The organism is Pseudomonas sp. TUM22785 (assembly GCF_028198105.1).
Taxonomy (GTDB): Bacteria; Pseudomonadota; Gammaproteobacteria; order Pseudomonadales; family Pseudomonadaceae; genus Metapseudomonas; species Metapseudomonas solani.
Window position 1 is genome coordinate 57,672 of sequence record NZ_CP116239.1, and the last position, 55,671, is coordinate 113,342.

Here is a 55,671-nt window from a genome sequence, read left to right on the forward strand (position 1 = left end):
GGCCAGCGGGCAGCTGCAGTTGCTGCACGTCCGGGAGCCGGTGGCGCGGGTGCTCGCCGACCCCAGCCGCGACGCCACCTTGCGCCAGCGCCTGGCGCTCTCGCAGCGGGCGCGGGTTTTCGCCAGCGCCGAACTGGCCCTGCCGGACAACGGCAGCTACCGCGTCTATGCAGATATCCACAGGCCCTTCGTGGTGTGGAATGTGTTCGCCACACCGGAGCTGTCCCTGGCGCCCGTCACCCATTGCTTCCCCATCGCCGGCTGCGTCGCCTATCGCGGCTATTACCAGCCGGGCCGCGCCCGTGGTGCTGCGGCGCTGATGCGCGAGGAGGGGCTGGATACCTGGATCGGCGGCGTCGAGGCCTATTCCACCCTGGGCTGGTTCGACGACCCCATCCTCAGCAGCATGGTGCGCTGGGACGAGGACCGGCTGGCGGCGGTGATCTTCCATGAGCTGGCACACCAGAAGCTGTACGTCGCCGACGACAGCGCCTTCAACGAATCCTTCGCCAGCTTCGTCGAGCGCGAGGGCTTGCGCCAGTGGCGTGCCAGCCAGGGCCTGTCGGCGGGTGGCGAGGAGGGCGTGCGCCAGCGCGAGCAGTTCACTGCTCTGGTGCTGGCCAGCCGCGAGCGCCTGGAGAGGCTCTACGCCAGCGACCGCCCGGATGCCGAGAAGCGCGCGGCCAAGCAGGCTGAGTTCGAGCGCCTGCGCCGTGATTACCGCCAGCTGCGCGACAGCCAGTGGCAGGGTGTCGGCCGCTACGACGGCTGGATCGAAAGCCCGCTGAACAACGCCAAGCTGCTGCCCTTCGGCCTCTACGACCGCTGGGTGCCGGCCTTCGCCGAGCTGTACCGGCGCAGTGCCGGCTGGACCGATTTCTACGAGCGGGTGGCGGCGCTGGCCGCGCTCGAGCCCACGCAACGCCAGGCGGCTGTGGCCGCGTTGATGCCGGAGAACTCGCCGGTGGCCGCATCGGTCGAATGAGCGTGGATTCGCCTGACAGAGGAGGTGTGCGATGAACAGATGGGGATTGGCCGTGCTGCTCGGCCTGCTGGGCAGCGCCGCCGTGGCGGCACCCAAGCCTTGCGAGGAACTCAAGCAGGAGATCGAGGTGAAGATCCAGGCCGCCGGGGTGACCGCCTACACGCTGGAGATCGTGCCGGCCGCCGAGGTGGAAGACCCGAACATGGTGGTCGGCACCTGCGAGAACGGCACGAAGAAGATCGTCTACCAGCGTAACGGGACCTGAGCCCTGCGTTGAATCCCCCGGGCTGAAGCCCGGGCTACCTGCCGAGAGCCCGAGTGCTAGCGCGCGAAGGCCTGGTGCATCTCCGCCAGGGTGGCGAAGTACCAGGCCGGGGCTTCCGCCATCAATTCCTCATGGCTGCCGAAACCGTAGCCGACGCCAATGGCCTGCAGGCCATTCTCCCGGGCGCCGATCAGGTCGTGCTTGCGGTCGCCGATCATCAGTGTCTCGGCCGGGTCCAGCCCTTCCTCGTCCAGCAGGTGGCGGATCAGCTCCACCTTGTTGGTGCGGGTGCCGTCCAGCTCGCTGCCGTAGATCACCTTGAAGTGCCTGGCGAAATCGAAGTGCCGGGCGATCTCGCGGGCGAACACCGCCGGCTTGCTGGTGGCGATGTACAGGGTGCGGCCCTGCTCGCCGAGCATCCTCAGCAGTTCGGCGACGCCGTCGAACACGCGGTTCTCGTAGAGGCCGGTGACCTGGAAGCGGTCGCGGTAGTGGTTCACCGCCTCCCAGGCACGGGGCTCGTCGAAGGCGTAGGTCTGCATGAAGCACTGCAGCAGCGGCGGGCCGATGAAGTGCTCCAGGCGCGCCAGGTCCGGCTCGTGGATGTCCAGCTTGCCCAGGGCGTACTGGATCGAACGGGTGATGCCCTCGCGCGGGTCGGTGAGGGTGCCATCGAGGTCGAAGAGGATGTTCTGCTGGTGCATGGCTTTAGGCGGGCTGGGCTCGGGGGTTGGCAGGATAGCGGGGTTGGCCGGCCGTGCCGAGCATCCGCTGGGCATGGTCGGCCGGCGGCGTCACTGGCCGTATCCCTCGGCGATATGCAGGTCCTTCAGCTTCACGTAGTTGGCGGCGCTGTAAGTGAAGAAGGCCTTTTCCTTGTCGCTCAGCGGGCGAGCCTGTTTCACCGGGCTGCCGACATAGAGGTAGCCGCTTTCCAGGCGCTTGCCCGGTGGTACCAGGCTGCCGGCGCCGATCACCACGTCGTCTTCCACCACGACGCCGTCCATGACGATGCTGCCCATGCCCACCAGGATGCGGTTGCCCAGGGTGCAGCCGTGCAGGGTGACCTTGTGTCCTATGGTCACATCGTCGCCGATGAGCAGGGGAAAGCCGTCCGGGTTGAAGGGACCGGCGTGGGTGATATGCAGGACACTGCCGTCCTGCACGCTGGTACGTGCCCCGATGCGGATACGGTGCATGTCGCCGCGAATCAGGGTGAAGGGCCAGACGGAGCTGTCATCGCCCAGTTCGACATCGCCGATGACCACGGCGGACCGGTCGACGAAAACCCGCTCGGCCAGCTGTGGAGCGGTGCCCCGGTAGGTTCTTATCGCGCTCATAGAAAGTCCTGTGGCTGCGTTGTGCGCCGATTGTAATTAAGATGAACGCCATCGACCCGGGTTAAACCTCGTGGCGCGTCGGTTGTCCCACTCATCAGGTGCACCCGGCGTAGGACCGTCAAAAATCTGGCAATGTGGCTGGCCGTCTCTGGAAAAGGAGAGAGTCCATGACTACCTTGCGTTTCAGATCCTCTGCGAACAGAACCAAAGCCGCAGCGGCCACGGTAACCCGTGAATCCCTCGAATCCCAGGTCGCCGCCTATCTGCGGCGTGGGGGGCAGATCCAGAAGATCGCCCGGGGGGTGAGCGGGATGCCATTGAACGGTTCCTGGCACTTGTCCAGGCGCAGGAAATGATTCAGGAGGGGGCCTTGTGCCCCCTCTCTCTTTCCCGGTATCTACGCTCCATCAACCTTTCCAGACGCAACAGGTGAATGCCGTGAGCTCCAGCAATCCCCTTCTTCAGGACTTCGACCTGCCGCCCTACTCCGCCATCCGCCCGGAGCATGTAGAGCCCGCCATCGACACCATCCTCGCTGACAGCCGTGCCGCCATCGATGCGCTGCTCGCCCGCCAGGAGGGCACGCCGACCTGGCAAGGCCTGGTGCTGGCGCTGGACGAACTGGGCGAACGCCTGGGCCGCGCCTGGAGCCCCGTGAGCCACCTCAACGCCGTGTGCAACAGCGCCGAGCTGCGCAGCGCCTATGAGGCCTGCCTGCCCAAGCTGTCCGAATACTGGACCGAGCTGGGCCAGAACCGCGAACTGTTCCAGGCCTACGAGGCCCTGGCCAGCAGCCCCGAGGCCGCCGGCTTCGACGTGGCGCAGAAGACCATCCTCGAACACGCCCTGCGCGACTTCCGCCTGTCCGGCATCGACCTGCCGAGCGACAAGCAGCAGCGCTATGGCGAAATCCAGATGAAGCTCTCCGAGCTCACCAGCCGCTTCTCCAACCAGCTGCTGGACGCCACCCAGGCCTGGACCAAACAGGTCAGCGACGAAGCCGCACTGGATGGCCTCACCGAATCCGCCCGCGCCCAGATGAAGCAGGCGGCCCAGGCCAAGGGCCTGGACGGCTGGCTGATCAGCCTGGAGTTCCCCAGCTATTACGCGGTGATGACCTACGCCAACGACCGCGCCCTGCGCGAAGAGGTCTACACCGCCTACTGCACCCGCGCCTCCGACCAGGGCCCGAATGCCGGTCAGAACGACAACGGCCCGGTGATGGAGCAGATCCTCGACCTGCGCCAGGAGCTGGCCGCCCTGCTCGGCTTCGGCAGCTACGCCGAACTGAGCCTGGCCACCAAGATGGCCGAGACCAGCGACCAGGTGCTGAGCTTCCTCCGCGACCTGGCCGTGCGCAGCAAACCCTTCGCCAAGCAGGACCTCGACGAGCTGCGCGCCTTCGCCGCCGAACAGGGCCTGGACGATCTGCAGAGCTGGGACACCGGCTACTACGCCGAGAAGCTGCGCGAGCAGCGCTACAGCATTTCCCAGGAAATCCTCCGCGCCTACTTCCCCATCGACAAGGTGCTCACCGGCCTCTTCGCCATTGTGCAGAAGCTCTACGGCATCGAGATCCGCGAACTGTCGGGCTTCGACACCTGGCACCCGGACGTGCGCCTGTTCGAGATCAGCGAGAACGGCCAGCACGTCGGCCGCTTCTTCTTCGACCTCTACGCTCGTGCCAACAAGCGTGGCGGCGCCTGGATGGATGGCGCCCGCGACAAGCGCCGCACGTCCGCCGGCACGCTGGTCAGCCCGGTGGCCAACCTGGTATGCAACTTCACCCCGGCCGTGGGCGACAAGCCCGCGCTGCTGACCCACGATGAAGTCACCACCCTGTTCCACGAATTCGGCCACGGCCTGCACCACCTGCTGACCCGCGTCGAGCACGCCGGTGCCTCCGGCATCAACGGCGTGGCCTGGGACGCGGTCGAGCTGCCCAGCCAGTTCATGGAGAACTGGTGCTGGGAGCCGGAAGGCCTGGCCCTGATCTCCGGCCACTACCAGAGTGGCGAGGCCTTGCCCCAGGACCTGCTGGACAAGATGCTCGCCGCGAAGAACTTCCAGTCCGGCCTGATGATGGTGCGCCAGCTGGAGTTCTCCCTGTTCGACTTCGAGCTGCACGCCACCCACGGCGATGGCCGCAGCGTGCTGGAGGTGCTCGAAGGCATCCGCGCCGAGGTCTCGGTGATGCGCCCGCCGGCCTTCAACCGCTTCGCCAACAGCTTCGCGCACATCTTCGCCGGCGGTTACGCGGCTGGTTACTACAGCTACAAGTGGGCCGAAGTGCTCTCCGCCGATGCCTTCTCCAAGTTCGAGGAAGAGGGCGTGTTCAACGCCGACACCGGCCGCGCCTTCCGCGAGGCCATCCTCGCCCGTGGCGGCTCCCAGGAGCCCATGGTGCTGTTCGTCGACTTCCGCGGCCGCGAGCCCTCCATCGACGCCCTGCTGCGCCACCTCGGCCTGTCCGCGGAGGCCGCATGAGCGAAGGTCCCGTGAACGTCACCAAGAAACGCTTCATCGCCGGCGCCGTGTGCCCGGCGTGCAGCGAGCAGGACCGCATCCAGATGTGGGACGAGGACGGCGTGCCGCACCGCCAGTGCGTAGCCTGCGGCTATGCCGACACCCTCAACGCCCAGGGCCAATCGGTGCCCAAGGAGCTGGGAACGCGGGTCAACAAGGCTGTGCCCAAGCCGGCCGACCCCAAGGTCCAGGGCGTGCAGTTCTTCCCCAATCCCAAGCTGAAGAAACCCAGCGAGTGAATTGAAGGCCAGGGAGGGCCGATGATCCGTCTGATGCTCTGTGGCCTGCTGGTATTGGCCAGCGGCCTTGTCGTCGCCAGCGAAATCACCCGCGAGCCTGCGGCACTGCCCGCGCGTTATGGCGCCGCGCTGCCTCACAGCGCGGCCGACCTGCAGGCCTGGGACCAAGACACTCGCCGTTTCCCACCCGTCGCCCATGCCCTGGACCAGATCGCCGATGGCAGCGAGCCCTGGTTACAGCGCTGGCGTTCGGCAATGGCCCAGGTCCGCCCGACGGAGGCCGTCGCGGTCGAGCGCCTGTGGCAATCGCACTTGCAGTTCAGCGAGCTGTCACCGGCGTTCTGCACCTTCGCCCGGCACAGCCTGCAAGGGCCGGACGACCTGATCCGCCGCATCGTCTCCGTACCTTTCGCGAAGGGCTGCGCCCAGGCATCGGACCGTCCCTTGCTGTTGCGCCCGGATACGCCGGCCCGCGCGGTGCTGGCGTTCTACGCCGGGCAGGAAGCGCCCGTGCCCGCTTTCGAGCCGCGCCTGGAGCAGGCCGTCACCGCGATGATCCCGAGCGCTGAAGCCTATGAGCTGCGCGCCGCAGCCTTCACCCTCGTGCACCTGAAACAGGCCGAGGCCAACCGTGCGTTGTTGCGCATCCATGGGCGGATCACCGACCAGGACAAGGCCGACCAGGTCGCACTGGCTTTCCTACGGAGCGACGACCCTCAGGGACGCGCACTGGCGCAGGCGGCCTGCCAGCGTCGCCTGCGCGATCCGATGTGCAGCCCCTCGCCGCACTACGGGGCAGAGGCTCAGGGCGAGGACGAGCCGCACGTCGACAGGGCTCTTGTCGCGCGTCGCATCGCCGAGCTGGCTACCCTCGGCTTCAGCCGGGTGCAGGCGCTCAAGGTGGATGAGCAGGCCAGTGCCGACCCGGAGTTCCTGCTGAGTGCCGCCGACTACCTGTACGGCTTCGACACCGAGACCGGGATGTTCCCCAACCAGCACGATTCGCTGTTGCGGCGCCTGGCGCGCCTGGCCGGGTCGACGCTGCAGGATGTGGTGTTCGAGGAGCGCTACCCGGCGGACGACCAGGGCCCCTACCGGCTGAGTGCCTATGCCGATGGCTCGGTCTATCGCCTGGAAGCGCAGAACTACGGCGACTGGTACGACGTCCAGGCCGTGCTGCAACTGCTGCAGCGAGTCGCCGATGACCGCCGGCTGGACGTGGCATTTGTGCCGCTGGCCAGTGGCGACCAGATGTCGCTGGTGCTGGCCGGCCCCAATGCTGCGGTGAGCGCGGCATTCGAGCGCGGCCTGTTGCAGCGGGCTGAACCGGAGCAGGCGATGGAAAGCGGCAAGGCATTCGAGGCGGAAGTCATCCAGGGGCTGCAGCGCCAGCAGCCTTGAGCGTGGCGCTTATGACAGTGTTAGATTCCGACACCCAGGGTGGATCTTCCCCTGCGTGTACAAGGGTTCAGAGAGGGCGTCATGTGGCACCTGGTATGCGGTGACAACGCGGTCGAAGGCGTCGCCTTCGTGCTTGGCGAGGAGGTGGCGCGGCAGTTCCTGCGGGTGCTGCGCGATGACCTCGCCGTCGGCCCGCTGAGCGGCATCGAACAGCCGCCCTGTACCCGCCGTGCCGCCTTCTGGCGCGCGGTATGGCCGGTTGCGGTGCAGCCGGTGCCGGACTTCGAAAGTGGCCTGGGCGAAGACGCCCAATGGCTCGCCGGCCTGGCCGGGCAGAGTCATGCGGTCACCGTCTGGCATGGCGACAGCGCCTCCGAGCAACTGCTGCTGGCCCGCATCGCGGCGGCCCTGGAGCACAGCGAGCTGCCCCTCTGGGAAGTGCCCTGCGGCAGCGGCGACAGCCGCGCGGTGGCCATGCGGGCGCCGGCCGAACTCGCCGAGCTGTACCTGCCGAAGCTGGTGGGGCCGGAGCGCCGCCAGCAACTGGCCAACCAGTGGCGTGGCGTACTGGCCGAGGGCGCGGGCATCCGCCGCTGGCGCGAGGGGGCCTTCCAGGGTGAAGACTTCAGCTTTATCGATGCCGACCTGCTGGAGCGCTGCACCCCTGAATGGCGCCCGCTGGGCCGGGTGATGGCCGATGTCATGGGCCATTGCGACGGCTTCTTCGCCACCGACTTCTTCCTCTTCTGGCGCGCTCGGGAACTGGCCGTCCAGGGCCGGGTCCAGATCGAGGGCGAACCCGGTGCCAATGGCTACGGCGGCCTGCAGGTGCGCCTGCCCGGTTGATTCCGGGCTGCACTCATTCCTTCGAGCCGGAGGCTTCATGCACGGACCCGACCCCCGCAACCCGCATCCCATGGCGGGCTTCCCCCAGGTCTGCTTCATCCGCAACACGGTGAACAACCCGCAGATCGAGATCGGCGAATACACCTATTACGACGACCCGGACGACTCGGAGAACTTCGAGCGCAACGTGCTCTATCTCTTCCCCTTCATCGGCGATCGCCTGGTGATCGGGCGCTTCTGCGCCATCGCGCGCGGGGTGAAGTTCATCATGAACGGCGCCAACCACAAGCTCTCCGGCTTCTCCACCTACCCCTTCCAGATCTTCGGCGGTGGCTGGGAGCGGCACATGCCGGAGCTGTCCGAGTTTCCCAACAAGGGCGACACCCTGATCGGCAACGACGTGTGGATCGGCTACGAGGCGCTGATCATGCCCGGGGTGAAGATCGGTGATGGCGCCATCATTTCCTCGCGCTCGGTGGTGACCCGCGACGTGGCGCCCTACAGCATCGTCGGCGGCAACCCGGCCGAACCGCTGAAGCGGCGCTTCCCCGATGAAGTGGTGGAACGCCTGCTCGCCCTGGCCTGGTGGGACTGGCCGGTGGAGAAGATCAGCCGGCACATGGCGGCGATCATGGCCGCCGATCTCGACGCCCTGGAGCGCTGCGCCCGGGAAGGCTGAGGCGAACTGCGTCACTTCCGCCGAGCGGGCACCTTGCCCCGGCGCGGGGCCGGGAGTAGTTTTCCCTGCTGTGCCCCGCTGCACAGGGAGCCGTCGCAGAGGGCGGCAATACAGCAAGGAGACCCCAGGTGCCCACCTTTACCCGCAACAAACTCCCGGTCGTCGGCAGCCTCGAACTGGTGGTCGGCAACGTGCTCAAGCTGAAGCTCAACGGCCTGGGGCCGGGCAAGAAGCACTACCGCATCAAGAGCGCCAACACCTGCCTGGAAGTGAAGCAGGACGCCAACGACCGCCAGAGCGAGCAGAGCATCACCATCAAGGCCCTGCGCGCCTGCCAGTCGGTGCGCGTCGAAGCCTTTTCCGCCGTCGATGACCTGCCCTCGGGCATCCACGTGGTCATCACCGTGCTGGAAGCGCTGACGCTGCCCGATGGCAAGACCGACGAAGGCTGCCTCGCGCGCCTGTTGCTGGCCGAGTCGGTGGTGCCGAAGAACGCGGGAGGCCTGGAGGAGGCGCTGTTCTCCATGCAGCTGATGCGCCAGGTGATCGAGAACCGCATGGCGTTCTCCGAACCGAAGCACTTCGGCAAGCCCGCCAACAAGACCATGACCGGCTTCATCACCGCCCGTGACCCGCTGCAGTTCGAGGGGTTCGGCAACTATCCGGCCATCGGCGCCAAGGAAGGCAAGATCGACAGCTACCTGCGGTTGGCCAACGATGGCAGCGACCTGCGTTTCTCCTTCGTCCGCCAGCATGTGCAGAACGCGCTGGACGTGGCGGCGGGCAAGAGCGTCGCCAAGCCCTACAAGCCGCCGGTCTATGGCTGGATGACCGAAGGCAGCGACCCGGGCGGCTACTTCATCAAGGCGGTGGACAAGGGTGGCCAGACCTTCTTCAGCCTCACCCAGGCCTTTATCGACAACCCCAACAACCCGGGTAAACCGAAGAAATGAACAGCTCACGCCTGGCCGGACTCTTCTCCGGCGCCCTGCTTTTCGTCACCCTCGGTGCCTGCGCGGCCGAGTCCTTCGGCCCGTCGATCTACACCGGCCAGGTGGCGCGTTTCGACATCGCCGAGGACAAGGCCTTCGCCGACCCCGAGCAGGACATGCGCTACCTGCTGGTGCAGGCCAAGCGCAACGACAGCGCCAACCACTTCTGCGTGGTCGGCTACCAGTGGCCGGATGGCAAGCGCAAGGCGGCGGTGCACTGGCAGGAAGGCCAGCGCATCGTCCTGTGGACCGGCAAATCCGGCGTGAGCGATGAATTCAAGTACGCCGACTCCATGGCCATGGCCAACAGCGTGGACCTGAAGGACGGCCTGGTGGACACCGACGAGCAGCGCTTCGGCAGCAGCTTCCTGCAACTGCGCTCCTCGGCCGAAGGCACCCTCGCCGACTGCAAGGCCCACGGCCACCAATACCTGATCGAGCCCTTTACCCCGCCGAGCGAGTCCGACGAGGACGAGTAGGGCTTTCCGACGAAAACCGGCTGGCGTAGGACGCTGTAAGAATACACTGTTCATGCATACAGTATTTTCCGGAGCGCCTCGCCATGTCCGTCACCCTCCCGCCCCGTGGCCGGGGAACCGGCAGCAACCCGTTCAACCGTTTCGCCCCGACTCTCTCGGTGGCCGAGGACGACGGCTGGTACCAGGAGGTGCCGCCGACCCGCGCCACCGAAGTGCGCATCGAGACGGCCAAGAGCATCATCGCCCGCAACCAGTCGCCCGACCTGCCCTTCGACCGCTCGATAAACCCCTATCGCGGCTGTGAACACGGCTGCATCTACTGCTATGCGCGGCCCAGCCACGCCTATTGGGACATGTCCCCGGGCATCGATTTCGAAACCCGGCTGATCGCCAAGACCAACGCCGCCGCCCTGCTGGAGCAACAGCTGAGCAAGCCCGGCTACCAGTGCGCGCCCATCGCCCTGGGCGCCAACACCGACCCCTACCAGCCCATCGAGCGCGAGCATCGCCTGACCCGGCAGATACTCGAAGTGCTGCTGCGCTATCGCCACCCGCTGACCATCGTCACCAAGGGCTCGCTGGTGCTGCGCGACCTCGACCTGCTGAGCCAACTGGCCGAGCAGCGCCTGGTCAAGGTGATGATCAGCCTCACCACCCTCGACGACGAACTCAAGCGCGTGCTCGAGCCCCGCGCCGCCGCGCCATCCGCGCGCCTGCGGGCGATCCGCGTGCTGCGTGAAAACCGTATTCCGGTGGGGGTGCTCTGCTCGCCGATGATCCCGATGATCAACGACAGCGAGCTGGAAAGCCTGCTGGAGGCCGCCCGCGACGCCGGTGCGCGCAGCGCCTCCTACATGCTGGTGCGCCTGCCCCGGGAGGTGGCGCCGCTGTTCGAGGAGTGGCTGCAGGCCCACTACCCGCAACGGGCTGCCCATGTGATGAGCATCATCCGCCAGTGCCGGGGCGGCGAGGTCTACGACAGCCGCTTCGGCAAGCGCTTCAGCGGTGAAGGCGCCTTCGCCCAGCTGCTGGCCCAGCGCTTTGCCGTCGCCATGCGCCGCCTGGGCCTGGAGAAACGTGGCGATGTGGCGCTGGACTGCTCGCGCTTCTGTCCGCCTGGGGGGCAGATGGCGTTGCTGTGAGCGAAAGGATGGGCGGAAGGGCTTTTGCGGGGCCGAAGTGTGACCGGAACACGCCGAACGGTGTCCTGTAGGGGGTCGGATAAATCCGACCATATCGGTAAAGTAATCCCACTTTCCCCTACAGAGTCCCAAGGCGAACGAGGTCGGCATGAGCGACGAGCACGATACCCCGCAAACCCAGGAAAGCGCTGAAGAAGCGCTACGCAACATCGTCGAAGGTTTCCAGCGTTTCCGCGACCAGGTCTACCCGGAGCAGGAAGAACTGTTCAAGCGCCTGGCCCATGAGCAGAAACCCCGCGCCATGTTCATCACCTGCGCCGACTCGCGCATCGTCCCGGAACTGATCACCCAGAGCTCCCCCGGCGATCTGTTCGTCACCCGCAACGTCGGCAACGTGGTACCGCCCTACGGGCAGATGAACGGTGGCGTTTCCACCGCCATCGAGTTCGCCGTCATGGCCCTCGGCGTGCACCACATCATCATCTGCGGCCACTCCGACTGCGGCGCCATGAAGGCGGTGCTCAACCCCGAGCAGCTGGAGCGCATGCCCACCGTCAAGGCCTGGCTGCGCCATGCCGAAGTGGCCCGCACCGTGGTCGCCGAGAACTGCGGCTGCGCCAACCACGAAACCCTCGGTGTGCTCACCGAGGAGAACGTGGTGGCCCAGCTCGACCACCTGCGCACCCACCCCTCGGTGGCGGCGCGCCTGGCCAGCGGCCAGCTGTTCATCCATGGCTGGGTCTACGACATCGAGACCGCCGCCATCCGCGCCTACGACGCCGAGAGCGGTCGCTTCCGCACCATCGGTGATGGCCCGCTGCCGATGGCCACGCCCCGCGCCCGCTACCTGTGAGCCCCCGGCGCCCCGGCTGCGGCCGGGGCGCCGCCCGTTCCCTTCCTTCCTCTCGTGGCTGCGCTTTCGCTGCGTCGAACTTCTGCACGGTCGTCCCATCACCAGTCCGGGCTGGCAGACTGCTATCGGCCATTCGTCTGTAAGGCTCATTCCAGAGCGGTTTCTTCAGTTTGAGTTAAGTCTGCACGCCTAAGGTTTTTCTCCATCCCGACCGCCCGGTCGGGTTGCAATCTGCCATCAAGCGGCAGGTCACGAGGGCCATCGGCCCGCTCGGAACGCAAACAGGAGAAACCATGAACCAGGACATCCGCAGCATCCCGCCCGCCCCCTCCGACGACATCGACGCCCAGGCCGCCTTCGACACCCTGGTGCAGGGCTGCCGGCGCTTTCGCGAGGAGACCTTCCCCCGGCAGCGCGCCCTCTTCCAGCAGCTGGCGCTGCGCCAGTCGCCGCGGGCCATGTTCATCACCTGCGCCGACTCGCGGGTGGCCCCGGAGCTGATCACCCACAGCGCGCCGGGCGATCTCTTCGTCACCCGCAACGTCGGCAACCTGGTGCCGCCCTACGGCCAGACGAACGGTGGCGTCTCCACCGCCATCGAGTACGCGGTCATGGCCCTGGGCGTGCAGCACCTCATCGTCTGCGGCCATTCCGACTGCGGCGCCATGAAGGCGGTGCTGGCCCCTGAATCCCTGAACGGCATGCCCACCGTCAGCGCCTGGCTGCGCCACGCCGAGGTGGCTCGCAGCCTGGTGGAACGCAACTGCGATTGCGTGGGCCACGATGCCCTCGGCGTGCTCACCGAGGAGAACGTGGTGGCCCAGCTCGACCACCTGCGCACCCACCCGGCGGTGGCCGCGCGCCTGGCCGCCGGCCAGCTGTTCATCCACGGCTGGGTCTACGACATCGAGACCGCCGCCATCCGCGCCTACGACGCCGAGGCCGGCCGCTTCCGGCCGCTGGAGCAAGGCCGCGCCGCCATGGCGACACCGCGCCCGCGCTACCTGGCGTCCTGACGCCCCCTTCCCATAGCCGTGGCGGCCGAGACCGCCGCGCGTCCCCCTTTCGTGCCGCAGGAGATCGCGACATGCGCCTTGCTTCCCTTCAATCCACGCTACCCCGGGACCTGCTGGCCTCGGTGGTGGTCTTCCTCGTCGCCCTGCCACTGTGCATGGGCATCGCCATCGCCTCCGGCATGCCGCCGGCCAAGGGCCTGATCACCGGCATCGTCGGCGGCCTGGTGGTCGGCTGGCTGGCGGGCTCGCCGTTGCAGGTCAGCGGCCCGGCGGCCGGCCTCGCCGTGCTGGTCTTCGAGCTGGTGCGCGAGCACGGCATGGCCATGCTCGGGCCCATCCTGGTGCTGGCCGGGCTGTTGCAGCTGTGCGCAGGCCGCCTGCGCCTGGGCTGCTGGTTCCGGGTCACCGCGCCGGCGGTGGTCTACGGCATGCTCGCCGGCATCGGCGCGCTCATCGTGATGTCGCAGGTGCATGTGATGTTCGATGCCAGGCCCCACGCCTCGGGTCTGGAGAACCTGCTGGCGTTCCCCGAGACGCTGATCAACGCGCTCGCCCAGGTCGGCCCCGGCGGCGGTCTGGCCGCCGCGGCGCTGGGCCTGGGCACCATCGCCTGCATGTGGGGCTGGGAGCGCTGGCGCCCGCAGTCGCTGCGTTTCCTGCCCGGCGCGCTGATCGGTGTCAGCCTGGCGACCTTGGCCAGCCTGGCCCTGGCGCTCGATGTGCAACGGGTGACGGTGCCGGCCACCCTGGGCGAAGCCATCGACTGGCTGCGACCGGCCGACCTGCTCGGCCTGGCCGACCCGCAGATCCTTTTGGCGGCGCTGGTGGTGGCCTTCGTCGCCAGTGCCGAGACGCTGCTTTCCGCCGCCGCCGTAGACCGCATGCACGCTGGGCCGCGCTCCGACCTGGACCGCGAGCTGTCGGCCCAGGGCGTGGGCAACCTGCTCTGTGGCGTACTCGGCGCGTTGCCCATGACCGGGGTGATCGTGCGCAGCTCGGCCAACGTCCAGGCCGGTGCCCGCACGCGCCTGTCGGCCGTGCTGCACGGTGCCTGGCTGCTGGCTTTCGTGGCGCTGTTGCCGGCGGTGCTGCAGAGCATCCCGGTGGCCGCCCTGGCCGGCGTGCTGGTGTTCACCGGCTTCAAGCTGGTGGATGCCAAGGCCATGCGCAGCCTCTCGCGCTACGGCCGCGCACCCTTGCTGATCTATGCCGCCACGGCACTGGGCATCGTCGCCTTCGACCTGCTCAGCGGCGTGCTCATCGGCTTCGCCCTGACCCTGGCCAAGCTGGCCTGGAAGGCTTCGCGCCTGAAAGTCGCCCTGGTGCAGGGTGCCCCCGGCGAGGCCGAGCTGCGCCTGGCCGGCGCCGCTACCTTCCTGCGGGTGCCGCAGTTGGCGCGGGTGCTGGAGGGGGTGGCGCCGGGCACGCGGCTGCAGGTGCCGCTGGATAACCTCAGCTACATCGACCATGCCTGCATGGAACTGCTGGAGGATTGGGGGCGCGCCGCGCAGCGCCAGGGTGGGGCCCTGCAGATCGAGCCCCGTGCCCTGAACCGGCGCCTGGAGGGACGGCTGCTCAGCCTGCGCGGCCGCGCCGTCTGAAGATCAGCTGGCGGCGCGTTGTGCCTGGTCCAGCTGCAGTTCGACGCCGAGCTGGCGCGAGAGGCAGGGCCAGCGCTTCCACGCCGCTTCCACCTTTGGGTCGTGCAGCCTGTCGCGGTAGTGCTGCACCGAGGCGCGCTCGAACACCGCCTCGTCGAGCATGCCGTCCACTGCATGGTGCACGGCTTCGTCCAGCTGGTTGGCGAAGGGTTCGCCGATCAGCCGGTGGGCGATGAGGTTGGCCACGGTGGTGTCCAGGGGGATCAGCGGCTCGCCCAGGTGGGCGATGTAGCGGTCGTTGACTTCCTCCACCAGGCGGTGGGCGAGGTAGGCCTCGTCGAGCAGGCCGTCCAGGCCCTCGTGGCCTTCCACCATGCTCGGCGGCTGCAGGAAGAACTGCTCGGCCACCTTCAGCACCGGCTTCACCTGGGCCTCGATACCGGCTTCGCGGGCGACATTGGCGGCGGCGTCGAGCACGTCCGGCACCTGTTCGATATAAGCGCTGACGAAGCGCGCCAGCACGCCCTGGGCGTCGTTGTCGGGCAGGCGGATGGCGGGGTGGAGGCGGTCCAGCTGGGTGGAGAGGATGCGCGCCAGGTGCCCGCTCCGGGCTTCCTGTTCGTGGGCTCGCTGGATGAGTTCGCGCAGGGCGAGGGTATTCATGACTGCTCCTGGATAGGACATGGATCGAAGGGAGGGGAAGACACAACTTAGCTCGCCTCGGCGGCCAGCTAAGACCCGATTGTCATAATGCCGCAATGCTTATGCATGGTCGCGATAACGGGCACCGCGCGCTCCCGCCAACCCCGCGCCAGCCGTGGCGTTTAGGACAAGGCTTGCGGCCCTTGCGCCAATTTTCCCATCGCGTTGCCAGCTTCAAGTCGGTGTCTATACTCCGACTCGAAAGGCGATACCTGATGACACCCGACTGTGCACCACGTGCTGAAGGTCGGCCGTTAAAGTCAGCCGTATTAACGACCGCTCCCTTAGCCGCTGGCCCAGCCGGCGGGATAACAAGAACGATAAGGGGAACCCGCAATGATGCGACATCCACGAGTCTGGATGGGACTCCTGCTGTGGTCGATTTTCAGCCAGGCGCAGGCCGCCTGGACCGTCAACATGACGCCCGGTGCCACCGAGGTCAGTCGTACCGTTTTCGATCTGCACATGACCATCTTCTGGATCTGCGTCGTTATTGGCGTGATCGTGTTCGGTGCCATGTTCTGGTCGATGATCATCCACCGTCGCTCTACCGGCCAGGAGCCGGCGCATTTCCATGAGAGCACCACGGTGGAGATCCTCTGGACGGTCGTGCCCTTCGTCATCCTGGTGCTGATGGCGATACCTGCCACCAAGACCCTGATCGACATCTACGACAGTTCCGAATCCGAGCTGGATATCCAGGTCACCGGCTACCAGTGGAAGTGGAACTACAAGTACCTGGGCCAGGACGTCGAATTCTTCAGCAACCTCGCCACCCCCGCCGAGCAGATCCACAACAAGGCGGAGAAGGACGAGCACTACCTGCTGGAGGTGGACGAGCCGCTGGTGATCCCGGTGGGCACCAAGGTGCGCTTCCTGATCACCGCCGCCGACGTCATCCACTCCTGGTGGGTACCGGCGCTGGCGGTCAAGCGTGACGCCATCCCCGGCTTCGTCAACGAAGCCTGGACGCGCATCGACAAGCCCGGCATCTACCGCGGCCAGTGCGCCGAGCTGTGTGGCAAGGACCACGGCTTCATGCCCATCGTGGTCGAGGCCAAGTCCAAGGAGGACTTCGCCAAGTGGCTCGCCGGCCGCAAGGAAGAGGTGGCCAAGCTCAAGGAGCTGACCGACAAGGAGTGGACGCTCGAAGAGCTCACCGCCCGTGGCGACAAGGTCTACCACACCACCTGCGCCGCCTGTCACCAGGCCGAGGGCCAGGGCATGCCGCCCATGTTCCCGGCGCTCAAGGGCTCGAAGATCGCCACCGGGCCGAAGGAAGACCACCTCAGCATCGTCTTCCACGGCAAACCCGGCACCGCGATGGCCGCCTTCGGCAAGCAGCTGTCGGAAGTCGATATCGCCGCCGTCATCACCTACGAACGCAACGCCTGGGGCAACGCCAAGGGCGACATGGTGACGCCGAAAGAAGTGCTTGCGCTCAAGCAAGCCGAGGAGAAATGACATGAGTGCAGTGATCGACCACGATCATGCCGGGCATGATCACCACCACGGCCCGGCCAAGGGCCTGATGCGCTGGGTGCTCACCACCAACCACAAGGACATCGGCACCATGTACCTGTGGTTCGCCTTCGCCATGTTCCTCCTCGGGGGTTCCATGGCGATGGTGATCCGCGCCGAGCTGTTCCAGCCCGGGCTGCAGATCGTCGAACCGGCCTTCTTCAACCAGATGACCACCATGCACGGCCTGATCATGGTCTTTGGCGCGGTGATGCCGGCCTTCGTCGGCCTGGCCAACTGGATGATCCCGCTGATGGTCGGCGCGCCGGACATGGCCCTGCCGCGCATGAACAACTTCAGCTTCTGGCTGTTGCCGGCCGCCTTCGGTCTGCTCATCAGCACCCTGTTCACCGCTGGCGGCGGGCCCAACTTCGGCTGGACCTTCTACGCGCCGCTGTCCACCACCTACGCGCCGGAGAGCGTCACCTACTTCATCTTCGCCATCCACCTGATGGGCATCAGCTCGATCATGGGCGCGATCAACGTGATCGCCACCATCCTCAACCTGCGCGCCCCGGGCATGACCCTGATGAAAATGCCGCTGTTCGTCTGGACCTGGCTGATCACCGCCTTCCTGCTTATCGCGGTGATGCCGGTGCTGGCGGGCTGCGTGACCATGATGCTGATGGACATCCACTTCGGCACCAGCTTCTTCAGCGCGGCCGGTGGCGGCGACCCGGTGCTGTTCCAGCACGTGTTCTGGTTCTTCGGCCACCCCGAGGTGTACATCATGATCCTGCCCGCCTTCGGCGCGGTCAGCTCGATCATCCCGGCCTTCGCGCGCAAGCCGCTGTTCGGCTACACCTCGATGGTCTACGCCACGGCCTCCATCGCCTTCCTCTCCTTCATCGTCTGGGCGCACCACATGTTCGTGGTCGGCATCCCGCTGACCGGCGAGCTGTTCTTCATGTACGCCACCATGCTGATCGCCGTGCCCACCGGGGTGAAGGTGTTCAACTGGGCCAGCACCATGTGGCAGGGCTCGATGACCTTCGAGACACCGATGCTGTTCGCGGTGGCCTTCGTCATCCTCTTCACCATCGGCGGCTTCTCCGGGCTGATGCTGGCCATCGCCCCGGCGGACTTCCAGTACCACGACACCTACTTCGTGGTGGCCCACTTCCACTACGTGCTGGTGCCCGGCGCCATCTTCGGCATCTTCGCCTCGGCCTACTACTGGCTGCCGAAGTGGACCGGCCACATGTACGACGAGACCCTCGGCAAGCTACATTTCTGGATGAGCTTCATCGGCATGAACATGGCGTTCTTCCCCATGCACTTCGTGGGGCTGGCCGGCATGCCGCGACGCATTCCGGACTACAACCTGCAGTTCGCCGACTTCAACATGATCTCCTCCATCGGCGCCTTCACCTTCGGTGCCACCCAGCTGCTCTTCCTGTTCATCGTCATCAAGTGCATCCGTGGCGGCAAACCCGCACCGGCCAAGCCCTGGGACGGTGCCGAAGGGCTGGAGTGGACCGTGCCCTCGCCGGCGCCGTACCACACCTTCAGCACCCCGCCGGAGGTGAAGTGAGATGAGCGGGGAACTGAACAATCGCCGCCTGATTCCACGCCTGCTGGTGCTGGTGGTGGCGATGTTCGGCTTCGGTTTCGCCCTGGTGCCGATCTACGACGTGATGTGCGTGGCCTTCGGCATCAACGGCAAGACCAATGCCTCCGCCTACGAAGGCAGCCAGGCGCTGGACGAGCAACGCCAGGTGCGGGTGCAGTTCCTCGCCACCAACTCGGCGGACATGACCTGGGAATTCCGCTCCAAGGCGGACGACCTGGTGGTGCACCCGGGGGCCAGCAACGAGATGCTGTTCATCGCCCACAACACGACGGACAAGCCCATGACCGCCCAGGCGGTGCCGAGCATCTCGCCGTCCAAGGCCGCCGCGTACTTCCACAAGACCGAATGCTTCTGCTTCACCCAGCAGGTCCTGCAACCGGGCGAGCGCATCGAAATGCCGGTGCGCTTCATCGTCGACCGCGACCTGCCGCCCGACGTGCACCACCTGACACTCGCTTACACGCTGTTCGATATCACGGCCCGCAAGCCCCCGGTCGCCAAGACCGGCAGCTGACGCGCCGACAAGGAGAACAACAACGATGGCAAGTCACGAGCAGTATTACGTTCCCGCCCAGAGCAAATGGCCGATCATCGCCACCATCGGCATGCTCGTCACCGTCTACGGCCTGGGCACCTGGTTCAACGACCTCAAGGCCGCCCGCCCGGATTCCAACGGCCCGCTGATCTTCTTCGTCGGCGCCCTGTGCCTGGCGTACATGCTGTTCGGCTGGTTCGGCGCGGTGATCAAGGAAAGCCGCGGCGGGCTTTACAGCCCGCAGATGGACCGCTCGTTCCGCTGGGGCATGAGCTGGTTCATCTTCTCCGAGGTGATGTTCTTCGCCGCCTTCTTCGGCGCGCTGTTCTACGTGCGCACCTGGGCCGGCCCCTGGCTCGGCGGCGAGGGCGACAAGGGCGTGGCCAACATGCTCTGGCCCAACTTCCAGTACACCTGGCCGCTGCTCAACACCCCCGACCCGAAACTCTTCCCCGGGCCCAAGGAGGTGATCGACCCCTGGCACCTGCCGCTGATCAACACCCTCCTGCTGGTGTCCTCCAGTTTCACCGTGACCTTCGCCCACCACGCGCTGAAGAAGGCCAACCGCAAGCTGCTGAAGATCTGGCTGGCGCTGACCATCCTCCTGGGCGTGGCCTTCCTCGCCTTGCAGGCCGAGGAATACATCCACGCCTACACCGAACTGGGCCTGACCCTCGGCTCGGGCATCTACGGCGCCACCTTCTTCATGCTCACCGGCTTCCACGGCGCCCACGTGACCATGGGCACGCTGATTCTCACGGTGATGCTGGTGCGCATCCTGCGCGGGCACTTCGACGCCGACCACCACTTCGGCTTCGAAGCCGCCAGCTGGTACTGGCACTTCGTCGACGTGGTCTGGGTGGGGCTATTCATCTTTGTGTATGTGCTTTGAGGACAGCTGCAAGGGGCAAGCGGCAAGCTTCAAGTGGTGGCTGGGCTCGCCCTTTCTTGCAGCTTGAAACTTGCAGCTTGCAGCTCCGACCTACCAGGTCGTATGCGACACCAGTTGGCCGCTGTAGAAGCCCCAGGCGACGAGGCCGAGGGTGAGGGCGGCAAGGACGACACGGACGGTAAGGGCGTTGACCACGCGTGAACCGCGACCCTCGTCCTTGACCAGGAAGAACAGGCCGCTGAACAGGCTGACCACGGTGGCCAGCAGCATGAAAACGATAAGCGCCTTGAGCATGGGCGAATCCGCGGTAAGGGGGACGTTGTGCAGTATAGCCAGAGCTTTCCAGGCTCCAGGCCACGTCGGTTGAGGGCCTTCCGCCCCGGCCTCGTGCCCACCCTCGTGGTGCTGGCGCTGTTGCCCCTGCTCGTCGGCCTGGGGGTCTGGCAGCTGTCCCGCGCGGAGGAGAAGCGCCAGTTGCTGGCGGGCTACGAAGCGCGTCGCAGTGCCGATCCCATCGCCATCACCGAACTCGAACGCCTGCCCGACCCGGCCTATGTGCGGGTGCGCCTGCAGGGCAGTTTCGATGACCAGCACAGCCTGTTGCTGGACAGCCGCATCCGCGCCGGCAAGCCCGGCGTCGAACTGCTGCAACCCTTCTACGACCAGGTCAGCGGGCTCTGGCTGCTGGTCAACCGGGGCTGGCTGCCCTGGCCGGACCGGCGCACCCCGCCGCAATTCGACACCCCGCACCAGCCCCTGGCCCTCGACGCCTGGGTCTATGTGCCGCCCGGCGCCGCCTTCGAGCTCAAACACGTGGAAAGCGCCGAGTGGCCGCAACTGATCAACCAGGTCGAGCCACGCGCCTTGTGGCAGAAGCTCGGCCGTGGCGGCCTGCCTTTCGAGCTGCGCATCGAACCCGGTCTCGCCGCCTACGAAGCCGACTGGCCGGTGGTGGCCATGGGGCCGGAAAAACACCTCGGTTACGCGGTGCAGTGGTTCGCCATGGCGGCGGCCCTCTGCGCGCTCTTCACCTATTTCGGTTTTCGCCAAGCACGGGAGTTAACGGATGAATCCAGCCCTCGCTCTGCCTGATACGCCGCCGCGCCGTACGCGCGGGCGCCTGCAGCTGCTGCTGATCCTCGCGGTGGTACTCGGCCCCATGGTGCTGGCCTCGGCCATGTACAAGCTGCGCTTCTGGGTGCCGGAGGGGCGCAGCTACCACGGCGCGCTGATCGGCAACGGCCAGACCCGCGCCGACCTCGGCGTGCAGGGCGCCGGGGAGCCTGCGCTGTGGCAGTTGCTGGTCACCGCCCCCCAGGCTTGCGAGGCCGACTGCCAGCAACTGGTCTACGTCGCCCGGCAGATCCACATCGGCCTGGGCCGCGAGGCCGAGCGCGGCAGCCACGCCTTCGCTGCCGGGCAGCCGCTGTCGGCGGACTACCAGCAGACCCTGGAGCGCGAATACCCGCGCCTGCAGCGCTACACGCTGGACCCGGCGGCCTATGGCAAGGCGGTGGAAAGCGACGTCACCGGCCCGCAGCTGTGGATCGTCGACCCCCACGGCAACCTGGTGCTGCGCTACGACGCGAAGATCAAGGGCAAGCAGATCCTCAACGACCTGCGGCACCTCATGAAGCTCTCGAATATAGGTTAGGGGCAGCGGCAAGCTTCAAGCGGCAAGCTGCAAGTTATGAAGCGAGCGGCAGCTGAGAACGGAGTTCTCCACATGCAACGATCTTTTCGTCCCGGTTTCTACCTCGCGGTGCTGGCCACTGCGCTGGCTGTGGTGGTGGTGCTGCTGGGCGCCTACACCCGGTTGACCCATGCCGGCCTCGGTTGCCCCGACTGGCCGGGCTGCTACGGCTTTATCAGCGTGCCCAAGACCGAAGCCCAGCTGGCCCACGCCGAGGTGCATTTCCCCGAGGCGCCGGTGGAGGCCGACAAGGGCTGGAACGAGATGATCCACCGCTACTTCGCCGGCACCCTGGGCCTGGCCATCCTCGGCCTTGCCGTGCATGCCCTGGTGCGGCGCGGGCGTGATGGGCAGCCGCACAAGCTGCCGCTGCTGCTGCTCGGCGTGGTCATCGCCCAGGCCGCCTTCGGCATGTGGACGGTGACCCTCAAGCTCTGGCCCCAGGTGGTCACCGCGCACCTGCTCGGCGGCTTCACCACCCTGGCGCTGCTGTTCCTCCTCAGCCTGCGCCTGTCCGGCGCCTTTGCCCCGTTGCAGCTGCCCGCGCGGCTGCGCTACCTGGCGACCTTCGGGTTGCTGCTGGTGATCGGGCAGGTCGCCCTCGGCGGCTGGGTCAGCTCCAACTACGCGGCGGTGGCCTGTGTCGACCTGCCCACCTGCCACGGCCAGTGGTGGCCGGAGATGGACTTCGCCAACGGCTTCCACCTCAGCCAGCACATCGGCCCCAATTACCTGGGCGGGCAGCTGGACAGCGACGCCCGCACCGCCATCCACATGACCCACCGCCTCGGCGCCCTGGTGGTGACCCTCACCCTGCTGGTGCTCGCCTGGCGCCTGCGTGCCGCCGGCCTCGGCCGTCTCGCTGTGCTGGTGCTCGGCGCCCTGGCGCTGCAGGTGGGGCTGGGCATCAGCAACGTGATCTTCCACCTGCCGCTGCCCGTGGCAGTGGCCCACAACGGCGGCGGTGCGCTGCTGCTGTTGACCCTGGTGCTGGTGAATTACCGCGTGCGTGCGCCGGCCCTGGCCACCGCCCCCGCAACCACGGCTCTCCGGCTGCACGCCGGCAAGCCTGCCTGAACACAAGAAGAAGGAGAGACGCCATGGCCACTCTGCTCAGCGAACGCGAGGCCCGGGTCCACGCCAGCTGGCGCGATTACCTGGAACTGACCAAGCCCAAGGTGCTGGTGCTGATGCTCATCACCTCCCTGGTGGGGATGTTCCTCGCCACCCGCGCGGGCGTGCCCTGGGAGGTGCTGATCTTCGGCAACCTCGGCATCGCCCTGTGCGCCGGGTCGGCGGCGGCGGTGAACCACGTGGTGGACCGGCGCATCGACTCGATCATGGCGCGCACCCTCAAGCGCCCGGTGGTCAACGGTCGCGTCTCGCCCGTCGCCGCGCTGGTGTTCGCCCTGCTCCTGGCGGTGGCCGGGCAGGTGATGCTGCTGCACTTCACCAACGAACTCACCGCCTGGCTGACCCTCGCCTCGCTGCTGGGCTACGCGGTGATCTACACCGGCTTCCTCAAGCGCGCCACGCCGCAGAACATTGTCATCGGCGGCCTCGCCGGCGCCGCCCCGCCGATGCTCGGCTGGGTCGCGGTCACCGGGCACCTGTCCGCCGAGCCGCTGCTGCTGGTGCTGATCATCTTCGCCTGGACCCCGCCGCACTTCTGGGCCCTGGCCATCCACCGCAAGGAGGAATACGCCAAGGCCGACATCCCCATGCTGCCGGTGACCCACGGCGAGCACTACACCAAGGTGCACATCCTGCTCTACACCCTGGTGATGTTCGCCGTGAGCCTGCTGCCCTACGCCATCCACATGAGCGGCCTGCTCTACCTGGTCTGCGCCATCGGCCTGGGCGGGCGCTTCCTGCAATGGGCCTGGGTGCTCTACCGCGACAGCCGACCGCACGCCGCGATCAAGACCTTCAAGTACTCTATCGCCTACCTGTTCCTGCTGTTCATCGCCCTGCTGGTGGACCACTACCTGCTGCTGAACATCTGACTCCAAAGGCTGTTACACCGCGGACCGTGCCATCGGCACGCTTCGCGGTTAGTCTTGCCGCCACCGAAATCCCCGAGTGAAGACCGCCCATGACCCGTGTGCAGAAAACCGTATTCGTCCTCATCGCCCTGGTGGCGCTGGTGCTCGGCCTGACCGTGCACAAGGTGCTCAACAACCAGCGTCAGGCCGACCCGACCCAACTGCTCGACGCCGGCATCGTACTGCTGCCGCAGAGCCGCACCCTGCCGTCCATCAGCCTCACCGACCAGGACGGCAAGCCGGTGGCGGTCAACGAACTCAAGGACAAATGGAGCCTGCTGTTCTTCGGCTACACCTTCTGCCCGGATATCTGCCCCACCACCCTGGCGCAGATGCGCGAGCTCAAGGGCCTGCTGCCGGAGGCGGCGCGCAACAACCTGCGCGTGGTGCTGGTCAGTGTCGACCCGAACCGCGACACCCCGCAGCAGCTCAAGCAGTACCTGGGCTACTTCGACCCGGCCTTCATCGGCTACACCGGCGAACTGGCCGCGATCCAGAAGCTGGCCAACGCCGTGAGCATCCCCTTCATCCCGGCTGACACCAGCAAGGAAAACTACACCGTCGACCACAGCGGCAACCTGGTGGTGATCGGCCCGGACGGCACCCAGCGCGGCTTCATCCGTGCGCCACTGAACAACCAGAAGCTCAAGGACCAGTTGCCCACCCTGCTGGCACCAGCCAGCTGAGAAACTCGTTTCTCAATTGCAACCGATTCTCAATAAAAATAAGATGGCGCTCCCTCACCCTCCGCCAGTCAGGGAGCGCGCTTGTCGGAGCCCGATCTCAAGAGCCTTTTCATCAAGCATGCGAAGGCCCTGCAAAGCCTGTTGACGCGCAAGGTGCGCGACCCGCAGCTGGCCGCCGACCTGGTCCAGGAGAGCTTCCTGCGCCTGGCCGAACAGCGTGGCAAGGAACGCATCGACAACAGCCCCGCGTACCTCTACCGCACCGCCCACAACCTGATGATCGATCACGCCCGGCAGCAGTCGCGGCGCAAGACCGAGTCGGTGCCCCACGAGGCGCTGGAAGAAATAGTCGAAGAACGCCCCGGCCTCGACGAAGAGGCCGCCGAGGCCCAGCACATGCACCGGCTGCGCGAAGCGGTGGCGGAACTGCCGCCGCGCACCCGTGAAATCTTCCGCCTCAACCGCCTCGAGGGCCTGACCCACGCCGAGGTCGCCCGGCAGCTGGATATCTCCGACAGCTCGGTGCAGAAGCACCTGTCCAAGGCCCTGGCGCATGTCATGCAACGCCTGCAAACCGGCGCTTCGAGCGAAAGATGACAAATGGTTTACCGAATATCGGCCCCTCAGACGTCAGCATTCATATAACGAGAACTCGAGAGACCGCCGTGATCAGCCACGACCTGCGCGAGCAGGACATCCGCGAGCAAGCCGCCGACTGGGCCATCCGCCTCAGCGCCGGGGCCCTGGACGCCGAACAGGCGCAGGCCCTGGCCCGCTGGCAGGCCGAGGACCCGCGCCATGGGCCGGCGCTGCAGTTCGCCCAGCGCACCTGGGCGGACCTCGCGCGCCTGGGCGAGATGCCCGCGCCCGCGTATGCGCCCGCCGTCCAGGCGCTGCCCCGGGCGCGGCCGCAGCAGCCGGCCCGCCGGCGTCCGCGCCTGCGCTGGGCGGCCAGCGCTGCCGCCGTGCTGCTGCTGGCCGGGCTCGGCGTCGAGCAGGGCAAACAACTGCTGCTGCCCCTGCTGGCCGACCATGCCACCGCCAAGGGCGAGATACGCCAGGTGCAGTTGCCGGACGGCAGCCGCGTGGAGCTGGATACCCGCAGCGCCATCGACCTGGCCTTCAGCGATACCGAACGCCGGGTGCGCCTGCTCGGCGGCGACGCCTACTTCACCGTGGCGCCCCTGGGGCCCAACGAGTCGCGGCCCTTCGTGGTCGAGAGCGCCGGGGGCACCACGCGTGCCCTGGGTACCCAGTTCCTGGTCAGCCAGGACGACGAGCAAGGCGCCTGGGTCGGCGTCACCGAACACAGTGTCGCCGTCGCCCTGGAGCGCGCGCCCGATCGTGGCCCCCGCGAGCAGGTGCTGAGGGAGGGCCAGAGCGCCCGCTATGACGCCCGTGGCGGCATCCAGCCCCTGGCCGCCCGCGACCTGCAACGCGCCACCAGTTGGCGACGTGGCGTGCTGGTGTTCGAGCGCGTGCCCCTGGAGCAGGTCGCCGAGCAGCTCAACCGTTACCGGCCCGGCCGCGTGCTGATCACCGATTCCGCCCTGGCCCGTCGCGAGGTCAGCGGCGTGTTCCGCCTCGACATCCTCGACGAGGCCCTGGACACCCTCACCCACGAACTCAAGGTCAGCCGTCTCGACCTGCCCGGCGTCACCTTCCTCTACTGACCTGGAAGCCCGTTCCGCGCGGCTTCCAGCGTTCCCCTGAAAAAAATCGCAAAAAAACCTTACTGAGTTTTCCCGACTGATTCGTCTTGGTGGTGAGAGTGATTTTCATTCACCAAACAATAAACACAGCCATAAGGAAAACCGATGAACGCATACAAGGGGCCGGGCCAGCGATTCCGTCGTGCGCTGCTCGCCTTGGGGGGAAGCTGGATGCTGGCCTGCGCTGGGGAGCTGCAGGCCGTCGAATCCGCTCCGGCGACGGCGCAGGCGCAACAGGCACGGGTCGCCTTCGACATTCCGGTGCAGCCGCTGAGCAGCGCGGTGCTGGCCTTCGCCGAACAGTCGGGCGTGCAGGTGATCTTCGACGCCGCCCTGCTGGAAGGGCTGCAGGGCAACGCGGTGCGTGGCCGCCTGGAAATCCGCGAGGGCCTGCAGGCGCTGCTGCGCGGCCACCCGGTGAGCTACAGCTTCAGCTCGCCGCGCCAGGTCAGCCTGACCCGCACCTACGCCGATGCCGGCAGCGTGATGCAACTGGGCACGACCCATGTGCAGAGCCAGGCCGATGCCAACGACTGGATGTACCGCACGCCGCGTTCGGTGGCAGTGATCGGCCGCGAGCAGATCGACCGCAACCCGCCGCGCCACGCCGCCGACATGCTCGAGGAAACCTCCGGCGTGTACAGCATCGTCAGCCAGCAGGACCCGGGCCTGTCGGTGAACATCCGTGGGCTGCAGGACTTCGGCCGGGTCAACATGTCGATCGACGGCGCCCGCCAGAACTTCCAGCAGAGCGGCCACCAGCAGCGCAACGGTGAAGTGCTGGTGGACACCGAGCTGCTGACCCAGGTGGACATCGAGAAGGGCCCGACCTCGGGCATGGGCGGCGCCGGGGTGATCGGCGGCATCGCCAACTTCCGCACCCTCAACGTCGAAGACGTGCTGCTGCCCGGCCATGACTATGGCGCGCGCCTGCGCGGCACCACCGGCCTGGGTGGCTACGACAACGGCACGAACTTCATCGGCAGCGCCGCCTTCGCCCTCGACGAAGACCTCTGGAGCCTGCTGGTGGCCCACAGCGAAAAGCACCTGGGCGAGTACGAGCCGGGCCAGCGCGGCAAGTCCGGCGCCGAGAACCAACTGGGCCTCGACGCCCAGCCGGGCAAGCCGACCTTCGTCAAGTTCACCAACCAGATGCAGCGTTCCGACCTGTTCAAGCTCGGCCTCAAGCTGGCGCCGGGCCAGACGCTGGGCTTCAGCTACCTGGAAAGCCGCGTCAGCTACGACAACGCCAGCATGGCCAACGCCCTGAGCACCGATACCTGGCGCAAGACCGGCGAGGACAAGCTGACCAACACGCTCTACAGCCTCGACTACAGCTACACCCCGGACAACCCGCTGATCGACCTGCAGGCCAAGCTCTACTACGGCACCACCCGTAACGAGCAAGACGTCTACAAGGGCAACCCGCCCGCCAACTACCCCACCGACTACTGCGACGTGCCGCGCTCGACCGCGACCTGGGAGCGCAACTGCGCCCCGGCGTATTCGATCACCCACCGCACCGACACCTGGGGTGCGCAACTGCAGAACACCTCGACCTTCGAGCTGGATGAGCGCTCGGTGGTCACCGCCAACTACGGCATGGAATATTTCGAGGACAAGACCAAGCCCGAAGCCGGCCTGGCCACCCCTCGCGTCGCCACCGACCCCATCGGCGACACCCTGGGCGTGACCCCCAAGGGCACCCGGGAAATGGCCAGCCTGTTCACCGGCCTGGGCTATCGCTACGACGACTGGCTGCAGATCAACGGCGGCCTGCGTTATGACCGTTACCACCTGGAAGGCGACACCCGCCTGACCGCCTACCGCGACTTCAACGGCCGCACCCAGTCGCCCCAGTACAGCGTGGACGAAGAGCGCGGCCACCTCTCGCCCACCTTCTCCATCGCGGTGAACCCGGGCCTCGACTGGCTGCAGCTGTTCGCCAACTACGGCAAGGGCTGGCGCCCGCCGGCCATCACCGAAACCCTGATGCACGGCACCCACATCGGTGACGCCGCCTCGAAGATGTACCCCAACCCCTTCCTCGAACCCGAGGAATCCCGGACCTGGGAAGCCGGCATCAACCTGTTCAAGGAAGGGCTGTTCATCCCCGGAGACAAGCTCACCGGCAAGGTCGCCTACTTCGACACCAAGGTCGACGACTACATGTTCATGAGCCTGGAGGTGGGCCTGCCCAATACGGCGGTCACCAACCTGGGCACCTCGGCCTTCGTCAACAGCCTCAACCCGGCGCGCTTCAAGGGCGTGGAGTACGAGCTCGAGTACGACGCCGAGCGCTGGTACACCGGCCTCACCTACACCCACATGATCGGCAGGAACGAGCTCTGCTACAAAGTCTGGTACATCGGCCCCTCCGCCGTCGCCACCGGCAAGGAGTGGCGCGACAACATGGTCACTTGCGGCTTCATGATGGGCAGCGCCGAACACATGCCCATGGACCGCGGCAGCTGGCACGGCGGCCTGCGCTTCTTCGACAAGAAACTGGATATGGGCCTGCGCGCCCGCTACAGCGAAGGCTTCTTCGAGACCTATGCCGAGCGCCGCGCCGCCGGTGAAGAAGACGTCTACCCGCTGATCTGGAAGAGCTACGTGGTCTGGGACTTCTACAGCGCCTACCGCGTCAGCGACAACCTGACCCTGCGCCTCTCCGTGGAGAACTTGCGTGACCGTGCCTACGTGGTGCCGATGGGTGATGCCCTGGCCGCCACCATGGGCCGTGGACGCACGGCGCAGGGCACTGTGGAAATCCGCTTCTGATCCTGATGCACGCCCCCGTGGCGGGCATCGACGAGCACGCCTTTCGGCCCCGAGCCGGCAGGCAGGCCCCGAGGCACCGGACGGCGCCGAGGGAAACCCCAAACGATGGAGACTCACCTGTGACTATCGCAATCAACTACGGAACCGCTACCAATGGCCGCACCTACTTCGCCGACTGGCGCGCGGACTTCATCAGCGGCAACCACCCGGACAACACCGGTGGTTTCTACCCGGGCTCGCTGAGCGGTACCCAGTACGCCCTGTCCAGCGGCGTTGAAGGCCACACCGCAGGCTTCATCGCCGGCGGCTCGCTGAACTACACCCTGTTCTCGCCGCCGGCCCACACCCTGTATGGCCAACTGGACAGCCTGGGCTTCGGTGATCAGATCGTTAAAGGCGGTTCCGGCTATGGCTTCAACACTGGCCCGGAACTGTCCATCACCGGCCTCAACCTGACCGGCACCCAGACCGCCAACAACATCGTGCACAAGGTCGTCTACGGCCTGATGCAGGGCACCACCACCGAGCTGGAAGCCGTGCTCAACGCCAACAACCTGTCGATCACCGGCAGCTCCGGCGCGGACACCGTCACCGGCTACAACGGCAACGACACCCTGACCGGTGGCGCGGGTGTGGATAACTTCTTCTTCGGCGTGAACGGCGCGGCCACCAGCTTCGGCAACGACACCGTCACCGACTACGTCAGCGGCGAGAAGATCCAGATCTCCAACTCGCTGTTCGCCAACTACAGCGCCTTCACCGCCGCCGGCGGCACCGTGGGCAGCGTGGGCGGCAACACCGTCATCGACACCAACGGTCACGGCACCATCACCCTCACCGGGGTGACCAGCTTCAGCACCAGCGATCTGCAATTCGTCGCCTGACGAAAGCAAAAAGCGGATGAAAGATCGCTCTTCCATCCGCTCCGTTACCACGTCGTCACAGCCCTCGCTTGCAGGCCGGCTGTGACGGCGCCGAATTCTGAAAGGCGCCCGGGGGCACGTCAATGCCCGCCGGGCGCATGTCGCAGGAGCTAAGTCGGTCATGGCCACACAACAGCAGGGCCCGCGCAACGAGATCCTCACCGCGCTGGGGCTGTTCCGGTCGAGTTTTCGCAGCGTCGGCATCTTCACCGCCGTCATCAACCTGCTGATGCTCGCCCCGGCGCTCTACATGCTGCAGGTCTACGACCGGGTGCTGGCTTCCGGCAACACCATGACCCTGGCCATGCTCACGCTGATGGTGCTCGGCCTCTTCGCCTTCATGGGGCTGCTGGAGTACGTGCGCAGCTTCGTGGTTATCCGCATCGGTGCACGCCTCGACATGCACCTCAACGAGCGGGTCTACAGCGCGGCCTTCGAGTCCAGCCTGAAGAGCGGCGACCAGGCCGCCGCCCAGGCGCTGAACGACCTCACCACCCTGCGCCAGTTCGTCACCGGGCCCTCATTGTTCGCCTTCTTCGACGCGCCCTGGTTCCCCGTCTACCTGGGGGTGATCTTCCTCTTCGACCCCTGGCTCGGGCTGTTCGCCCTGGTCGGTTCGCTGATCCTGGTGCTGCTGGCCTGGCTCAACGAGCGGGTGTCCGCCGAGCCCCTGGCCGCCGCCAGTCGCCTGTCGATCCGCTCCTCCCAGCAGGCCGGCAGCAGCCTGCGCAACGCCGAGGTGATCGAAGCCATGGGCATGCTCGCGGCCCTGCGCAGCCGCTGGTTCGCCGGCCACGGCGAGTTCCTCCGTCAGCAGAACCTGGCCAGCGAGCGCACGGCGATGATCGGCGCGCTGTCGAAGATCGCCCGCATCGCCCTGCAATCCCTGGTGCTCGGCCTCGGCGCCTGGCTGGCGGTGATCGGCCTGGTGACGCCGGGGATGATGATCGCCGGCTCCATCCTCATGGGCCGGGTGCTGGCGCCGCTGGATCAGCTGATCGGCGCGTGGAAGCAATGGAGCGCCGCGCGCCTGGCCTACCAGCGCCTGGTGGCGCTGCTCCAGGCCCACCCGCGCCGGCCCCAGGCGATGCCGCTGCCGGTGCCCGAGGGCAACCTGAGCGTGGAGCAGCTCAGCGCCGCTGCGCCGGGCAGCCGCATTCCCGCCCTGCTCAACCTGGGCTTCGCCCTGCCGGCCGGGGAAACCCTCGGTGTGCTCGGCCCGTCGGGCTCCGGCAAATCCAGCCTGGCGCGCCTGCTGGTGGGCGTCTGGGCACCCCAGGCGGGCAAGGTGCGCCTGGATGGCGCCGACCTGCAGCAATGGGACAAGGGCGCCCTCGGCCCTTACCTGGGCTACCTGCCCCAGGATGTACAACTGTTCGCCGGCAGCATCGCCGAGAACATCGCGCGCTTCGCCGAAGTGGACGCGGAGAAGGTGGTGGCCGCCGCGCGCCTGGCCGGCGTGCATGAACTGGTATTGCGCATGCCCCAGGGTTACGACACCCCGCTGGGTGACGGCGGCAACGGCCTCTCCGGCGGGCAGAAGCAGCGCATCGGCCTGGCCCGGGCGCTCTATGGCCTGCCGGCGCTGATCGTGCTCGACGAGCCCGACGCCAACCTCGACGAAGCCGGCGAGCAGGCGCTGCTGGCGGCCATCGCCGAACTGCGCCGCCGGCGGCGGACCCTGGTGATGGTCACCCACAAGCCCTCGCTGCTGGCCGGTGCCGACAAGCTGCTGGTGCTGCGGGGCGGGCAGATGCAGGCCTTCGGCCCGGCGGCGCGGGTCTGGCAGGACCTGCAAGGACGGCCCGCCACCCCGGCGGCCGCGCCCCTGCGCGCGGCCCCGAGCCTGAGCGTGAGCTACGCCAGCGGCCCCGCCGCTCCGGTGCAATCATGAGCCTGCATGCAGTGGAAAAGGCCCCCGAGCCGACCCTGGCGCCGGTGCTGCCCCTGGACGAGCGCCGCTTCACCCGCCTCGGCTGGTGGCTGGTGCTGCTGGGCTTCGGCGGCTTCATGGCCTGGGCCGCGCTGGCGCCCCTGGACAAGGGCGTGCCGGTCTCCGGCAGCGTGGTGGTCGCCGACAGCCGCAAGGCCGTGCAGCACCCCGGCGGCGGCGTGGTGGAGCGCATCCTGGTGCGCGACGGCGACACGGTGCAGGCCGGCCAGGTGCTGGTGCAGGTCAACGCCACCCAGGCGCGGGCGCAGCGGGAATCCTTGCATGCCCAGTACCTCGGGGCACGCGCCGCCGAGGCGCGGCTGACCGCTGAACGCGATGGGCTGGCAACCATCACCTTCGCCGACGACCTGCTGGCCAGCGAGAGCGAGCCCCGCGTCGCCGCCAGCCTGGCCCTGCAACGCCAGCTGCTCAGCAGCCGGCGCCAGGCGCTGCGCATGGAGCTTTCGGCCATCGATGAAAGCATCGCCGGCACCCAGGCCATCCTCCAGGGCCTGCGCGCCTCGATGGCGAGCAAGGAGGCCCAGCGCGACACCCTGGAAGAGCAGCTGCGCGGCCTGCGCGACCTGGCCCGCGACGGCTACATCGCCCGCAACCGCCTGCTGGAGAACGAGCGCCTGCTGGCGCAGATCAACGGCACCCTCTCCGAGGACCTGGGCAATATCGGCCGCCTGCAGCGCCAGGTGGCCGAGCTGCGCCTCAACGCCGGCCAGCGTCGCGAGGAATACCAGAAGGAAGTGCGTGGCCAGCTCGCCGAGGAGCAGGTACGCGCCGAGGACCTGGCCAACCGCCTGCGCGGCGCCGAGTTCGAGCTGGCCAACACCCAGGTACGCGCGCCCAGCGGCGGCGTGGTGGTGGGCCTGAGCGTGTTCACCGAGGGCGGGGTGATCAGCCCCGGGCAGAAGCTGATGGAGATCGTCCCCCAGGACGCGCCCCTGCTGGTGGACGCCCAGGTGCCGGTGGACCTGGTGGACACCCTGCAACCCGGCCTGCCGGTGGAGCTGATGTTCGTCGCTTTCAACCAGAGCCTGACCCCGCGGGTGGAAGGCCGGGTGACGCTGGTTTCCGCCGACCGTCTGCAGGACGAGAAGACCGGCATCCCCTACTACCGCATGCGTGTGCAGGTGAGCGACGAGGGCATGCACAAGCTGGCCGGCGTGCAGATCCGCCCCGGCATGCCGGTGGAAGCCTTCGTACGCACCGGCGAGCGCTCGCTGCTCAACTACCTGTTCAAGCCGCTGACCGACCGCGCCCACGTCGCGCTGACGGAGGAATGAGCCCGATGCGCCTGCTGTTCGCCCTCTTCCTGCTGTTGCCCGTGTTCCCCGCTAGCGCCCTGGAGCTGCGCGACGCCTATGCCCTGGCGTTGCGCAACGACCCGACCTTCCACGCCGCCCTCGCCGAGCGCGACGCCGGCCAGGAGGAACGCATCATCGGCCGCGCGGCGCTGCTGCCCAAGCTGTCCTACAGCTACAACAACGGCCGCAATGACTCGAAGGTGACCCAGTCCACCGTGATCGGCGACATCACCAACGAGCGGGACTACCGCAGCTATTCCTCCACCTTCACCCTGCAGCAGCCGCTGTTCGACTACGCCGCCTGGGCCGAGTACCGCCAGGGCGAGGCCAAGGCGCTGCTGGCCGACGAGCGCCTGCGCAGCCGCAGCCAGGAGCTGGCGGTGCGCTTGTTCAATGCCTACAGCGAGGCATTGTTCGCCAGCGAGCAGATCGCCCTCGCCCAGGCCCAGCGCCGCGCCTATGCCGAGCAGCTGCAGCTCAACCAGCGCCTGTTCGAGGCCGGCGAAGGCACCCGCACCGACCTGCTGGAAACCCGCGCCCGCTACGACCTGGCCCAGGCCCAGGAGATCGAGGCTGTGGATAACCTCGATGCGGCCCTGCGCGAGCTGCAGGCCATCGTTGGCGAGCCGCTGGACATCCAGGACCTGACGCCCCTGGCCGAGGGCTTCCACGTCCAGCCGCTGCAGCCGGCGCGCTTCGAGACCTGGCGCGACCTGGCCCTGGCCAGCAACCCCGAGCTGGCCTCCCAGCGCCACGCGCTGGCCGCCGCCAGCTACACGGTGGAGCGCAACCGCGCCGGCCACCTGCCCACCGTCAGCGCCTACGCCAGCACCAGCAAGACCAGCTCCAGCTCGGAGAGCACTTACAACCAGAAGTACGACACTGACAGCATCGGCATCCAGATCAGCCTGCCGCTGTTCGCCGGCGGCGCCGTCTCCGCCTCCACCCGCCAGGCCGCTGCCGAGATGGAGCGCGCCAGCCATGCCCTGGATGCGCAGACCGCCGAGACCCTCAACCAGCTGCGCAAGCAGTTCAATCTCTGCGTCAGCAGCGGTGCCAAGGTGCGTGCCTACGAGCTGGCGGTGGAATCGGCCAGCACCCTGATCGAGGCCACCAAACGCAGCGTGACGGGTGGCGAGCGGGTCAACCTCGATGTGCTCAACGCCGAGCAGCAGCTCTACAGCGCCCGTCGCGATCTGGCCCAGGCTCGCTACGGCTACCTGCGCGCCTGGTTGCAGCTGAAGTACCACGCCGGCCTGCTGGAGGCGGGTGACCTGGACGTGCTGGCCGGGTATTTCCAGGCCCGTGGCTGACCCCGGACCTGGTTCCATACCCGGATGTAGTCCGGGCTTCAGCCCGGGGAAAACCGTTCGGAATATTTTTTACTGAGTTTCATTCGCTGAAACGTCATCCAGTGCAAAGCCCGGCCGATCGACCGGGCAGGCCAACCCGAATCGAGACATCGTCATGACCGCTTCCCAGTCGCAACTCTCCCATCCCCTGCGTTCCCAGCGCCTCAACCAGCTCACCCACGAGCCCCACAGCCGCCTGGACGCCCTGGTGAAGAGCCACGACCCCTTCGGCAACCGCGAGAACTTCGCGCGCTTCGTCGCCGCCCAGTACCTGTTCCAGTACGACCTGGCCGCGCTCTATGCCGATGCCGAGCTGGGCCTGATCTTCGACAACCTCGCCGCTCGCGCCCGCCACGAGCAGGCGCGCCTCGACCTGGCCGACCTGGGCCAGGCCGTGCCCGAGGGTGACGAGAGCGTGCGTGGCGCCAAGCACCCGCTGGGTGCCGCCCTGGGCTGGCTGTTCGTTTCCGAGGGCTCCAAGCTCGGCGCCGCCTTCCTCTACAAGCGCGCCGAGGCGCTGCAGCTGTCCGACAGCTTCGGCGCCCGTCACCTGGGTGACCCGGAAGGCGGTCGCGCCCAGGGCTGGAAGAGCTTCGTCGCCACCCTCGACGGCATCGAACTGGACGCCGAGCAGGAGCGCCACGCAGAGGCCGCCGCCATCGCCGCCTTCAACCGCTTCGCCGATCACCTGGAACGCTGCTTTGCCTGAGGCCGTTGCGCGGGGGCCGCTGCGCTGGTTGTGGCAGGCCCTCGCCTACCTGTTCATCGGCCTGGCGCTGCTGGGCGTGGTGCTGCCGGGGCTGCCCACCACCGAGTTCGTGCTGCTGGCGGCCTGGGCGGCGGCCAAGGGTTCGCCGCGCCTCAGCGCCTGGCTGGAGAACCACCGCCTGCTCGGCCCCTCGCTGCGCAACTGGCGCAACGGCGGGGTCATCACCCGGCGCACCAAGGTCGTCGCCAGTACCAGCATGTGCCTGGGCCTGACGCTGATGGCCTGCACCGTGCCGCACCTGCCGTCGGTGGTCATGGCCGGCGTCGGCATGGCCATCGGCGCCGCGTGGATCTGGTCGCGCCCGGAGAGGCTGCCCGACGCAGGCTGAAGGCCCGCACCCTGGCGCCGTTTCGTAGGTCGGGTGAAACCCGACGACCGAGCACGGTGCACACGCGGGTTTCACCCGCCCTACGGTATTGATCGACGCCGTTCCGCGCCCACAAAAAAGCCCGCTCGATGAGCGGGCTTTTTCATGACCGGGAAGCGATCAGAACGCCGGAACCACGGCGCCTTTGTACTTCTCGAGGATGAACTGCTTCACCTCGGGGCTGTGCAGGGCCTTGGCCAGTTTCTGCATGTCGGCGCTGTCCTTGTTGTCCGGGCGGGACACCAGGATGTTCACGTAGGGCGAGTCGCTGCCTTCGATGGCCAGGGCGTCCTTGGTGGGGTTCAGCTTGGCTTCCAGGGCGTAGTTGGTGTTGATCAGGGCGAGGTCGACCTGGGTCAGCACGCGCGGCAGGGTGGCTGCTTCCAGCTCACGCACCTTGATGCCCTTGGGGTTCTCGGCGATGTCCTTGGGGGTGGCGGTGATGCTGGTGTTGTCCTTCAGCTTGATCACGCCGACCTTGTCCAGCAACAGCAGCGCACGGCCGCCGTTGGTGGCGTCGTTGGGGATGACCACCGCGGCGCCCTGGGGCAGCTCGTCGAGCTTCTTGATCTTGGTGGAGTAGGCACCGAAGGGCTCGATGTGCACGCCGGCGACGCTCACCAGCTGGGTGCCCTTGGCCTTGTTGAACTCATCCAGGTACGGCTGGTGCTGGAAGAAGTTGGCGTCCAGGCGCTTCTCGGCGACCTGCACGTTGGGCTGCACGTAGTCGGTGAAGACCTTGATCTTCAGGTCCACGCCTTCCTTGGCCAGCTGCGGCTTGATGAATTCGAGGATTTCCGCGTGGGGCACCGGGGTGGCGGCTACGGTCAGGGTGTCGGCCTGGGCGGAGAGGGCGGCGAAGGCGGCAGCGGCCACCAGCAGTTTTTTCATGGAACGCTCCTTATGAGAATGCGAGGGCCGGGTCGGGGTGGACGCCGGCCATCCTTTCACTTGCGCGAGAAATGCACCACCAGCTTGTCGCCGATGGTTTGCAGGATCTGGACGAGCACCAGCAACAGCACCACGGTGACCACCATCACGTCGGTCTGGAAGCGCTGGTAGCCGAAGCGGATGGCCAGGTCGCCCAGGCCGCCCGCACCCACCACGCCGGCCATCGCGGTGTAGGACACCAGGGTGATGGCGGTGACGGTGATGGCGGCGATGATGCCCGGGCGCGCTTCCGGCAGCAGGGCGTTGACCACGATCTGCCGGGTGGTGGCGCCCATGGACTGGGTGGCCTCGATGATGCCGCGGTCCACCTCGCGCAGGGCGGTTTCCACCAGGCGCGCGAAGAACGGCGTGGCGCCCACCACCAGCGGCGGGATGGCGCCGGCGACACCCAGGGAGGTGCCGGTGATGAACACGGTGAAGGGGATCATCACGATCAGCAGGATGATGAAGGGCAGCGAACGCAGCACGTTCACCACCAGCGACAGCAGGCTGTAGAGGGCGCGGTTCTCGAACAGCTGGCGCGGGCTGGTGAGGAACAGCAGCACGCCCAGGGGCAGGCCCAGCAGCACGGTGAACAGCAGGGAGCCGCCCAGCATCAGCAGGGTGTCCAGGCTGGCCAGCCAGATTTCGAACCAGTCGATGTTGGCGATGAGCTCGTTCATCAGCGCAGGACCTCCAGGTGCACGTCCGCTTCGCGGAAGCAGGTCAGCGCGGCCTCGATGTCGCCGCCGGTGAGGGCCAGGGTCAGCTGGCCGTAGGGGGTGTCCTTGATGCGGTCTATACGCCCCGCGAGGATGCTGTAGTCGACGCCGGTGCGGCGCGCGACCGTGCCCAGCAGCGGCGCGTAGGTGGCCTCGCCGCGGAAGGTCAGGCGCAGGATGCGGCCCTGGACGTGGGCGAAGTCGTCACGCTGCTCGCCTTCGTCCACCTGCTCGTCTTCCTGGACGAAGCGCTGGGTGGTGGGGTGCTGCGGGTGGAGGAACACATCCGCCACTGGGCCCTGCTCGACGATGACGCCGGCATCCATCACCGCGACGCGGTCGCAGACGCGACGGATCACGTCCATCTCGTGGGTGATGAGGACGATGGTCAGGTTCAGCTCGCGGTTGATCTCCGCCAGCAGCTGCAGGACCTGGCCAGTGGTCTGCGGGTCGAGGGCGCTGGTGGCCTCGTCGCAGAGCAGGATCTTCGGCTGGGTGGCCAGGGCGCGGGCGATGCCGACGCGCTGCTTCTGGCCGCCGGAAAGCTGGGCGGGGTACTTCTTCGCGTGATCGCTGAGGCCGACGCGGGCCAGCAGCTCGGCGACGCGGGCGTCGATCTCGCTGCGCGACAGCTCGCCGGCCAGCTTCAGCGGCAGGGCGACGTTGTCGGCGACGGTCTTGGAAGACAGCAGGTTGAAGTGCTGGAAGATCATGCCGACGCGCTGGCGGAAGCGGCGCAGGCCTTCGGCGTCGAGGGCGGTGACGTCTTCACCGGCGATGACGATGCGCCCGCCGCTGGGTTCTTCCAGGCGGTTGATCAGGCGCAGCAGGGTGCTCTTGCCGGCGCCGGAGTGGCCGATCAGGCCGAACACCTCGCCCTGCTCGACGCGCAGGTCGGTGGGCTGCAAGGCCGGAATCTCGCGGCCTTCGACGCGATACGCCTTGTGGACGTCATGGAATTCGATCACGGGGGAAACCTTGTGGGTTCTCGGGGGCCGGATGGGGCCTAAAAAGCCGAGTAGTTTACCTGTTCACGCATAGGCGCCGAAAATCTTTGTCGGCCTATGGCTATAGCCAGTTGGAATAAGAATGGAAGTGCGCGCGTCCCGCCATCGTCACGCCATGGCGGGGGTGAACGCGGGTTCCACCCGCCCTACGGATCGGCGTTGCGTGACGTAGGTCGGGTGGAGCCCGGCGCGCGCGGGCCGGGGCCTCAGCTCTTCGGGCTAAGCACCAGGTTCGGCACCTTGGCGGGGTCGACGCTGTGGTCCACGCGCAGCTTGTAGCTGGGGTCGAGCTTCTTCACCCGGGCGGAAAGCAGGGCCACGACCCAGGGGTACTGCTTGGCTTCGCGCACCTGCAGGCGCACGCCGCAGTCGAAGGCGACCACGTCGGCGGCGACGGCATCGAGCAGGCTGCGCAGGCGCTCGTTGTCGTCGTTGTCCAGCATCGGCAGCGCCACCTGGTTGGCCACGCGGCGCACAGGCTTGGCGGCTGCAGCCGGCTGGGCCACGGGTGCCGGGATGGCCACCAGCTTGGCGGCCTCGGCGGCCTGGCGCTCCAGGGCGAGGCGCTGCTGGCGGGCCTGCTCGGTACGGGCGGCGACTTCCTTGGCGGCGGCCTGCTCGGTGGCGGTGCGGGCCTGCTCGGCGCGGTCCAGCTCGCTGGCGCGGGCCTGGGCGATGGCGCCGTCGAGACCGGTGGTCAGCGCCGGGGCCTGGGGCATCAGGCTGCGGGCGTGGCTGAGGGCGGTGGTGGCGGTGTCCAGGTCGCCCTGCTGCAGCGCGGCCTGGCCTTTCTTCAGCCAGGCTTCGGTGAGCTGGCGCTGGTACTGCTCCAGGCGGGTGTCGCCGGCGGCGCGCTGCTGGAGGTCCTTGAGCTGGGTTTCGGCGTCGGCCAGTTGCCCGTTGTTCAGGCTCAGGTCCAGCTGACGGAAACTGGTGACCAGATCGTCGGTGGGCAGGCTGGCCACCTGCGGTTTGCTCTGGCACGCGGCTAACAGCAGGGAAATCGCGATAACGGGAAGGTATCGGGTTGCGAACAGCATCATTCCTGCAAGTCTCGTGTTGCTCAAAAAACGCGCAATTCTACACTGCGCGACCGGGCAGGACAAAAGTCGGGGCCACTTTTTTGCCATCTGCGTGCTATCAGACCAGGCGGCCCGCGCGCCGTTCGCCGTTCGTCCTGTATTTCTGCGGCGGCTTCCCTACCATGGTGAACGACAACAATTACACGCTCTGGCGAGGTTCCGATGCAGCCTGACAACAGCCCCTACGACTACCTGATCGTCGGCGCCGGCCCCGCCGGTTGCCTGCTGGCCAACCGGCTTTCGGCCGACGGGCGGCATCGGGTCTTGCTGCTGGAAGCCGGGGGCCGCGACAACCACCCGTGGATCCATATCCCGGTCGGCTACCTCTATTGCATCGGCAACCCGCGTACCGACTGGTGCTACCGCACCGAGGCCGAGCCGGGCCTCAACGGCCGCGCCCTGGGATACCCCCGTGGGCGGGTGCTGGGCGGCAGCTCGTCGATCAACGGGATGATCTACATGCGTGGCCAGGCGGCGGATTACGACCAATGGGCCGCCCTGGGCAACCCGGGCTGGGGCTGGAGCGACGTGCTGCCGCTGTTCAAGCATTGCGAGGACCACCACGGCGGCGCTTCCGAGCACCACGGCGCCGGCGGCGAATGGCGGGTGGAGCGCCAGCGCCTGTCCTGGGACCTGCTGGACGCCTTCCGCGCGGCGGCGGGCGAGACCGGCATCGCCGCGGTGGAGGACTTCAACACCGGCGACAACGAAGGCTGTGGTTACTTCCAGGTCAACCAGCGCTCCGGGGTGCGCTGGAACGCCTCCAAGGCCTACCTGCGCCCCGCGCGCCAGCGCCCCAACCTCACCGTGCTTACCGGCGTCGAGGCCGAGCGGGTGCTGCTGGAGGACGGCCGCGCCCGGGGCGTATTGGCCCGCTGGCAGGGCCAGGCCCGGGAGTTCCGTGCCCGTGAGGTGATCCTCAGCGCCGGGGCCATCGGCTCGCCCACCCTGCTGCAGCGCTCGGGGATCGGCCCGCGCCCGCTGCTGGAGGGGCTGGGCATCGCCGTGCGCCACGAGCTGCCGGGCGTCGGCGGCAACCTGCAGGACCACCTGCAGCTGCGGCTGATCTTCAAGGTCAGCGGCGTGCCGACGCTCAACCAGATGGCCGGCAGCCTCTGGGGCAAGGCCGGCATGGGCCTGCGCTACCTGCTGAGCCGCAGCGGCCCGCTGGCCATGGCGCCGAGCCAGCTGGGCGCCTTCGCCCGCAGCGGCCCGGAGCAGGACCGCGCCAACCTCGAATACCACGTGCAGCCGCTGTCCCTGGAGCGCTTCGGCGAGCCGCTGCACGCCTTCCCGGCCTTCACCGCCTCGGTGTGCAACCTGCGCCCGGCCAGCCGTGGGCGGGTGGATATCCGCGCCGCCGAAGCCAGTGCGGCGCCGTTGATCCAGCCGAACTACCTGAGCGAGGACGAGGACCTGCGCGTGGCCGCCGACGCCATCCGCCTGACCCGGCGCATCGCCGCTGCACCGGCGCTGGCGCGCTACCGGCCGGAGGAATACCTGCCGGGCCCGGCGCTGCAGAGCGAGGCGGAGTTGCGCCAGGCGGCCGGGGCCATCGGCACCACCATCTTCCACCCGGTGGGCACCTGCCGCATGGGCCAGGGCCGCGAGGCGGTGGTGGACGCGCGCCTGCGGGTGCACGGGGTGCCGGGGCTGCGGGTGGTGGATGCATCGGTCATGCCGACCATCGTCTCCGGCAACACCTGCTCGCCGACCCTGATGATCGCCGAGAAGGCGGCACGGATGATCCTGGAAGACGCGGCCACGGGCGCTGCGAAGGCGGCCGTGGCGCAGGCGGTGAGCGGCTAGGCGCGCTTGGGCAGGGCGAAGCTGAGGAGGAACAGCGCTGCCGCCGAGACGACGATGGAGGGGCCGGCGGGGGTGTCCTTGAACCAGGACAGCGCCAGGCCGGCGCACACCGCCACCAGGCCCAGCAGGCTGGCGCCGGCGGCCATCTGCTCGGGGGTGCGTGCGTGGCGCTGGGCGGCGGCGGCGGGAATGATCAGCAGCGAGGTGATCAGCAGCACGCCGACGATCTTCATGGCCACGGCTATGACCACGGCGATCAGCAGCATCAGTGCCAGGCGGATGGCCGCTACCGGCAGGCCTTCGACCCGGGCCAGTTCCTCGTGCACGGTGATGGCCAGCAGCGGCCGCCACAGCGGGATGAGAATCAGCATCACCAGGGCGCTGCCGCCGAGGATCCAGGCCAGGTCGGTGGGGCTCACCGCCAGCAGGTCGCCGAACAGGTAGCCCATCAGGTCGATGCGCACCTCGCTCATGAAGCTCAGGGCCACCAGGCCGAGGGACAGGGTGCTGTGGGCGAGGATGCCCAGCAGGGTGTCCGAGGCCAGCGGCTGGCGCTGTTGCAGGGTCACCAGCAGCACGGCCAGCAGCACGCAGCCGACGGTCACCGCCAAGGTGGGGCTGACATCCAGCATCAGCCCCAGGGCGACGCCCAGCAGCGCGGCGTGAGACAGGGTGTCGCCGAAGTAGGCCATGCGCCGCCAGACCACGAAGGAGCCGAGCGGGCCCGCCACTAGGGCCAGGGCGAGGCCGGCGAGAAGCGCGTTGACGAGGAAATCAGCCATGGTTGCAGTCGGGGCCGTGCTTGTGGACGGGCGTGAAGCGGGTGCCCTCGGGGAAGGTGGGGGTGGCCACGACCTCGCCATGCAGGTCGTGGGCATGGTCGTGATGGTGGTGGTACACGGCGAGGCTCTTGGCGTCCTGGCCGAACAGCTCGACGAAGGCCGGGTCGAAGCTGACCTGCTCGGGGTGGCCGGAGCAGCACACGTGGCGGTTCAGGCAGACCACCTGGTCGGTGGTGCTCATCACCAGGTGCAGGTCGTGGGAGACCATCAGCACGCCGCAGCCGAGGCGGTCGCGCAGGCGGGTGATGAGGCGGTAGAGCTCGGCCTGGCCGGCGACGTCGACGCCCTGCACCGGCTCGTCGAGCACCAGCAGCTCGGGCTGGCGCAGCAGCGCCCGGGCCAGCAGGACCCGTTGCAGCTCGCCGCCGGACACGCTCTGCAATGGGCTGTCGATGACGTGGGTGGCGCCCACTTCCTTGAGGGCGGCCAGGGCGGCGTCGCGGTCCACCCCCGGCACCAGGCGCAGGAAGCGCAGCACGGAAAGCGGCAGGGTCGCGTCCACCTGGAGCTTCTGCGGCATGTAGCCGATGCGCAGGCGCGGCTTGCGCCAGACGCTGCCGCGCTCGGGCTTGAGCAGGCCGAGCACGGTGCGCACCAGGGTGGTCTTGCCGGCACCGTTGGGGCCGATCAGGGTGACGATCTCGCCGGGCTTCAGGCTCAGGCCGACGTCCTGCAGCACCGCCTGGCCGGCGAAGCTGACGCCGACGCCGTCGAGGCGGATCAGCGCGTCGCTCATGCCGCCTCCCGGCAGGTGGCGCAGAGGCCGACGATCTCCACCGTCTGCCCTTCGACGCTGAAGCCCACGGCCTGGGCGCTGGCGACGATGGCATTGCTGATGGTCGGCTGTTCCAGCTCGATGGCGGTCTGGCATTCGCGGCAGATGAGGAACTGGCCCTGGTGGGCGTCGCCCGGGTGGTTGCAACCGACGAAGGCGTTGAGCGAGGCGATGCGGTGCACCAGGCCGTTTTCCAGGAGGAAATCCAGCGCCCGATAAACGGTAGGCGGCGCGGCGCGGCGGCCGTCTTCCTCGGTGAGCACCCCGAGGATGTCGTAGGCGCCCAGCGGCTTGTGGCTGGCCCAGACCAGCTCCAGCACGCGCTTGCGCAGGGCGGTCAGGCGCAGGCCGTCGCGAGCGCAGAGCACCTCGGCTTCGGCCAGGGCATCACGGACGCAATGGGAATGGTCGTGGGGCAGGCAGGCCAGGGGGGCTTTGGTCTTGATGGGCTTGAGCATGGGCGGCGACGTCCGGGCAAAGAGACGTTATTCTATTACGCTTTCGAGCCGGAGTCTGTTCCCGTGTCACGTCTGTTGCCTCTTCTTCTCCTCGCTTGCCTGGCCCTTCCGGCCCAGGCTGACGTGCGCCTGCTGGCCAGCATCAAGCCGCTGCAACTGATCGGCGCCGCCGTGCAGGACGGTGTCGGCACGCCCGAGGTGCTGCTGCCCCCGGGTGCCTCGCCGCACCAGTACGCGCTGCGCCCATCCGACGTGCGGCGGGTGCGTGAAGTGGACCTGCTGTACTGGGTTGGCCCGGACCTGGAAGGCTTCCTCCCCCGCGTACTGGAAGGCCGCAGCAAGCCGGCGGTGGCGGTGCAGTCCCTGCCCGGCATGACCCTGCGCCACTTCGAAGCCATCGGCCACGACGAGCATGAGCACGGGGCCGAGGATGAACACGAGCATGACCACGACCACCGCCCCGGCTCCCTCGACGCCCACCTCTGGTTGCTGCCGGCCAACGCCCGGGTGATCGCCACGCGCATGGCCGCCGACCTGGCCGCCGCCGACCCGGCCAACGCCGCCCGCTACCAGGCCAACCTCAAGGCCTTCGACGAGCGCCTGGGCCAGCTCGACCAGCGCCTCAAGGCGCGCATGGCCGCCGTGTCGGGCAAGCCGTTCTTCGTCTTCCACGAGGCCTTCGACTATTTCGAAGCCGCCTACGGCCTGCGCCACACCGGGGTCTTCAGCGTCGCCGCCGAGGTGCAGCCCGGTGCCCGCCACGTCGCCGCCATGCGCGCCCGGCTGCAACAGGCCGGCCCCAGCTGCGTGTTCAACGAGCCGCCGGTGCGTCCGCGCCTGGCCGAAACCCTGACCGCCGGCCTGCCGGTGCGCCTGGCCGAACTGGACGCCCTGGGCATGCAGGCAACCCTGGATGCCGGTGGCTACGAGAAGCTGCTGGAGAACCTGGGCGACGGCCTGGCCGGTTGCCTGGAAGCGCTCTGAAGGTTCGGACGGAACGCCCGGCGAGGGGGCGTTCCGGCGACTAAGGTGTCATCGAGGATTTTGGCTCGGTGACACAAGATATTGATGCGCGTCATCGATCTGGCACTACATGTTGATAGGGTGAGCCGCTTCCAAGGGTTCATCCAGACGACAGGAGGTTCCGGCGAATGGCGAAGACAGGCACCACGATCCAGGCGCGCGAGGGCATCGCCCTGCAGGCCGCTTCGGAAGATATCTGGGACAGCAAATACCGTCTCAAGCACAAGGACGGCACCGCGGTCGACACCTCCCTCGACCACACCTGGCAGCGGGTCGCCAAGGCCCTGGCCGAGGTGGAGGGCAAGGACGCCGAACACTGGTACGAACGCTTTCTCTGGGCGCTGCGCAACGGTGCCATCCCCGCCGGGCGGATCATTTCCAACGCCGGCGCCCTGGGCCACAAACCGGCCACCTCCACCATCAACTGCACCGTCTCCGGGATCATTCACGATTCCATGGACGACATCCTGGCCAAGGTCCACGAGGCCGGGCTGACCCTCAAGGCCGGCTGCGGCATCGGCTACGAATTCAGCACCCTGCGCCCGCGTGGCGCCTACGTCTCCGGCGCCGGCGCCCATACCAGCGGGCCGCTGTCGTTCATGGATATCTACGACAAGATGTGCTTCACCGTGAGCTCGGCCGGCGGTCGCCGGGGCGCGCAGATGGGCACCTTCGACGTCAGCCACCCGGACGTGCGCGAGTTCATCCGGGTCAAGCGCGAGGACGGCCGCCTGCGCCAGTTCAACCTCAGCCTGCTGATCACCGACGGCTTCATGCAGGCGGTGGAGACCGACGACGACTGGCCCCTGGTATTCCCCGTGCACGCCAAGGAGCTGGGCGAGGTGGATCTGGGCGACCCCGAGCAGGTGGTCTGGCGCGAGTGGCCGGTGCACGAGGGCTACCAGGTGCGCGAGGACGGGCTGGTGGCCTGCCGCGTCTATGGCCGGCTCAAGGCCCGGCACCTGTGGGACATGATCATGGTCTCCACCTACGACTATGCCGAGCCGGGCTTCATCCTCATCGACCGGGTCAACGACCTGAACAACAACTGGTGGTGCGAGGCGATCCGCGCCACCAACCCCTGCGGCGAGCAGCCGTTGCCGCCCTATGGCTCCTGCCTGCTGGGCTCGATCAACCTGACCCGCTTCGTCGAGGCGCCGTTCAGCGAGGATGCGCGCTTCGATTGGGACCGCTTCCGCGAGGTGGTGAAGGTCTTCACCCGCATGCTCGACAACGTGGTGGAGATCAACGGCCTGCCGCTTGCGCAGCAGCGCGAGGAGATCACCAGCAAGCGCCGCCATGGCATGGGCTTCCTCGGCCTGGGCTCGGCGCTGGCCCTGCTGCGCCTGCGCTACGGCAGCCCGGAAGCCTGCGTGTTCACCGAGGAAGTGGCCCGCGAGATGGCCCTGGTGGGCTGGCAGCAGGCCCTGGAGCTGGCCCGGGAGAAAGGCCCGGCGCCGCTGCTGGCCAAGCGCTTCGCGGTGACCGCGGAGATGCTGCGCAAGCGCCCGGAGATGGCCGCGGACGGCCTCAAGGTGGGCGACGAGGTGCCCGGCAGCCTGCTGCACGCGCGCTATTCGCGCTACATGCAGCGCATCGCCGAGTACGCGCCGGAGCTGGTGGAGGAGCTGGCCCGGGTCGGCGCGCGCTTCACCCACCACAGCTCCATCGCGCCCACCGGCACCATCAGCCTGAGCCTGGCCAACAACGCCTCCAACGGCATCGAGCCGAGCTTCGCCCACGCCTATTCGCGCAACCTGATCCGCCCCGGGCGCAAGACCAAGGAGAAGATCGAGGTGTGCAGCTACGAGCTGCTGGCCTACCGCACCCTGGTCAACGCCCACGCCGTGCCGGGCGCCGAGGCTGCGGCGCAGAAGCTGCCGGACTACTTCGTCGCCGCCGACGACATCAGCCCGGCCGAGCACGTGGACATCCAGGCGGCCGCGCAGAAGTGGGTGGACTCGTCCATCTCCAAGACCGCCAACGTGCCCACCGACTACCCCTTCGAGGACTTCAAGGACATCTACCGCTACGCCTGGCGCCAGGGCCTCAAGGGCTGTACCACCTTCCGTTTCAACCCGGCGGCCTTCCAGGGCGTGCTGGTGAAGGACGCGGACCTGGAGAAGACCCGCTACCGCTTCGAACTCGAGGACGGCAGCGTGGTGGAGCTCAAGGGCAACGAGCAGGTGGAGTACGACGGCGAGCTGCACAGCGCTGCCAACCTCTTCGACGCCTTGAAAGAAGGCTATTACGGCAAGTACTGATTCGCGGAGGCAGTGATGAGCGTGAAGATCAGCCAGAAGATCAAGGGCTTCAAGGTGGTCGACGTCGAGGCCGAGCGCGTGCGCCTGGCCGCCGAGGAAGCCGCCGCCGTGGTGCAGATGGACGAGACCCTGCAGCGCCCGGAAACCCTGGTGGGTGCCACTTACAAGATCAAGTCGCCGCTGTTCGAGCATGCCCTGTACGTGACCATCAACGACGTGGTGCTCAACCCCGGCACGGCCTACGAGCAGCGCCGGCCTTTCGAGATATTCATCAACTCCAAGGGTATGGAGCACTTCCAGTGGATAGTCGCCCTCACCCGCATCATGTCGGCGGTGTTCCGCAAGGGCGGTGACTGCACCTTCCTGGTGGAGGAGCTCAAGGCGGTGTTCGACCCGCGTGGTGGCTATCTCAAGCGCGGCGGTATCTACATGCCCTCGTTGGTGGCGGAGATAGGCGCGGTGCTGGAGCGCCACTTGATCGCCATCGGCCTGATGGAAGGCCAGCAACTGGGTGAGGAGCAGAAACTCTACCTCGCCGAAAAACGCGCCGCCTACGAAGCCAGCCTGGGCACCAGCACCGCTGAACCCGGCGAAGGCTTCCCGCCTGGCTCCCAGCTCTGCGGCAAGTGCAACACCCAGGCCGTGGTGCAGATGGACGGCTGCGCCACCTGCCTCAACTGCGGGCACTCGAAATGTGGGTGAGCCGGATCAGGCGAAGCATGCTTCGCCCCGGCGAACGCCCGGCCATGGATGGCCGGGCCGGGGTCGAACTGAGGCAGCGGAGCACCGACAGGGACGTCCACAGCGGGCTTTACCTTCACTCGGTCAACGCATGCGTTGCGCCGGCGAACGCCCGGCCAAGGATGGCCGGGCCGGGGCTGAACCGGGGCAGCGGAGCATCGACAGGGACGTCCACAGCGGGCTTTACCTCTACTTGTTCAACGCATGTCCCGTGCCCTCCCTGGGCTAAAGCCCAGGCTACATCTGCCCTCTATCCTTGCCCTTCCGTGGCTTCTGAGTCGGACGTAGGTAGCTGCACCACTTCCGGCGAACCGGCACCATGGCGCTTTTCCAGGTTCAGGGAGAACCCGAATGATCCGCTTCACCCTTTCGGATGTAGAACATGGCGCCCCTTATCCACGCCTGCCGGCCGATACCGTCATGCGCACGCTGCTCAACCGGCCGGTGGAGGCGCTGGATTGCGCGGCCGCCGAGCTGCTGGAGGAGGACAACTGCAACGCCTTCGCCAAGGCGGCGTGCCGTGCCTTCTATGGGCATCACCCGCTGGTGATCCGCCCGGACGATATCTGGTTCTGCATCGCCCAGGGCTTCGCCAACCACATGGCCCTGCATGGCGAGCAGCTGCGGCCCGACCTGGTGAGCCACACGGGCAAGAAGACGCTGACGGTGTTCTGCCCCGACTACCCCTTCGCCGACAAAAGCCGCTGGGTCGAGCTGTTCGGTGACTTCTCCCGGCAGATCGCCGGTGAGATTCCGCAGTTCTCCGCCTTCATCGCCACCGCCTTTTCCACCACCGGGTCCATCGAGCAGGCGGCCTTCTCGCTGTGCTGGATGGATGCCTTCAGCGGCTATTTCGACTACGAGATGCTGGCCGGCTGCGGCATCCCCGAGATCGAACTGCAGGGCAGCGAGGATGACTGGCGCCTGATCATCGAGCGTTTGATCGCCCTGGAGGGTTACGGCCTGGGCCATTGGGTGGCGAGCCTGAAGCCGGTGCTGGAGGCGATCGCCCGCACCGCGGCCGGCGAGGTGGACCGCGCCTTCTGGGAGTCCTTCTTCCGCTATCGCAGCGGTTCGGGCCCGTCGGAGCTGACGGGCTGGATCCTTACGCTCTTCCCCTACATCGTCGACACGGCCACCGACGCGCTGCGACCGAACCCCTACCTGGGGGATTGGCAGGTGCGCTTCGAGCGAGCGGGCGTGATGGCGCTAAGCGGTGACTGGCTGGTGGCGGACCAGGCCCAGGGGCCGGGCCTGCAGGCCATCCCCAAGAGCCTGGTGAGCGCGGTGCTGCTGATCGACGAATTCACCACCGGCACGAAGCGCAATGCCCGGTTGGTGGGCGGCCTGTTCGGCGTGGCCCAGCGCGACGCGGACGGCGCGTTGTACCCGGCGTTCGGCTGGGCGGTGGTGGAAGAGCCCGCTAGCTAGAGCGCGAAAGGCAGCGGCAGGTGCACGTCCTGGCGGTGGGCCAGGCGGCGCTGGAATTCGGCGGGGTCGTGGATCAGCACGTCCTGGCCGGCGAAGGCGTTGGCGGCGATCAGGCGGGACAGCCAGAAGCGCACGCAGGCGATGCGCAGCAGCGCCGGCCAGAGTTCCGCTTCGGCGGCACTGAAGGGACGCAGCGCGGCATAGGCGCCGAGCAGGGCGCGGGCGCGGTGGGCGTCCAGGCGGCCTTCGTCGTCGGAGCACCAGTCGTTCAGGCAGATCGCCAGGTCGTAGAGCATCGGGCCCGAACAGGCGTTGTAGAAGTCGATCAGCCCGGCCAGGTGCGGGCCGTCGAACAGCACGTTGTCGCGGAACAGGTCGGCGTGCAGGTTGGCGCGGGGCAGGGCGACGATGCGCGGCTTGAGCTCGGCGATTTCCTTCAGGGCGTCACGCAATAACGGCAGTGCGGCATCGTCCAGTTGCAGGGCAAGGGATGGGCCTTCGGCAAGCATCCAGTCCAGGCCGCGGTCACTCTTGCGCTCGATGGGGTGCGCGCGGGTGGCCAGGTGCAGGCGGGCCAGCAGCGCGCCGACTTCGCTGCAGTGGTGCGCGTTGGCTTCGCGCACATGCTTGCCGGCGAGCCGGGGCTGCAGCAGGGCGGGCTTCCCGGCCAGCTCGCGCAGGGCCTGGCCATCGCCGGTGCGCAGGGCGTAGGGCACCGGCAGGCCGGCGTCGTGGAGCACGTCGAGCAGCTCGATGAAGAACGGCAGGTCGTGGCTGGGGCCGCGCTCCACCAGGGTCAGCACGTACTCACCCTGCTCCAGGCTGACGAAGAAGTTGCTGTTCTCCGAGCCTTCGGCGATGCCCTTGAAGTCCTTGAGCCGCCCCAGCCCGTAGGGGGCCAGGAAGGTTTCGAGTTCAGGGCGTTCGAGCGGGGTGAAAACGGACATTGGACTACCTTGTTACGGTCGGCGCAGCAGCCTTACCAGCTGAAGATTTCCCACTGCGGGATCAGCATGTCCGGGTTGTCCGACCGGATGAAGTTGCTGTCGCCGTCTGCGCGGACCAGGAAATAGGGTTTGCCACCCTTGGGGGTGACCTTGATGGCGTACAGGAAGCCGTTGACGCGGTATTCCTGGATGGTCTTGTCGCCGTCCTGGCGGATGGTCACGTCGGGCTCGGCAGAGGGGGCGTCGTCGGCGGCGAATACGCCGGCCGGTGCGACGACCAGCAGGCTGGCAAGCAACAGGCGGTTGATGGCGCGCATGGTGGTAACCTTGTCCCTTATCGTCAATGATCGGGCCATTCTACTGCGGGTCCGGCGAATAAAGGTTGAATTCACGCATGAGCCAAGCCCCTCTCGTCCTGGTGGACGGTTCCTCCTACCTGTACCGTGCCTTTCATGCCCTGCCTCCGCTGACCACCTCCGCCGGCCTGCCGACGGGTGCCGTCAAGGGCGTGCTGAACATGCTCAAGAGCCTGCGCAAGCAGTACCCGGACAGCCCCTTCGCGGTGGTCTTCGACGCCAAGGGCGGAACCTTCCGCGACGAGATGTTCGCCGAGTACAAGGCCAACCGGCCGTCGATGCCCGACGAGCTGCGGGTGCAGGTCGAACCGCTGCACGCCACCGTGCGCGCCCTGGGCCTGCCGCTGCTGTGCGTGGAGGGCGTGGAGGCCGACGACGTGATCGGCACCCTGGCCCGGCAGAGCGCGGCGCTGGGCCGTGCGGTGGTGATCTCCACCGGCGACAAGGACATGGCGCAGCTGGTCGACGGGCACATTACGCTGGTCAACACCATGACCGGTAGCGTGCTGGACATCGATGGCGTGAAAGAGAAATTCGGCGTCGGTCCTGAGCTGATCATCGATTACCTGGCCCTGATGGGCGACAAGGTCGACAACATCCCGGGCGTGCCCGGCGTCGGTGAAAAGACCGCCCTGGGCCTGCTGACCGGCGTCGGTGGCGGCCTGGACGTGCTCTACGCCAACCTCGACAAGGTGCCCGAGCTGGCGATCCGCGGCGCCAAGGGGCTGCCGGCCAAGCTCGAAGAGCACAAGGAGATGGCCTACCTCTCCTACAAGCTGGCGACCATCAAGTGCGACGTCGAGCTGAGCGTCGAGATCGAGGCGCTGCACCCCGGCGAGCCGGACGTGGAGGCTCTGACCGAGCTGTACCGCACCCTGGAATTCAAGACCGGCCTGGATGACCTGCAGCGCCAGGCCAAGGCCGCCGGCGAGACGCTGCCGCCGCCCGCAGCGCCGGCCGATGCGGTCGAGACCCGCTATGAAACCGTGCTGGAACAGGCGCAGTTCGATGCCTGGCTGAAGAAGCTGCAGGACGCGCCGCTGTTCGCCTTCGACACCGAAACCACCAGCCTCGACCCGCAGCAGGCGCAGGTGGTGGGCGTGTCCTTCGCCGTCAGCCCGCACGAGGCGGCCTATGTACCGCTGGTCCACTCCTATATGGGTGTGCCCGACCAGCTGGACCGCGACGCCGTGCTCAAGGCCCTCAAGCCGCTGCTGGAAGACCCGGCCAAGGGCAAGATCGGCCAGCATGCCAAGTACGACATGAACGTATTGGCCAACGCCTCGACGCCCATCCTCATGCAGGGCATCGCGTTCGACACCATGCTCGAATCCTATGTGCTGGACTCCACCGCCACCCGCCACGACATGGACAGCCTGGCACTGAAGTACCTCGGCCAAAGCACCATCCGCTTCGAGGACATCGCCGGCAAGGGCGCCAAGCAGCTGACCTTCGACCAGATCGCCATCGAGCAGGCCGGCCCCTACGCCGCCGAGGATGCCGACGTGACCCTGCGGCTTCACCAGACGCTGTGGCAGAAGCTGGAAGCCGTGCCTTCGCTGGCTTCGGTGTTCCGCGATATCGAGATGCCGCTGGTACCGGTGCTGGCGCGTATCGAGCGCAACGGTGCCTATGTCGACGCCAAGCTGCTCGGTCAGCAGAGCATTGAGCTGGGCGCGCGCATGGTGGAGCTGGAGCGCCAGGCCTATGAGCTGGCCGGCCAGGAGTTCAACCTCGGCTCGCCCAAGCAGCTCGGCGCCATCCTCTACGAGAAGCTGGGCCTGCCGGTGCTGTCCAAGACCGCCACCGGCCAGCCGTCCACCGCCGAGAACGTGCTGGCGGAGCTGGCCGAGCAGGACTTCGAGCTGCCCAAGGTGATCATGCAGTACCGCACCGTGAGCAAGCTCAAGAGCACCTACACCGACAAGCTGCCGGAGCAGATCAACCCGCGCACCGGGCGCATCCACACCTCCTACCACCAGGCGGTGGCGGCCACCGGGCGCCTGTCCTCCACTGACCCGAACCTGCAGAATATCCCGATCCGCACCGCCGAGGGCCGGCGCATCCGCCAGGCCTTCGTCGCGCCCAAGGGCTACAAGCTGTTGGCGGCGGACTACTCGCAGATCGAGCTGCGCATCATGGCCCACCTGGCCAAGGACGAAGGGCTGCTGGATGCCTTCCGCCATGACCGCGACGTGCACCGGGCGACGGCGGCGGAAGTCTTCGGCGTCGAGCTGGAGCAGGTCAGCAACGACCAGCGCCGCAGCGCCAAGGCGATCAACTTCGGCCTTATCTATGGCATGAGCGCCTTCGGCCTGGCCAAGCAGATCGGCGTCGACCGCAAGCAATCCCAGGCCTATATCGACCGCTACTTCGCCCGTTACCCCGGCGTGCTCGCCTACATGGAACGCACCCGCGAGCAGGCGGCCCAGCAGGGCTTCGTCGAGACGCTGTTCGGCCGTCGCCTGTACCTGCCGGAGATCAACTCGAAGAACCAGGCCATGCGCAAGGGCGCCGAACGCACCGCGATCAACGCGCCGATGCAGGGCACCGCGGCCGACATCATGAAGCGCGCCATGGTGGCTGTGGATAACTGGCTGACGGAGTCCGCCATCGATGCGCGGGTCATCCTCCAGGTCCACGACGAACTGGTGCTGGAAGTGCGCGAGGACCTGGTGGACCAGGTGCGCGACGCTATCCGCCCGCTGATGAGCGATGCGGCGCAGCTGGATGTACCGCTGCTGGTGGAAGTGGGCGTGGGCGACAACTGGGACGAGGCGCACTGAGCCGGCGCCATTCCTGGCATAGACCTCCTGCGCATAAAGCAGGAGGCTCTAATAACGAACGGTTTTCAGCGGGGCGGTGAACTTTATACCTGGGCACAGGGTCAGAGGATGGGAATGGCTGGTGAAGCCTTCGATGCTCCTTTTGCTGTGTTTAGTGTTGGCAGATATCTGAACCCCGCCCTAGCGGTTCAGACTTGAACCCCGAACTTCCCCCTCCCCATACGAAGCTCGGGGTTTTTTTTGCCTGCGATTCAGGCCTCCGGCTCGACCTGCTCGAATTCCTCGCCCAGTTGCAGCCAGTTGGCCAGCACCGCTTGCGCTTCCTCGATGCCCTGGCGCTTGGGTGCCGAGAACAGCTGGATGGTCACGCCCTCGCCCCAACCTTTGCGGATGTCCTGCTGAACCTTCAGCAGCGCGTTCTTCGCGGCGCCGAAGGCCAGCTTGTCGGCCTTGGTCAGGAGGATGTGCATGGGCATGTTGCCGGCGCTGGACCAGTCGAGCATCAGCCGGTCGAAGTCGGTCAGCGGATGGCGGATGTCCATCATCAGGATCAGTCCGGCCAGGCTTTCGCGGCTGCTCAGGTAGGCTTCCAGGTGGCGCTGCCAGTGCTGCTTGAGCGGGATCGGCACCTTGGCGTAGCCATAGCCGGGCAGGTCCACCAGGCGACGCTGGTCGTCCAGGGAGAAGAAGTTGAGCAACTGGGTGCGCCCCGGGGTTTTCGAGGTGCGTGCCAGGCTGGCGTGGGTGAGGGTATTCAGCGCGCTGGACTTGCCGGCGTTGGAACGCCCGGCGAACGCCACTTCCAGACCTTCGTCGGGAGGGCACTGATCCACCTTGGCGGCACTGATGAGAAAGCGGGCCTGTTGGCACAGACCGATGATCGGGTTCTTGAATGACATGAGGTGTCCACGGGTGCGACGCGGTGTCGCAGGGGGCTGTTTCGTTTCCGTTTGAGCATCGCCAGTATATAATGCCGCAGATTTAGTGTGCGCTTTATCCCCCAGGGTTCAGTGTTCACGGGACTGACCGTTGCGCGACAGAACGCATGGCAGGGCCCCTCTGATGAGGTTGATCATGAAGAAAGTGCTACTCGTCGCAAGCCTTGCGGCGCTGGCCTTTGGCGCGCAGGCTGCTCAGGATCCGGAAGCGGTTTACAACCGGACCTGCAGTGCCTGCCACAACGGTCAACTGCCTATGGCGCCGAAAAAAGGCGACAAGGCCGCCTGGGAGCCGCGTCTGGCCAAGGGCAACGATGCTCTGGTCAAGAGCGTCACCAATGGTTTGAACGCCATGCCTCCCCGAGGCTTGTGCATGGACTGCAGTGCCGAGGACTACCAAGCGGTCATCCAGTGGATGAGCCAATAATCAAGGTGGCCCGGCGCTAACTCTTTCACCCTTAGCCGTAATTGGATTAGCTGATGAACAAAGTACTCGTGAGTCTGCTGTTGACCCTGGGCATCACCGGTCTGGCCCACGCCGCTGGCGACGCCAAAGCCGGTCAGGCGAAAGCTGCCGTATGTGGTGCCTGCCATGGCCCGGACGGCAACAGCGCTGCCCCCAACTTCCCGAAACTGGCTGGCCAGGGCGAGCGCTATCTGCTCAAGCAGATGCACGACATCAAGTCCGGCAACCGCCAGGTCCTGGAAATGACCGGCCTGCTGACCAACCTGAGCGATCAGGACCTGGCCGACATCGCCGCCTACTTCGCCAGCCAGTCCGGCAGTGTCGGCGCCGCCGATCCCAAGCTGGTCGCGCGCGGTGAAGCGCTGTTCCGCGGCGGCAAACTGGAAGAAGGTATGCCCTCCTGCACCGGTTGCCACTCCCCGAACGGTGCCGGCAACGCCGCTGCCGGCTTCCCGCACCTGGGTGGCCAGCATGCCCAGTACGTGGCCAAGCAGCTGACCGACTTCCGCGAAGGCAACCGCACCAACGATGGCGACAACATGATCATGCGCGCCATCGCCGCGAAGCTGAGCAACAAGGACATCGAAGCCGTCTCCAGCTACATTCAGGGCCTGCACTAAGTCCGGCCCAGCGGTAGAAAACGGTAAATAAAAGGGTGGCCATGGCCACCCTTTTTCATTGGCGCCCCCGCTACAATTGCCGGAACCCGACGCAACGCGATCGGTCGAAGCAAGGCCCGCCGCAGAACCATATGACCCGCTTAGGAGTTGAGCATGCGTAACCTGATTCTTTCCGCCGTTCTTGCCAGTGCGAGCCTTTTCGGCATGACCGCACAGGCCGAGGATATCCAGGCCGGCAAACAGTACGTCGAACTGAGCAGCCCGGTCCCGATTTCCAAGCCCGGCAAGATCGAGGTGGTGGAACTGTTCTGGTACGGCTGCCCTCACTGCTACCAATTCGAACCCACCCTGAACGCCTGGACCGAGAAGCTGCCGGAGGACGTCAACTTCGTACGCATCCCCGCCATGTTCGGTGGCGTGTGGAACGTCCACGGCCAACTGTTCATTACCCTGGAAAGCATGGGCGTCGAGCACGCCGTGCACAAAGCCGTGTTCGAAGCTATCCATAAGGAAGGCAAGAAGCTCTCCACCCCCGACGAGATGGCCGAGTTCCTCGCTGGCCAGGGCGTCGACAAGGCGGCCTTCATCAAGGCCTACAACTCCTTCGGCGTGAAGAGCCAGATGGAGAAGGCCAAGAAGCTCGCCATGGCGTACCAGATCTCCGGCGTACCGACCCTGATCGTCAACGGCAAGTACCGCTTCGACATCGGCTCCTCGGGCGGTCTCGAGCAGGCCACCCAGGTGGCCGACTTCCTCATCGCCAAGGAGCGCGCCGCGAAGTAAGCGGCGCCCGGCAGAGCGAAGATGCTGCGCCGCTGGAGCAATGATCGAACCGCTGGCCTGCGGGCTCCGCAGGTCAATCCTCATTGTGGCTCCAGCGGCCTCCCAAAGGATGGCCGCCTTCGGCTGCTCAGCTTCAACATCCAGGTCGGCATCAGCACCGGCCGTTACCGCCACTACCTGACCCGCAGCTGGCAGCACCTGCTTCCCCACGCCGGCCGCGCCAGCAACCTGCAGCGCATCGGTGCCCTGCTCGGCGATTTCGACCTCGTGGCCCTGCAGGAAGTCGACGGTGGCAGCCTGCGTTCCGGCTACGTCAATCAGGTCGAGCACCTCGCCCACCTGGCCGATTTCCCTTTCTGGTACCAACAGCTCAACCGCAACCTCGGGCGCATCGCCCAGCACAGCAACGGCTTGCTCAGCCGCCTGCAGCCGACCCAGCTGGAAGACCACCCCCTGCCCGGCCCGCCTGGGCGCGGCGCCATCCTTATGCGCTTCGGCGAGGGCGAGGACGCACTGGTGGTGGTGAT

Annotated in this window: 56 protein-coding genes (2 of these 56 running past the window's edge); 42 read left to right on the forward strand and 14 right to left on the reverse strand. The window is 67.2% G+C overall.

The features are described 5' to 3' along the window. A protein-coding gene (locus PI990_RS00280; protein ID WP_271659530.1) for an aminopeptidase crosses the window boundary here: on the forward strand, positions 1–985 show its 3' portion. The gene continues 113 nt to the left of window position 1, outside the view; only the last 985 of its 1,098 coding nucleotides appear in the window; the start codon falls outside the window, past its left edge; it ends in the stop codon at positions 983–985. A gap of 31 nt (positions 986–1,016) precedes the next feature. Then, the gene (locus PI990_RS00285) at positions 1,017–1,250 is read left to right on the forward strand and encodes a DUF1161 domain-containing protein (RefSeq protein ID WP_031287857.1); all 234 of its coding nucleotides are present in this window, start codon (positions 1,017–1,019) and stop codon (positions 1,248–1,250) included. Positions 1,251–1,306: 56 nt separating this feature from the next. On the opposite strand, the gene PI990_RS00290 is transcribed toward PI990_RS00285, so the two are convergent. Further along, a complete protein-coding gene (locus PI990_RS00290) occupies positions 1,307–1,954 on the reverse strand; it encodes an HAD family hydrolase (RefSeq protein WP_271659531.1) in 648 nt (215 codons plus the stop codon). A gap of 90 nt (positions 1,955–2,044) precedes the next feature. After that, positions 2,045–2,590 (reverse strand): gamma carbonic anhydrase family protein, encoded by a 546-nt coding sequence (locus tag PI990_RS00295; protein WP_271659532.1) that lies wholly within the window; start codon positions 2,588–2,590, stop codon positions 2,045–2,047. Positions 2,591–2,757: 167 nt separating this feature from the next. On the opposite strand from PI990_RS00295, the gene PI990_RS31425 reads away from it, so the two are divergent. The 12 genes from PI990_RS31425 (at position 2,758) to PI990_RS00350 (ending at position 14,364) form a co-directional block, all read left to right on the forward strand. Beyond that, on the forward strand, positions 2,758–2,946 hold the full coding sequence (locus PI990_RS31425) for a hypothetical protein (RefSeq protein ID WP_374979461.1): 189 nt from the start codon (positions 2,758–2,760) through the stop codon (positions 2,944–2,946). Positions 2,947–3,028: 82 nt separating this feature from the next. Continuing rightward, entirely contained in the window at positions 3,029–5,077 is a 2,049-nt protein-coding gene (prlC, locus tag PI990_RS00300) for an oligopeptidase A (protein WP_271659533.1), read from the forward strand. Continuing rightward, positions 5,074–5,355 (forward strand): YheV family putative zinc ribbon protein, encoded by a 282-nt coding sequence (locus PI990_RS00305; protein WP_021219893.1) that lies wholly within the window; start codon positions 5,074–5,076, stop codon positions 5,353–5,355. Before prlC ends, PI990_RS00305 begins: the two co-directional genes overlap by 4 nt. Before the next feature lie 21 nt (positions 5,356–5,376). Next, on the forward strand, positions 5,377–6,756 hold the full coding sequence (locus tag PI990_RS00310) for a hypothetical protein (protein ID WP_271659534.1): 1,380 nt from the start codon (positions 5,377–5,379) through the stop codon (positions 6,754–6,756). A gap of 81 nt (positions 6,757–6,837) precedes the next feature. Beyond that, positions 6,838–7,602, forward strand: a complete 765-nt coding sequence (locus PI990_RS00315) for a DUF3658 domain-containing protein (protein ID WP_271659535.1) — start codon at positions 6,838–6,840, stop codon at positions 7,600–7,602. 37 nt (positions 7,603–7,639) lie between these two features. Next, positions 7,640–8,281, forward strand: coding sequence for a Vat family streptogramin A O-acetyltransferase (locus PI990_RS00320; RefSeq protein ID WP_043241907.1), 642 nt, complete (start codon positions 7,640–7,642; stop codon positions 8,279–8,281). 128 nt (positions 8,282–8,409) lie between these two features. Then, a complete protein-coding gene (locus PI990_RS00325; protein ID WP_021219889.1) occupies positions 8,410–9,234 on the forward strand; it encodes a hypothetical protein in 825 nt (274 codons plus the stop codon). After that, the gene (locus tag PI990_RS00330; protein WP_271659536.1) at positions 9,231–9,752 is read left to right on the forward strand and encodes a hypothetical protein; all 522 of its coding nucleotides are present in this window, start codon (positions 9,231–9,233) and stop codon (positions 9,750–9,752) included. Before PI990_RS00325 ends, PI990_RS00330 begins: the two co-directional genes overlap by 4 nt. Before the next feature lie 83 nt (positions 9,753–9,835). Continuing rightward, on the forward strand, positions 9,836–10,894 hold the full coding sequence (locus tag PI990_RS00335; protein ID WP_265170184.1) for a PA0069 family radical SAM protein: 1,059 nt from the start codon (positions 9,836–9,838) through the stop codon (positions 10,892–10,894). Between the two features lie 148 nt (positions 10,895–11,042). Then, entirely contained in the window at positions 11,043–11,747 is a 705-nt protein-coding gene (locus tag PI990_RS00340; protein WP_021219886.1) for a carbonic anhydrase, read from the forward strand. A 293-nt stretch (positions 11,748–12,040) separates the two neighbouring features. Then, positions 12,041–12,763 (forward strand): carbonic anhydrase, encoded by a 723-nt coding sequence (locus tag PI990_RS00345; RefSeq protein WP_271659537.1) that lies wholly within the window; start codon positions 12,041–12,043, stop codon positions 12,761–12,763. Positions 12,764–12,834: 71 nt separating this feature from the next. Then, positions 12,835–14,364, forward strand: coding sequence for a SulP family inorganic anion transporter (locus PI990_RS00350; RefSeq protein WP_184488202.1), 1,530 nt, complete (start codon positions 12,835–12,837; stop codon positions 14,362–14,364). 3 nt (positions 14,365–14,367) lie between these two features. Here PI990_RS00350 and PI990_RS00355 read toward each other — a convergent pair whose 3' ends face one another. Then, positions 14,368–15,027 (reverse strand): hypothetical protein, encoded by a 660-nt coding sequence (locus PI990_RS00355; protein ID WP_271659538.1) that lies wholly within the window; start codon positions 15,025–15,027, stop codon positions 14,368–14,370. A gap of 375 nt (positions 15,028–15,402) precedes the next feature. On the opposite strand from PI990_RS00355, the gene coxB reads away from it, so the two are divergent. The 4 genes from coxB to PI990_RS00375 are packed head-to-tail and all read left to right on the forward strand — an operon-like array spanning position 15,403 to position 19,587. Next, the gene (gene coxB, locus PI990_RS00360) at positions 15,403–16,530 is read left to right on the forward strand and encodes a cytochrome c oxidase subunit II (RefSeq protein ID WP_043241915.1); all 1,128 of its coding nucleotides are present in this window, start codon (positions 15,403–15,405) and stop codon (positions 16,528–16,530) included. A gap of 1 nt (position 16,531) precedes the next feature. Next, entirely contained in the window at positions 16,532–18,121 is a 1,590-nt protein-coding gene (ctaD, locus tag PI990_RS00365; RefSeq protein ID WP_021219881.1) for a cytochrome c oxidase subunit I, read from the forward strand. 1 nt (position 18,122) lies between these two features. Continuing rightward, positions 18,123–18,674, forward strand: coding sequence for a cytochrome c oxidase assembly protein (locus PI990_RS00370; RefSeq protein WP_184488204.1), 552 nt, complete (start codon positions 18,123–18,125; stop codon positions 18,672–18,674). 25 nt (positions 18,675–18,699) lie between these two features. Then, a complete protein-coding gene (locus PI990_RS00375) occupies positions 18,700–19,587 on the forward strand; it encodes a cytochrome c oxidase subunit 3 (protein ID WP_043241918.1) in 888 nt (295 codons plus the stop codon). Between the two features lie 90 nt (positions 19,588–19,677). Here the strand turns inward: PI990_RS00375 and PI990_RS00380 are convergent, their stop codons facing one another. Next, the gene (locus PI990_RS00380) at positions 19,678–19,881 is read right to left on the reverse strand and encodes a twin transmembrane helix small protein (protein ID WP_021219878.1); all 204 of its coding nucleotides are present in this window, start codon (positions 19,879–19,881) and stop codon (positions 19,678–19,680) included. Positions 19,882–19,950: 69 nt separating this feature from the next. On the opposite strand from PI990_RS00380, the gene PI990_RS00385 reads away from it, so the two are divergent. From PI990_RS00385 to PI990_RS00450, 14 genes are all read left to right on the forward strand, one after another. Continuing rightward, positions 19,951–20,679 (forward strand): SURF1 family protein, encoded by a 729-nt coding sequence (locus PI990_RS00385; RefSeq protein ID WP_271659539.1) that lies wholly within the window; start codon positions 19,951–19,953, stop codon positions 20,677–20,679. Continuing rightward, complete coding sequence (locus PI990_RS00390; RefSeq protein WP_184488206.1) at positions 20,654–21,241, forward strand: hypothetical protein; 588 nt, start codon at positions 20,654–20,656, stop codon at positions 21,239–21,241. Before PI990_RS00385 ends, PI990_RS00390 begins: the two co-directional genes overlap by 26 nt. Before the next feature lie 72 nt (positions 21,242–21,313). Beyond that, on the forward strand, positions 21,314–22,357 hold the full coding sequence (locus tag PI990_RS00395; protein ID WP_271659540.1) for a COX15/CtaA family protein: 1,044 nt from the start codon (positions 21,314–21,316) through the stop codon (positions 22,355–22,357). A 23-nt stretch (positions 22,358–22,380) separates the two neighbouring features. Beyond that, positions 22,381–23,286, forward strand: coding sequence for a heme o synthase (cyoE, locus tag PI990_RS00400; protein ID WP_021219874.1), 906 nt, complete (start codon positions 22,381–22,383; stop codon positions 23,284–23,286). Between the two features lie 89 nt (positions 23,287–23,375). Beyond that, positions 23,376–24,011: an SCO family protein gene (locus PI990_RS00405; protein WP_184488208.1), complete on the forward strand. Its 636-nt coding sequence runs from the start codon at positions 23,376–23,378 to the stop codon at positions 24,009–24,011. A gap of 81 nt (positions 24,012–24,092) precedes the next feature. Then, positions 24,093–24,608: an RNA polymerase sigma factor gene (locus tag PI990_RS00410; RefSeq protein WP_021219872.1), complete on the forward strand. Its 516-nt coding sequence runs from the start codon at positions 24,093–24,095 to the stop codon at positions 24,606–24,608. A gap of 68 nt (positions 24,609–24,676) precedes the next feature. Then, the gene (locus tag PI990_RS00415; RefSeq protein WP_271659541.1) at positions 24,677–25,684 is read left to right on the forward strand and encodes a FecR family protein; all 1,008 of its coding nucleotides are present in this window, start codon (positions 24,677–24,679) and stop codon (positions 25,682–25,684) included. 144 nt (positions 25,685–25,828) lie between these two features. Beyond that, entirely contained in the window at positions 25,829–28,504 is a 2,676-nt protein-coding gene (locus tag PI990_RS00420) for a TonB-dependent receptor (protein ID WP_271659542.1), read from the forward strand. A 119-nt stretch (positions 28,505–28,623) separates the two neighbouring features. Further along, complete coding sequence (locus tag PI990_RS00425) at positions 28,624–29,388, forward strand: heme acquisition protein HasA (RefSeq protein WP_271659543.1); 765 nt, start codon at positions 28,624–28,626, stop codon at positions 29,386–29,388. A gap of 160 nt (positions 29,389–29,548) precedes the next feature. Further along, the gene (locus PI990_RS00430; RefSeq protein WP_271659544.1) at positions 29,549–31,321 is read left to right on the forward strand and encodes a type I secretion system permease/ATPase; all 1,773 of its coding nucleotides are present in this window, start codon (positions 29,549–29,551) and stop codon (positions 31,319–31,321) included. After that, the gene (locus PI990_RS00435) at positions 31,318–32,655 is read left to right on the forward strand and encodes an HlyD family type I secretion periplasmic adaptor subunit (protein ID WP_271659545.1); all 1,338 of its coding nucleotides are present in this window, start codon (positions 31,318–31,320) and stop codon (positions 32,653–32,655) included. The genes PI990_RS00430 and PI990_RS00435 overlap by 4 nt, the downstream gene beginning before the upstream one ends. Next, the gene (locus PI990_RS00440) at positions 32,652–33,989 is read left to right on the forward strand and encodes a TolC family outer membrane protein (protein WP_442969309.1); all 1,338 of its coding nucleotides are present in this window, start codon (positions 32,652–32,654) and stop codon (positions 33,987–33,989) included. Before PI990_RS00435 ends, PI990_RS00440 begins: the two co-directional genes overlap by 4 nt. Before the next feature lie 154 nt (positions 33,990–34,143). Further along, the gene (locus PI990_RS00445) at positions 34,144–34,737 is read left to right on the forward strand and encodes a biliverdin-producing heme oxygenase (RefSeq protein WP_263400263.1); all 594 of its coding nucleotides are present in this window, start codon (positions 34,144–34,146) and stop codon (positions 34,735–34,737) included. After that, a complete protein-coding gene (locus tag PI990_RS00450) occupies positions 34,730–35,125 on the forward strand; it encodes a YbaN family protein (RefSeq protein WP_271659547.1) in 396 nt (131 codons plus the stop codon). Before PI990_RS00445 ends, PI990_RS00450 begins: the two co-directional genes overlap by 8 nt. Before the next feature lie 159 nt (positions 35,126–35,284). On the opposite strand, the gene PI990_RS00455 is transcribed toward PI990_RS00450, so the two are convergent. The 4 genes from PI990_RS00455 to PI990_RS00470 form a co-directional block, all read right to left on the reverse strand. Further along, the gene (locus PI990_RS00455; RefSeq protein WP_021219863.1) at positions 35,285–36,055 is read right to left on the reverse strand and encodes a MetQ/NlpA family ABC transporter substrate-binding protein; all 771 of its coding nucleotides are present in this window, start codon (positions 36,053–36,055) and stop codon (positions 35,285–35,287) included. A 56-nt stretch (positions 36,056–36,111) separates the two neighbouring features. Further along, complete coding sequence (locus PI990_RS00460) at positions 36,112–36,777, reverse strand: methionine ABC transporter permease (protein WP_021219862.1); 666 nt, start codon at positions 36,775–36,777, stop codon at positions 36,112–36,114. Then, a complete protein-coding gene (locus PI990_RS00465) occupies positions 36,777–37,784 on the reverse strand; it encodes a methionine ABC transporter ATP-binding protein (RefSeq protein ID WP_021219861.1) in 1,008 nt (335 codons plus the stop codon). The genes PI990_RS00460 and PI990_RS00465 overlap by 1 nt, the downstream gene beginning before the upstream one ends. 245 nt (positions 37,785–38,029) lie before the next feature. Continuing rightward, entirely contained in the window at positions 38,030–38,866 is an 837-nt protein-coding gene (locus PI990_RS00470; RefSeq protein WP_043243849.1) for a PA5502 family lipoprotein, read from the reverse strand. A 201-nt stretch (positions 38,867–39,067) separates the two neighbouring features. Between PI990_RS00470 and PI990_RS00475 the strand changes: the two genes are divergently transcribed. Beyond that, positions 39,068–40,714: a GMC family oxidoreductase gene (locus tag PI990_RS00475; protein WP_271659548.1), complete on the forward strand. Its 1,647-nt coding sequence runs from the start codon at positions 39,068–39,070 to the stop codon at positions 40,712–40,714. Here the strand turns inward: PI990_RS00475 and znuB are convergent. From znuB to PI990_RS00490, 3 genes are read right to left on the reverse strand one after another with little or no spacing between them, the layout of a single operon-like run. Next, positions 40,711–41,496, reverse strand: coding sequence for a zinc ABC transporter permease subunit ZnuB (gene znuB / locus PI990_RS00480; RefSeq protein WP_021219858.1), 786 nt, complete (start codon positions 41,494–41,496; stop codon positions 40,711–40,713). The genes PI990_RS00475 and znuB overlap by 4 nt on opposite strands. Beyond that, positions 41,489–42,292 carry a zinc ABC transporter ATP-binding protein ZnuC gene (gene znuC / locus PI990_RS00485; RefSeq protein WP_021219857.1) on the reverse strand — a complete coding sequence of 268 codons (804 nt, stop codon included), beginning with the start codon at positions 42,290–42,292 and terminating at the stop codon, positions 41,489–41,491. Before znuC ends, znuB begins: the two co-directional genes overlap by 8 nt. Then, positions 42,289–42,789: a Fur family transcriptional regulator gene (locus PI990_RS00490; protein ID WP_021219856.1), complete on the reverse strand. Its 501-nt coding sequence runs from the start codon at positions 42,787–42,789 to the stop codon at positions 42,289–42,291. Before PI990_RS00490 ends, znuC begins: the two co-directional genes overlap by 4 nt. Positions 42,790–42,852: 63 nt before the next feature. Here PI990_RS00490 and PI990_RS00495 point away from each other — a divergent pair, with 63 nt between their 5' ends. The 4 genes from PI990_RS00495 to PI990_RS00510 all read left to right on the forward strand — a co-directional run bounded on the left by PI990_RS00495 (position 42,853) and on the right by PI990_RS00510 (position 48,248). Beyond that, positions 42,853–43,773, forward strand: coding sequence for a zinc ABC transporter substrate-binding protein (locus PI990_RS00495; protein WP_271659549.1), 921 nt, complete (start codon positions 42,853–42,855; stop codon positions 43,771–43,773). A 167-nt stretch (positions 43,774–43,940) separates the two neighbouring features. Continuing rightward, positions 43,941–46,076, forward strand: a complete 2,136-nt coding sequence (locus PI990_RS00500; protein ID WP_271659550.1) for an adenosylcobalamin-dependent ribonucleoside-diphosphate reductase — start codon at positions 43,941–43,943, stop codon at positions 46,074–46,076. Positions 46,077–46,088: 12 nt separating this feature from the next. Beyond that, on the forward strand, positions 46,089–46,778 hold the full coding sequence (locus PI990_RS00505) for a TSCPD domain-containing protein (RefSeq protein ID WP_169708402.1): 690 nt from the start codon (positions 46,089–46,091) through the stop codon (positions 46,776–46,778). 390 nt (positions 46,779–47,168) lie between these two features. Continuing rightward, positions 47,169–48,248, forward strand: a complete 1,080-nt coding sequence (locus tag PI990_RS00510; protein WP_271659551.1) for a DUF4419 domain-containing protein — start codon at positions 47,169–47,171, stop codon at positions 48,246–48,248. Here the strand turns inward: PI990_RS00510 and PI990_RS00515 are convergent. Continuing rightward, a complete protein-coding gene (locus PI990_RS00515) occupies positions 48,245–49,195 on the reverse strand; it encodes a homoserine kinase (RefSeq protein WP_271659552.1) in 951 nt (316 codons plus the stop codon). The two genes, PI990_RS00510 and PI990_RS00515, sit on opposite strands and share 4 nt — an antisense overlap. Before the next feature lie 32 nt (positions 49,196–49,227). Next, positions 49,228–49,512, reverse strand: a complete 285-nt coding sequence (locus tag PI990_RS00520; RefSeq protein WP_111259321.1) for a DUF2782 domain-containing protein — start codon at positions 49,510–49,512, stop codon at positions 49,228–49,230. A 77-nt stretch (positions 49,513–49,589) separates the two neighbouring features. Between PI990_RS00520 and polA the strand changes: the two genes are divergently transcribed. Further along, positions 49,590–52,337: a DNA polymerase I gene (gene polA, locus PI990_RS00525; RefSeq protein ID WP_271659553.1), complete on the forward strand. Its 2,748-nt coding sequence runs from the start codon at positions 49,590–49,592 to the stop codon at positions 52,335–52,337. A 251-nt stretch (positions 52,338–52,588) separates the two neighbouring features. Here the strand turns inward: polA and yihA are convergent, their stop codons facing one another. After that, positions 52,589–53,236, reverse strand: a complete 648-nt coding sequence (gene yihA / locus PI990_RS00530) for a ribosome biogenesis GTP-binding protein YihA/YsxC (RefSeq protein ID WP_021219848.1) — start codon at positions 53,234–53,236, stop codon at positions 52,589–52,591. Positions 53,237–53,411: 175 nt separating this feature from the next. Between yihA and PI990_RS00535 the strand changes: the two genes are divergently transcribed. The 4 genes from PI990_RS00535 to PI990_RS00550 form a co-directional block, all read left to right on the forward strand. Beyond that, a complete protein-coding gene (locus PI990_RS00535) occupies positions 53,412–53,702 on the forward strand; it encodes a c-type cytochrome (RefSeq protein ID WP_031287843.1) in 291 nt (96 codons plus the stop codon). A gap of 53 nt (positions 53,703–53,755) precedes the next feature. Then, positions 53,756–54,361 (forward strand): c-type cytochrome, encoded by a 606-nt coding sequence (locus tag PI990_RS00540; protein WP_021219846.1) that lies wholly within the window; start codon positions 53,756–53,758, stop codon positions 54,359–54,361. Between the two features lie 153 nt (positions 54,362–54,514). Then, complete coding sequence (locus PI990_RS00545; RefSeq protein ID WP_021219845.1) at positions 54,515–55,144, forward strand: thiol:disulfide interchange protein DsbA/DsbL; 630 nt, start codon at positions 54,515–54,517, stop codon at positions 55,142–55,144. Positions 55,145–55,165: 21 nt separating this feature from the next. Beyond that, positions 55,166–55,671 carry the 5' portion of an endonuclease/exonuclease/phosphatase family protein gene (locus PI990_RS00550; RefSeq protein ID WP_271659554.1) on the forward strand. The gene runs 373 nt beyond the window's last position, so 506 of the gene's 879 nt are visible here — the first part of the coding sequence; it begins with the start codon at positions 55,166–55,168; its stop codon lies off the right edge, out of view.

Bases quoted from the DNA above. Each gene is read 5' to 3' on its own strand.
- PI990_RS00285 (WP_031287857.1), top strand. From the start codon at position 1,017: ATGAACAGATGGGGATTGGCCGTGCTGCTCGGCCTGCTGGGCAGCGCC.
- PI990_RS00290 (WP_271659531.1), bottom strand. From the start codon at position 1,954: ATGCACCAGCAGAACATCCTCTTCGACCTCGATGGCACCCTCACCGAC.
- PI990_RS00295 (WP_271659532.1), bottom strand. From the start codon at position 2,590: ATGAGCGCGATAAGAACCTACCGGGGCACCGCTCCACAGCTGGCCGAG.
- PI990_RS31425 (WP_374979461.1), top strand. From the start codon at position 2,758: ATGACTACCTTGCGTTTCAGATCCTCTGCGAACAGAACCAAAGCCGCA.
- PI990_RS00305 (WP_021219893.1), top strand. From the start codon at position 5,074: ATGAGCGAAGGTCCCGTGAACGTCACCAAGAAACGCTTCATCGCCGGC.
- PI990_RS00310 (WP_271659534.1), top strand. From the start codon at position 5,377: ATGATCCGTCTGATGCTCTGTGGCCTGCTGGTATTGGCCAGCGGCCTT.
- PI990_RS00315 (WP_271659535.1), top strand. From the start codon at position 6,838: ATGTGGCACCTGGTATGCGGTGACAACGCGGTCGAAGGCGTCGCCTTC.
- PI990_RS00320 (WP_043241907.1), top strand. From the start codon at position 7,640: ATGCACGGACCCGACCCCCGCAACCCGCATCCCATGGCGGGCTTCCCC.
- PI990_RS00330 (WP_271659536.1), top strand. From the start codon at position 9,231: ATGAACAGCTCACGCCTGGCCGGACTCTTCTCCGGCGCCCTGCTTTTC.
- PI990_RS00335 (WP_265170184.1), top strand. From the start codon at position 9,836: ATGTCCGTCACCCTCCCGCCCCGTGGCCGGGGAACCGGCAGCAACCCG.
- PI990_RS00340 (WP_021219886.1), top strand. From the start codon at position 11,043: ATGAGCGACGAGCACGATACCCCGCAAACCCAGGAAAGCGCTGAAGAA.
- PI990_RS00345 (WP_271659537.1), top strand. From the start codon at position 12,041: ATGAACCAGGACATCCGCAGCATCCCGCCCGCCCCCTCCGACGACATC.
- PI990_RS00350 (WP_184488202.1), top strand. From the start codon at position 12,835: ATGCGCCTTGCTTCCCTTCAATCCACGCTACCCCGGGACCTGCTGGCC.
- PI990_RS00355 (WP_271659538.1), bottom strand. From the start codon at position 15,027: ATGAATACCCTCGCCCTGCGCGAACTCATCCAGCGAGCCCACGAACAG.
- coxB (WP_043241915.1), top strand. From the start codon at position 15,403: ATGATGCGACATCCACGAGTCTGGATGGGACTCCTGCTGTGGTCGATT.
- ctaD (WP_021219881.1), top strand. From the start codon at position 16,532: ATGAGTGCAGTGATCGACCACGATCATGCCGGGCATGATCACCACCAC.
- PI990_RS00370 (WP_184488204.1), top strand. From the start codon at position 18,123: ATGAGCGGGGAACTGAACAATCGCCGCCTGATTCCACGCCTGCTGGTG.
- PI990_RS00375 (WP_043241918.1), top strand. From the start codon at position 18,700: ATGGCAAGTCACGAGCAGTATTACGTTCCCGCCCAGAGCAAATGGCCG.
- PI990_RS00380 (WP_021219878.1), bottom strand. From the start codon at position 19,881: ATGCTCAAGGCGCTTATCGTTTTCATGCTGCTGGCCACCGTGGTCAGC.
- PI990_RS00390 (WP_184488206.1), top strand. From the start codon at position 20,654: ATGAATCCAGCCCTCGCTCTGCCTGATACGCCGCCGCGCCGTACGCGC.
- PI990_RS00395 (WP_271659540.1), top strand. From the start codon at position 21,314: ATGCAACGATCTTTTCGTCCCGGTTTCTACCTCGCGGTGCTGGCCACT.
- cyoE (WP_021219874.1), top strand. From the start codon at position 22,381: ATGGCCACTCTGCTCAGCGAACGCGAGGCCCGGGTCCACGCCAGCTGG.
- PI990_RS00405 (WP_184488208.1), top strand. From the start codon at position 23,376: ATGACCCGTGTGCAGAAAACCGTATTCGTCCTCATCGCCCTGGTGGCG.
- PI990_RS00420 (WP_271659542.1), top strand. From the start codon at position 25,829: ATGAACGCATACAAGGGGCCGGGCCAGCGATTCCGTCGTGCGCTGCTC.
- PI990_RS00430 (WP_271659544.1), top strand. From the start codon at position 29,549: ATGGCCACACAACAGCAGGGCCCGCGCAACGAGATCCTCACCGCGCTG.
- PI990_RS00435 (WP_271659545.1), top strand. From the start codon at position 31,318: ATGAGCCTGCATGCAGTGGAAAAGGCCCCCGAGCCGACCCTGGCGCCG.
- PI990_RS00440 (WP_442969309.1), top strand. From the start codon at position 32,652: ATGAGCCCGATGCGCCTGCTGTTCGCCCTCTTCCTGCTGTTGCCCGTG.
- PI990_RS00445 (WP_263400263.1), top strand. From the start codon at position 34,144: ATGACCGCTTCCCAGTCGCAACTCTCCCATCCCCTGCGTTCCCAGCGC.
- PI990_RS00455 (WP_021219863.1), bottom strand. From the start codon at position 36,055: ATGAAAAAACTGCTGGTGGCCGCTGCCGCCTTCGCCGCCCTCTCCGCC.
- PI990_RS00460 (WP_021219862.1), bottom strand. From the start codon at position 36,777: ATGAACGAGCTCATCGCCAACATCGACTGGTTCGAAATCTGGCTGGCC.
- PI990_RS00470 (WP_043243849.1), bottom strand. From the start codon at position 38,866: ATGATGCTGTTCGCAACCCGATACCTTCCCGTTATCGCGATTTCCCTG.
- PI990_RS00475 (WP_271659548.1), top strand. From the start codon at position 39,068: ATGCAGCCTGACAACAGCCCCTACGACTACCTGATCGTCGGCGCCGGC.
- znuB (WP_021219858.1), bottom strand. From the start codon at position 41,496: ATGGCTGATTTCCTCGTCAACGCGCTTCTCGCCGGCCTCGCCCTGGCC.
- znuC (WP_021219857.1), bottom strand. From the start codon at position 42,292: ATGAGCGACGCGCTGATCCGCCTCGACGGCGTCGGCGTCAGCTTCGCC.
- PI990_RS00490 (WP_021219856.1), bottom strand. From the start codon at position 42,789: ATGCTCAAGCCCATCAAGACCAAAGCCCCCCTGGCCTGCCTGCCCCAC.
- PI990_RS00500 (WP_271659550.1), top strand. From the start codon at position 43,941: ATGGCGAAGACAGGCACCACGATCCAGGCGCGCGAGGGCATCGCCCTG.
- PI990_RS00510 (WP_271659551.1), top strand. From the start codon at position 47,169: ATGATCCGCTTCACCCTTTCGGATGTAGAACATGGCGCCCCTTATCCA.
- PI990_RS00515 (WP_271659552.1), bottom strand. From the start codon at position 49,195: ATGTCCGTTTTCACCCCGCTCGAACGCCCTGAACTCGAAACCTTCCTG.
- PI990_RS00520 (WP_111259321.1), bottom strand. From the start codon at position 49,512: ATGCGCGCCATCAACCGCCTGTTGCTTGCCAGCCTGCTGGTCGTCGCA.
- polA (WP_271659553.1), top strand. From the start codon at position 49,590: ATGAGCCAAGCCCCTCTCGTCCTGGTGGACGGTTCCTCCTACCTGTAC.
- yihA (WP_021219848.1), bottom strand. From the start codon at position 53,236: ATGTCATTCAAGAACCCGATCATCGGTCTGTGCCAACAGGCCCGCTTT.
- PI990_RS00535 (WP_031287843.1), top strand. From the start codon at position 53,412: ATGAAGAAAGTGCTACTCGTCGCAAGCCTTGCGGCGCTGGCCTTTGGC.
- PI990_RS00540 (WP_021219846.1), top strand. From the start codon at position 53,756: ATGAACAAAGTACTCGTGAGTCTGCTGTTGACCCTGGGCATCACCGGT.
- PI990_RS00545 (WP_021219845.1), top strand. From the start codon at position 54,515: ATGCGTAACCTGATTCTTTCCGCCGTTCTTGCCAGTGCGAGCCTTTTC.